Below are 55,997 nucleotides of genomic sequence, written 5' to 3'. Positions count from 1 at the left end.
CTAGCAGCATCGCAATGAAGATCAGGGTGGGCAGTCGATTCAGTTTCATCGTGGATCAGGCCTCTGCGTCCGTCTCCTGTGGCAGGGACGGGCGTCTGTGTATTGCGGGAAGGCTGGGCGGCGATGTCGGGGCACCGGGCCGGCCTTGTCGTGGTTCAGCGCGGCAACAGGTGCCGGGGGTTCGCCGGGGTGGCGAAGGGGGTGGGCAAGGCGGGGTCGGTCATGTGTGTCCTCCTTTGTTTTTGGCATCGGCCGGGACGCCGGGCGGCGTGCCGGCATACCCGTCTGGCGCTGTAAGCGGCGGCCTATATTGCACGCGCCGTGCCAGGCAGAAGGGGCTGCAGGCGTTGCGCAACTTATTGAATACAAAGGGAAAAAGGATGTGATTCCGGCGCACGGTTCGGGAATCCGGACCGGAATGCGACAACGCCGTTCGGGAATCCGAACGGCGTTGTACGTGTTAACCCGTGGTTTAAGGGGCTGGCGGCAGGCTCCCCGCTCCCGCACGCGGGACAGGGAGAACAAGGCCCAGACAAGCTTGGGTGGCGTTGGCGCACCCTGCGCGAGCGGTCTGCGCCGGCGCCAGGAAACTCATTTCAGCCGTCGTCCCAGCGTTTCCGGCACCATCGCCAGGCCGATCAGCGACACCAGGCCGCAGCCGATTACGTACAGCGCGGGCGCATTGACGTTACCGGTGACCTGGATCAGCCGGGTCGAAAAATACTGCGCAAAGCCGCCGAAGATCGCGATCGCCACGCAATACGCGATCGACAGCCCGGTGGCGCGCAGCCGCTGCGGAAGCACTTCGCTGACCAGCACCATCGAGGCCGGCGCGGTCATCGACATCGGCACCGACAGGCAGCCCACCACCACCAGCAGGCGCGTGAGCGACGGCTCGGCGTTGATCAGCACGAAGGCCGGGTAGACCATCGCCAGCAGCGCCACGCGCGACCACAGCACCACGGTCTTGCGGCCGATGCGGTCAGCCAGCCAGCCCGCGAACGGCGACAGCGCCACCTGCACCAGCGCCGCCACGCACGCGGCCCAGATGCCCAGCGACAGCGGCATCTTCAGCACGCTAACGGCGTAGTTGCTGAGGTAGTACACGACGATATAGGTCGACGAAGCCAGGCCGATCATCAGCAGGATGCTGGCGATGACCTCGCGGCCATGGCGGCGCAGCAGCGGCCATTGCGCGGCGTGCTCGCCATGGCGCACGGGCGTGGCGGTTTCTTCCAGCCGGCGGCGGATCACCAGGCCGACCGGGATCACCAGGATGCCGATCATGAAGGCGAGGCGCCAGCCCCAGGCTTCCAGGTCTGACGGCGCCAGCACGTTGCTCAGCACCAGGCCGGTGATCGCGCCCAGCAGCGCCGCCAGGCCCTGGCTGAACGGCTGCCATGCGGTATAGAAGCCGCGCGTGCGGTCATCGGCGTATTCCAGCAGCAGCGCGGTCGATGCGCCCATCTCGCCGCCGATGGCAAAGCCCTGCACCAGCCGCGCAACCACCACCAGCACCGGCGCCAGGATGCCGATCTGCGCGTACGGCGGCGTCACCACGAAGATCAGCGAGCTCAGCCCCATCAGCCACAGCGTCAGCGCCACCGCCGGCTTGCGCCCGGCGCGGTCGGCATACATGCCGATCAGCAGGCCGCCCAGCGGGCGCATCAGGAAGCCGACGCCAAAGGTGGCGAACGACATCAGCAGTTGCCCGGTAGGGTTGTCGACCGGGAAATAGAGCCGGCCGATCAGCGTGGCAAAGAAGCTGTAGACGACGAAATCGTAGAACTCCAGGCCATTGCCGATGGTGATGGCGGCAATGGCGCGCGTGCGTGACAGCTGCGCCTGGGGCGCAGCGACCGCCACGCCGGCGGTGGTGTCGATGGACATGGGTGTCTCCGTAAAACGATAAGGCGCCGGCCGGGGCGCACGTGGCGGCCCGGCGGCAGAACGGCTCTTGCTGGCCGCGGGTCAGTCGCGTGATGCGTGGTTCAGCATCGGCAGGTCCAGGCCCTGCTCGCGCGCGCAGTCGACGGCGATCTGGTAGCCGGCGTCGGCATGGCGCATGACGCCGGTGGCGGGGTCGTTGTGCAGCACGCGGGCGATGCGCGCGGCGGCTTCATCGGTGCCGTCGCACACGATCACCACGCCGGAATGCTGCGAGAAGCCCATGCCCACGCCGCCGCCATGGTGCAGCGAAACCCAGGTGGCGCCGCTGGCGGTATTGAGCAGCGCGTTCAGGAGCGGCCAGTCCGACACCGCATCCGAGCCGTCCTGCATGGCCTCGGTCTCGCGGTTGGGGCTGGCGACCGAGCCCGAGTCCAGATGGTCGCGCCCGATCACGACCGGCGCCGACAGCTCGCCGCTGCGAACCATCTCGTTGAAGGCCAGGCCCAGCTTGGCGCGCAGGCCCAGGCCCACCCAGCAGATCCGCGCCGGCAGGCCCTGGAAGCTGATGCGCTCGCGCGCCATGTCGAGCCAGCGGTGCAGGTGCTCGTCATCGGGGATCAGTTCCTTGACCTTGGCGTCGGTCTTGTAGATGTCCTGCGGGTCGCCCGACAGCGCGGCCCAGCGGAACGGCCCGATGCCGCGGCAGAACAGCGGACGGATATAGGCGGGCACGAAGCCGGGGAAGTCGAAGGCGTTGGCCACGCCTTCTTCCTTGGCCATCTGGCGGATATTGTTGCCGTAGTCGAAGGTCGGCACGCCCATCTGCTGGAACGCCAGCATGGCGCGCACATGCGCGGCCATCGAGGCCTTGGCGGCCTTGACCACCACCGCCGGCTCGCGCTGCGCGCGTTCGCGGTATTCGTCCCAGCTCCAGCCGGCCGGCAGGTAGCCGTTGAGCGGGTCATGCGCGCTGGTCTGGTCGGTGACCATGTCCGGGCGCACGCCGCGGCGCACCAGCTCGGGCAGCACTTCGGCGGCATTGGCGCACAGCGCGATCGAGATGGCCTTGCCTTGCGAGGTATAGCGGTCGATGCGGGCCAGCGCGTCGTCCAGGTCGGTGGCCTGCTCGTCGACATAGCGGGTCTTCAGGCGGAAGTCGATGCGGCTCTGCTGGCATTCGATGTTCAGCGAGCAGGCGCCGGCCAGCGTCGCGGCCAGCGGCTGCGCGCCGCCCATGCCGCCCAGGCCGGCGGTCAGCACCCAGCGGCCCTTCAGGTTGCCGCCGAAGTGCTGGCGGCCGGCCTCGACGAAGGTTTCATAGGTGCCCTGCACGATGCCCTGGCTGCCGATATAGATCCAGCTGCCGGCGGTCATCTGGCCGTACATGGCCAGGCCCTTGGCGTCGAGTTCGTTGAAGTGTTCCCAGTTGGCCCAGTGCGGCACCAGGTTGGAGTTGGCGATTAGCACGCGGGGGGCGTCGCGGTGGGTCTGGAACACGCCGACGGGTTTGCCGGACTGGACCAGCAGGGTCTGGTTGTCTTCCAGGCGGGTGAGGGCTTCGACGATGCGGTCGTAGCATTCCCAGTTGCGGGCGGCGCGGCCGATGCCGCCGTAGACGACGAGTTCCTTCGGGTTTTCTGCGACCTCGGGGTCGAGGTTGTTCATCAACATGCGCAGCGGGGCTTCCGTGAGCCAGCTCTTGGCCGTCAGCGTGGTGCCGCGGGGGGCGCGGATTTCGGTGTCGCGGAAACGCGTGGTGGTGGTGGTCTTGGTCACGGGAACTCCTTCGGTCGTGCTGGTCTGGAACGCTCGCTTTTTCGGGCGACGCATAGGCATGTATATTCCTGTATATACAAGTACGTATGAATCGGGGTAATCCCGTAGAGCGACCAGCGTCAGCGCGGCGCTTTAATCACAAATGATGTTGGAGTCCCTTGTGCCCTGGCGGGCGGCCAGTTCCGGGCCTAGGACGTGAACCGGCCTTCCAGGCGATGCAGCGAGCCGGGATGCACCAGCCGCACCGACGTCACCACCCGGCCCGCGGACCAGGTGCGGCGCCGGATCAGCAGGCACGGCTCGCCCCGCTGGATGGCCAGCAGCTCGCACTCTTCCGGCAGCGCCAGCACTGCCTCGACCACATGCTCGCCTTCGGTCAGCGGCGCGATGCGGGACAGGTATTGGTAGGGGGTTTCGCTGGTGAAGTCCTGCGCCAGGTAGTCCGGCGCCACCGCGGCATTGACATAGCGGTCCTCCAGCTGGATCGCCACGTCGTCCTCGTAATGCACGATCACGGAATGGAAGACCCGCTCCTCCAGCGCTACCTCCAGTGCCGCGGCCTGTGCCGGGCCGGCGCGTTCCGCCTCCAGGCTGATGACCTGCGCGTGATGCCGGTGTCCGCGTGAAGCGATGTCTTCGGCAATATTGTTGACCGCATACAGCGCGGTCCGCCGCTTGGGTTCGGCGACGAAGGTGCCGACGCCCTGCAGCCGCACCAGCATGCCTTCCGCGGTCAGCTCGCGCAGCGCGCGATGCACGGTCATGCGGCTCACGCCCAGGGACTCGACCAGTTCGTTCTCGGACGGCACGCGGTGATGCGCCGGCCAGCTGCCGTCAGCGATCCTGCTGCTGATGTGCTGCTTGACGCGCGCATAGAGCGGCGCCGGCATAGAGTCGGACACGAGCGACAACGGGTTCCCCTTGGGTGCGGCCATGCGGCCATGCGACAGGCGCCGAATTTATCATGGCCCGGCACCCTGGCTACGATGCCTGCGTGTCGCGCTGCTGGCATCCGGCCAGGAACACGTCCAGCGCCACCGGCCGCCCGATCACATACCCCTGCGCATAGTCCACCCCGATCGCGCGCAGCGCATCGAGGGTGCGTTCATCCTCCACCCACTCCGCCACCGTGCGCACCCCCAGCCGGTGCCCGATGTCGTTGATCGAACTGACGATCTCGCGGTCGACCGCGTTGTCGGCCAGTTGCCGGATAAAGCTGCCGTCGATCTTCAGGAAGTCCACCGGGAACTGCTTCAGGTAGGCGAACGACGACAGGCCCGAGCCAAAGTCGTCCAGCGACACGGTGCAGCCGGCGCGCCGCATCTCCGCCACCAGCCGGTTGGCCGCGGCCATGTTGTTGATCAGCGCGGTTTCCGTGATCTCCAGCCGGATACGGCTGGCTGGCAGCGCGCTGGCCTCCAGCTCGGCATGCAGGAAGGGCAGCAGGAAGGGCTCGCCGAGCGAGTTGGCGGACAGGTTGATCGATACCGACAGCCCGGCTACGGCGCCCAGGCGTTCGCCGTAGCCGCGCAGCACGTTGCGGATGACCCAGCGGTCGACATGGCCCATCAGGTCGTAGCGCTCGGCGGCGGGAATGAAGGCGCCGGGCATGATCAGCTCGCCGTGCTCGTCGACCATGCGCACCAGGATCTCGATATGGCGGTGTTCGGCGCCGTCTTCGTTCTGCTCGGGCTGCAGTGCGCGGATCTCCTGCGCGAACAGGCGGAAGCGGTTGGCTTCGAGCGCCGAATGAATGCCGGCGGCAACTTCCAGCTCGCGATGGTGGCGGCGGGCGTCGCTCTCGTCGCGGCGGTAGACCGAGACGCGGCTGCGGCCGGCGGCCTTGGCGGCGTAGCAGGCCACGTCGGCGCGGCTCATCAGTTCGCTGACCGGGGGCACGTCCAGGTCGATGGCGGCAATGCCGATGCTGGCGCCCACGTCGTACACGCGTCCTTCCCACGGGAAGCGGCGGCCGCGGATGGCGTCGATCACGCCCTGGCAGACCTGCTCGGCCTGGTCGACGGTGCAGTCCTTTAGCAGCAGCGCGAACTCGTCGCCGCCCAGGCGCGCCAGCACGTCATCGGGGCGCACGTGGTTGCGGATCATGTAGCCCAGTTCGCGCAGCAGCACGTCGCCGGCGCCGTGGCCGGCGGTGTCGTTGACGATCTTGAAGCGGTCCAGGTCGATAAAGCACAGCGCGGCGCGGTGGCCATGCAGCCGCGCCGCGTCGCAGGCTTCGCGCAGGCGTTTCTCGAACCAGGTGCGGTTGGGCAGGCCCGTGAGCGCATCGTGCATGGCCGAACGCGCCAACTCGCGCTGCAGCGCGCGCGCGGTGGTGATGTCCTGGAACACCAGCACCGCGCCCAGCACCTCGCCGCGCGCGGTCAGCACGGGCGCGGCCGAGTCCTGCACGTCGTGGCGCTCGCCGGTCAGGCTCTGCAGCACGGCGCCGACCTGCAGGTAGGCGGGCGCGAGCGTGCGCAGGCAGGCTTCGACCGGGCTGGAGATGGGGTCGCCGGTGGCTTCGTCGACGATGCGGAAGACCCGCTCCAGCGGGAGGCCGTTGGCGCTGGCCATGGTCCAGCCGGTCAGCTGTTCGGCAATCGGGTTCATGAAGGTCACGCGCATGGCCGCATCGGTGCAGATCACCGCATCGCCGATCGAACGCAGCGTGATGTGCAGGCGTTCCTTCTCTTCGAACAGCGCCTCGGTCAGGCGCCGCTGCTCAGTGATGTCCCAGTTGGTGCCGACCAGGGCCTGCGCGGTGCCATCGTCGGTGCGCGTGACCATGGCCATCGCGCGCACGTGGCGCACATTGCCGTCGGGACGCGCGATGCGGTATTCGGTATCGAACCGCGCCTCGCCGCGGATGGCCTGGCGCATCTCGCCGCTGACGCGGCTGACGTCGTCCGGATGCAGCATCGCGATCCATTGCTCCACCACTGGCGTGCCGCCCGCGGGGTCGGTGCCGTGCAGCGCGTGCATGCGCGCATCCCAGGTGATGCCGGCGCTGGTGAAGTCCCACTCCCAGATGCCCACGCCGCCGGCTTCAGCCGCCAGCTGGATGCGGCGCGACAGCCGTTCCAGCTCTTGCTGCGCCAGCTTGCGCGCGTGGACGTCTTCCACCTGGGTGATGAAGTGCTGCTCGCCGGTTTGTTCGTCGCGCACCAGCGATACTGCCAGCAGGACCCAGCGGTAATGGCCGTCCTTGTGGCGGTAGCGCTTCTCCAGGCGGTAGGACTCGATCTTGCCGGACAGCAGGTTGTCGACCTGGAGCAGGTCGCCGGTCAGGTCGTCGGGGTGGGTCAGCTGCTGGTAGCTCAGCTCGCGCAGCTCGGCCGCGCTGTAGCCCAGCAGCTCGGTCATGGCACGGTTGACGGTCTGCCAGCGACCCTCCATGCCGACCAGCGCCATGCCGATGGCCGAATGCTCCATGGCCTGGCGAAAGCGCTTGTCGCTGCTGCGCAGGCTGGCGCGGCCGTGCCGGTTCTGCTCGGTCAGGTAGGCAATGCAGACCGGGAACACCATGATCACCGCCGCCGACAGCGGCACCGCTTCATGGCGGTGCGCGAGCAGCATCAGCGCCTGCAGGCAGAGCGTGGCAACCAGCGTCAGCAGCGCGGTGGCAAACGGATTGCCGGCCAGCGCCACCAGCACCAGCGGCAACGACATCGCGGCAAACGGGTCATGGCCCTGCCACTGCGCGACGGCGCCGATGGCCAGGCACAGCGCCAGCGCGGCCGCCTGCGGCGCCAGCAGCGGCCGCGCGATGGCAGCGCGCACACGCATCGCCGTCATCGACAACATCATCGGCAGCAACAGCGCCATGCCGAGCGCGTCGGCCTGCCACCAGGTCCACCAGACCGAGGCGAAGCTGGTGCCATGGATTGCGGCGATGGCCATGGCGCCGGCAGTGGCCCCCAGTGCCGGCGCCAGGATGCCGCCCACCGCCAGCATCACCGCGAACGCGGCCAGCGGACCGTGGCGCCCCAGGATGGCATGCCGGTCCAGCAGGCGCAGCAGCCCAAGTGCGAACAGCATCTCGGCCAGGTTGGCGCCGGTCAGCATCAGCGCGGTGGCGACGCTGTCGCCGGCCGCGTAGTTGGCCAGCACGCTGGCGCCCAGCATACCGGCCAGCAGCCATGGCCCTTCCGCGCGCGGCCGGTGCAGCAGCAGGCCCAGGCCGAAGGCGTTGGGCAGCCACACCGCCGCCACGGTACCGGGCAGCCGCGCCAGCCACAGCGCAGCCGCCGCTAGCACGAAATAGCCGGCGCCGGCCAGCAGCAAGGGCAGCCAGCGGCGCTGCGGGGCGGAAGGGCCTGGAGCGGCCTGGTGGCTCGGCGGGGCCGTATCGGGCGTCATGGACGAGAACGATGCAAAAAAGGCGGTGCGTCTGGGTGGGATGGAGGCGGCTTGGCCGGCGCGCCCGGGCGGTACGGCCCCGGATGCGCGGACGGACTGCCGCCCAGCGTAGGGGCAATGTAGCGAGGATAAGGACGCGGCCATCGGCAGGACAGGGGGCAGGTTGGGGGCTTTCTTGCCACTGGTGCTGGGGGCGATTTTTTGGTAGGGAGCGTCAGGCTCGCGCGGGTAACCCAGTTCATAACCTCACGGGTAATCGCGCCGCGGCCCCGCCGCGCCCATCATGCAGCCATGGCCTGACCTCAGGCCCTTTACGGATTCCCAACCAAGACCAGGAGTACGCCATGTCTGCCGCCATCCAAGCCCAAGTCACTGCCGATCCCGCCGCCCTTGCCGACCGCTACCTTGCAGCCTGGAACGAGACCGATGCCGCGCGCCGGCGCGAGCTGGTCGCGCAGGCGTGGACGGAATCGGCAAGCTATGTCGATCCGCTGATGCGCGGCGACGGCCATGCTGGCATTGACGCGATGATCGCCGCGGTGCAGGGGAAATTCCCCGGGTTCCGCTTTACCCGCGTGAGCCCCGTCGATGCGCACGGCGAACACCTGCGCTTTACCTGGGAACTGGGCCCGGCGGGAGAGCCGGCGCTGGTGGTCGGCACCGACTTCGCCACGATTTCCGCCGATGGCCGGCTCGCGCGCATGACCGGCTTCATCGACCGGGCCCCGGCCGGGCTGGCCTGACGGGGGCGCGCGCCGCCGCTATGTGGCCTGCCCCACCGACAGCCCCCCGCCCACTGGCCGCAAGCTGCATCCAGTGCGGCGGACAGGGGAGAGCAAATGGCGCGATTTCTGCGGGTGGCGGCATGGGGGCTGGCCGGCACGGCTGTTGTCGTGGCCGTGGCGGCCTATGCCGCGGTATGGGTTGGCGAGCGCAAGGCGGTGCGCATTGTCGCGGTCAAGGTATCACCCATCGCCATCCGTGAAGACGCCGCCGGCATTGCCCACGGCAAGTACCTGTTCGAATCGCGCGGCTGCATGGAGTGCCACGGTGCCGGCGCCGGCGGCAAGCAGGTGATCGACGATCCCGGCGGCCTGCGCGTGCGCGCGCCGGACCTGACGCAAGCCAATCCGGCCATTGCCGCCTACCAGCCGGTCGACTGGGTACGGAGCATCCGCCATGGCGTGGCGCCCTCGCACCGGCCGCTGCTGATCATGCCCAGCGAGGATTACAACCGCCTGAGCGACGAGGACCTGGGCGCGCTGGTGGGCTACCTGCGCAGCCTGCCGCCGGCGATGGGGGCGCCCGCGGAGATCCGCATGCCATGGCTGGTGCGGGCGTTGTACGGTGTGGGCATCGTGCAGGACGCGGCAGCCAAGATCGACCACAGCTTGCCGGTGCAGCCTGCAATGGTGCCGGCGCCCACGGCCAGGTATGGCGGCTACGTCGCCAATGCCTGCCTGGGGTGTCACGGGCCGGACTTCCGCGGCGGCAAGATCCCGGGCGGGCCGCCCGACTGGCCGCCCGCGGCGGACCTGCGCCCCGTGCCGGGCGGCGCCATGTCGCGCTACGGCCAGGCTTCGGCCTTTATCGCGATGATGCGCAGCGGCAAGCGGCCCGATGGCAGCGCAGTGAGCCGCGTGATGCCGTTCGATTCGTTCGGACGCATGAACGATACCGACCTGACCGCGCTCTATCTGTTCCTGACCGGCATGCCGCAGCGCTGAGCGCGCGCGTCAGCGCCGCGCCAGCCGCCGGCCGGCGGCGATGCCGGGCAGCTCGACCCAGCGGTGCAGCAGCAGGGCCAGCGCCAGCGCCAGGCCGGCATCGATGGCAAAGCGCAGCAGCTGCAGCGCGGTCTGGTCGGGCGCCAGTTCAGGCATCAGGCGCTTGACGCCCTCGATCACCGTGGGGTGCGTCAGGTAGAGCGCATACGACAACTCGCCCAGCCAGACCAGCGCGCGCGGCACGCGCAGCACGCCGGTGTGCTCGGCCGCCACGGCGCCGGCCAGCAGCAGCGCCGCGGGCAGCCCGCGCCCGGCCAGGCTGAAGTCGGGCCCGACCAGCGGCAGCGACAGCGCGAACGCGGCGCAGCCGGTTGCCAGCATGCCCACCGCGATGGCCGGCGTCAGCAGGTGGCGCCAGCGCGCGTAGGCCCACGCCAGCCCGCAGCCCAGCAGGAATTCCAGCACCAGCGGATTGCTGGCCATGGCCAGCCACGGCGTGGCGAACGGGTAGCCCTGCGCGGGATCGGCCGCCAGCGCGCCGAAGCGCCACCACGGCAGCACCAGCGTGGTCAACGCAAAGGCCCCCAGCACCACCAGCAGCGCGCGCCGCCCGGCCAGCAGCAGGCCGAGCGCGAAGGCGGCGTAGAACGCCAGCTCATAGTTGAGTGACCAGCCCACGTACAGCGCCGGATAGCCGTAGTACGGCGCGTGGTCGGTGGCAGTCGGCAGGAAGGCCAGCGACGCCGCGAACACCGCCGGCGTGACCGGATTGAGCAGCAGCGCATGGATGGCCGACATGGTCCAGTACGGCGGCGCCAGCCGGCAGCAGCGCCGGATCATGAAGCTGAGCGGGCGTTCGGGCTGGGGCCGGGCCAGCACCGCGACCCAGGCGATGATGAAGCCGCTGATGACAAAGAACACGTCCACGCCGACATGGCCGCGCTTGATCACGTTGTCGGTCAGCCAGCTGAGCGCCGGCGCATCGGCGCCGCCCAGCGCCAGGCCGGAGTGGTAGACCACCACGAACGCGGCGGCCAGCCCTCGCAGGGCCTGGATGCTGTCGAGCCGTGCCACTGACGGGGACTGGGCCGCCGGCACGCGCGTGGCAGCAGTAGCGTGCGGGACCGGTGCCGCGGAGGCGCCGGGATAAGTGTGATCTGGAATAGTCGATGGCACTGTTTCAGCGACAGGAATCGGAAAGCGAAGGGATTCATGAGGGACAGCCGCCGCATGCCCAAAGTTCGTGCAAAGCCGATCCGGGGGCAGGCTAGTGCGCATGGTGTTCGGCAAGGTGACCGAAATTGCACTATGCTCACTTGTCCTTTGCGCCAGGCTGCGGCGCATGGGCAGTGCCCGCGCGCCGCACGATTGCGCCCGGCGGGGGGGCACTGGAAAGAACCAGCGGGCAACGTACCCAAGGAGTGTCCCCCCATGACCACCCTCAATATCAACGTCAACGGCAAGACCCGTGAAGTCGACGTGGACCCGTCCACGCCGCTGCTGTGGGCACTGCGTGACAACCTTGAAATGACCGGCACCAAGTTCGGCTGCGGCATGGCCGCATGCGGAGCCTGCACCGTGCACGTCAACGGCCAGGCCACGCGCAGCTGCGTGACGCCGGTATCCGCCGCTGCCGGCGCGCGCATCACCACCATCGAAGGCATCGGCACTGACAAGGTCGGGCGCGCGGTGATGGACGCCTGGCTCAAGCACGACGTGGCGCAATGCGGCTACTGCCAGAACGGCCAGGTGATGAGCGCCATCGGCCTGCTGCGCACCAAGCCGCGGCCCACCGACGCCGACATCGACCAGGCCATGGCCGGCAACCTGTGCCGCTGCGGCACGTACCAGCGCATCCGCGCGGCGATCAAAGACGCCGCCCGTGCGCTGGCCTGAGCGGGAGGAATGATTATGCGAATCCGAGGCATCGAGGCACTGGCCGGCGGCCAGGGCGGCAATGATGGCGAAGCGCGTCAGCACAGCGGTATCGCCACGCTGGACCGTCGCAGTTTCCTGAAGCTGACCGGCCTGGCCGGCGGCGGGCTGGCACTGGGCGTGGCGCCGCTGGCGCAGGCGCAGGACGCGGCCAGGCCCAGGACCACAGCGCCGGCGCCGCAGGCGTTCCTGATCATCGCGCCGGACAACACCGTGACCGTGGCCGTGAACCGGCTCGAGTTTGGCCAGGGCGTGCACACCGCGCTGCCGATGGCACTTGCCGAGGAGCTGGACGCCGACTGGCGCAACGTGCGCGCCACGCTGGCACCGGCGGGCGACCCGTACAAGGACCCCGCCTTCGGCATGCAGATGACCGGCGGCTCCACGGCGCTAAACCACTCGTTCGAGCAATACCGTGAACTGGGCGCGCGCGCCCGCGCGATGCTGGTGGCGGCGGCCGCGCAGCAGTGGAAGGTCGATCCGGCCAGCTGCAAGGTGGAGCAGGGCGTCATCACGTCCGGCAGCCATCGCGCCACCTTCGGCGAACTGGCGCCCGCGGCGATGGAGCTGCCCGTGCCGCAGCGGGTCACGCTGAAAGATCCGTCGCAGTTCCGCATCGTCGGCAAGCCTACGCCGCGGCTGGATGCGCGCGGCAAGATGGACGCGACCACGCCGTTCGGCATCGACACGCACCTGAAGGGCATGGTGGTGGCCGTGGTGGCGCGCCCGCCGCGCTTTGGCGGCAAGGTCAAGAGCTTCAGCGCCGACAAGGCGCGCGCGGTGCAGGGCGTGCGCGGCGTGCTGCAGGTGCCGGTCGACCGCGGCGGCAGTGGCGTGGCGGTGATTGCCAGCGGCTACTGGCCGGCCAAGATGGGCCGCGATGCGCTCGAGATCCAGTGGGAAGACGCGGGCTCGAAGGTGTCGTCGCAGGCGCTCTTCGACGAATACGCAAGGCTGGCCGGCCAGCCCGGCACGGTGGCGCGCGCGGGGAGCGGGGATATCGGCTCGGCCATCAACGGTGCCGCGCGCAAGATCGAGGCCGACTTCCGCTTCCCGTACCTGGCGCACGCGCCGATGGAGCCGCTGAACTGCACGCTGCAGCCGGAAGTGGCAGGCGGCAAGGTGCAGTCGGTCAAGGTCTGGGTGGGCTCGCAGTTCCAGACCGTCGACCAGGCCGCGGTGGCGCGCACGCTGGGGCTGGCGCCGGACAAGGTGGTGCTCAACACCATGATGGCCGGCGGCGGCTTCGGCCGGCGCGCGGTGCCGACCTCGGACTACATCGTTGAGGCCGCCAACGTGCTCAAGGCCTGGGTGGCCGCCGGCCACACTGAGCCGCTCAAGGTGGTCTGGAGCCGCGAGGACGATATCCGCGGCGGCTACTACCGCCCGCTGCACCTGCACCGCGCCCGCATCGGGCTGGATGCGCAGGGCAAGGTGGTGGGCTGGCAGCACACCATCGTCGGCCAGTCGATCCTGAAGGGCACGCCGTTCGAGCCCTTCATGGTCAAGAACGGCATCGACGCCACCATGACCGAGGGCATCGTCGAGAACGACTATGACCTGCCGCTGCAGATGTCTGTGCACCATCCGCAGGTGGACGTGCCGGTGCTGTGGTGGCGCTCGGTGGGCAATACGCATACCGCCTTCGTCAAGGAAACCCTGGCTGATGAAATGGCCGCGGCCGCGAAGCAGGACCCGGTGGCATTCCGCCTGGCCCGGCTCGACGAGAAGAAGCACGCGCGCCACCGCGCCGCGCTGCAGCTCGCGGTGGACAAGTCCGGCTATGGCAAGCGCAAGCTGCCCAAGGGCCATGCCTGGGGCGTGGCCGTGCACGAGTCGTTCAACACCGTGGTGGCGTATGTGGTCGACGTCTCGGTGGTGAAGGGCGAGCCGCGCGTGCATCGCGTCACCGCCGGCGTCCATGCCAACCGCGTGGTCAACCCGATGTCGGCCGAGGCGCAGGTCCAGGGCGCGTGCATCTTCGGGCTGGCGATGACGAAGCCGGGGTTTGCCATCGAGATCGAGAACGGCGCCGTGAAGAACAGCAACTTTACGGACTTCCCGCCGCCGCGCATCACCGATGCGCCGGTCGTGGACGTGTTCTTCGTGCCCTCGCAGGAGAACCCCACCGGCCTGGGTGAGCCAGGCGTGCCGCCGATCGCGCCGGCGGTGGCCAACGCGCTGTTCACGCTGACCGGCAAGCGCCAGCGGCAGTTGCCGTTCGTGATGGCGTAGACGGGCCTGGCACGATGACCGGCGGCGGCGCGAGCGCTATGGCGTGCCGCCGCCGGCCATGCGCCATGCCTTGCCGAAGCGTTGCAGGTCGGCCGCCGAGGCATCGGTCACGGCCCAGTAGTCCATGCCGCCTGTCTGCCAGTGCGTGATCTGGTAGCCCTGCCGGGTCAGGGTGCTGTCGAAGTCCGGCGCCGCCTTGCGCGCGCCCGCGCCGCGCAGCACGAACACATCGATTGGATGCTGGTTGCGTCGATAGACCAGCACCGCCACGCGCTGCCCGTGGAGGTAGTCGAGCCGTCCGCCAACGAGCGGAAAGCCCTCTGCCGCCAAGTCATGGACCGGCGGCGCGAAATCCAGCCGCCCGTTGAACCACGGCTTGACCGTGTGCCGATCCGTCGATGCCACGTCGATGGCGTGGTCGGCGATCAGCGCACGCACGTGACTGCTGACCACCTCCCGCGCCATGGCGTCTTGCGGGGAATCCCGCAACATGAACAACGTCAACCCGAACGCCATCGAGGCCGCGGTCAGCGCCGCCAGCCCGGCGTTGACGGCCGGGCGCCAGGCAAACCACTCGATCCAGCGCGGGCGCGATGCCTCACCGCCTGCCGGCATGCGGGCGGCGGGCAGCGCGGCAGCGATCCGCGCGCGCAGGGCGGGACTTGCGCGATGATAAGCAGCGCCTTCCCGTACCGCCGTGCGCAGCGCGCGCAGGCGTCCCAGTTCGGCCGTGCACGCGGCACATTGCGCCAGGTGCTGCTCCAGGCGCAGGCTTTCCGCCGCGCCGAGTTCGTCGTCGGCGCAGGCGGGAAGCAGTTCGCAAACCTCATTGCAGTCCATGACCTGTCTCCCCGGCGGGGTGCGGTGCCGGCGCCAGCGCGCCGGATGGCGGGCAAGCGTGTGCCGGCGCTTGCGCCGTGCCCTGCTGCTGCAGCGCCGTCACCACCGCCGCCAGCATGCGCCGCCCGCGCGCGAGCCGCGACATGACCGTGCCGATGGCGATATCCGCGACACGGGCAATGTCGCGGTAGGGCAGTTCCTCCAGTTCACGCAGCACCAGCACTTCCCGATAGGCCACCGGAAGCTGCTCCAGCGCACGGTGCACCAGACGCACGTCTTCCTGCCGCAGCAACCACTGCTCGGGGCTGTCCTGGCCATCGTGCCAGGCCGGCAGTGGCTGGTTTTCGTGCAAGTCGTCATAGCTGCACACCTCGCCGGCCGATTTGCGCTTCTGGCAGGTGGTGAACCACGTATTGCGCACGATGGCGAGCAGCCACGGCCGCGGCTGCTCGCCGTGGAAACTGGCAAAGAGCCGGTAAGCGCGCAGGAAGGCTTCCTGGACCACGTCGTCGGCCTCGCTGGCGCTGCCCGACAACCAGCGCGCGAGGTTGTAGGCGGCGTCCAGTTGCGGGAGCACCAGCTCATCGAAGCGGCGGCGTTCGTCGGATGCGTGATCCATGCGTGCCTTAGTCGGTTTGTGCGCCGGCGCCGCTGGCGCACGTCCTGTGTATACCGGCATTCCATGCAGTCTATTCCCGCTGCGCGCGGATTTTCTGCCGTTTCGCATTGCCGGGAATAAAGCATCCCGCAAGCCGGTATGACAGGCACATCCCTGCAACCAGACGGAGGCACCATGGACACACTGAAGCGACGCGATTTCCTGAGGCTGGCAGGCGCCGCCGGCGGCGCGGTGTTTGCCTCCGGGCTGCCGGGCTGGGCCTTCGGGCGCGATGAGGACTTCTATTTTGTGCAGCTGTCGGACGCACACTGGGGCTTCCAGGGGCCGGCCAATCCCGATGCGCGCGGCACGCTGCCCAAGGCCGTCGCCGCCGTCAATGCGCTGCGGCAGCCGCCCGACTTCATCATGTTCACCGGTGATCTCACCCACACCACCGACGATCCGCAGGAGCGCCGCCGGCGCCTGCGCGAGTTCCAGTCCGTCATTGCCGGCCTGGGCGTCAGGACGATCCACCTGATGCCGGGCGAGCACGACGCCAGCCTCGATGCGGGCGCGGCTTACCAGGAGCTGTTCGGGCCGACGCACTACACCTTCAATCACAAAGGCGTGCATTTTGTCGTGCTCGACAACGTGTCCGATCCAGCGGGGCGGGTCGGGGATGCGCAGCGCGCATGGCTGGCCGCGGACCTCGCGCGGCAACCGAAGGGCGCGCGCATCGTGGTGTTCACGCACCGCCCGCTGTTCGACCTGTATCCGCAATGGGACTGGGCCACGCGCGACGGCGCGCAGGTGATCGACACCCTGATGCCCTATCCGAACGTGACAGTGTTCTACGGCCACATCCACCAGGAGCATCACCACACGACGGGCCACATTGCGCATCACGCGGCACGCTCGCTGATGTTCCCGCTGCCGCCGCCGGGCTCGCAGCCGCAGCGCCTGCCGGTGCCGTGGGATGCCGCGCAGCCCTATCGCGGGCTGGGCTGGCGCGAGGTCGAAGCGAAAGCGGCGCCCGGCGCGTTCGCGCTGGCCGAGCAGCCGATCTCGACCTGACCGGAGCCGGCCATGAGAATGTCATCGATAGTCGGGCGGCGCACGGTGCTGGCCTGGATGCTTGGCCTCGGGGCGGCCGTGCTGGCCGGCACCGGCCGGGGCGATGCGGCGGCGCCGCGCGTCATTCGCGTCCACGCGCGCAAGTTCGTCTTTACCCCGAATCACATCCCGCTGCGTGCCGGCGAGTCGGTCGTGTTCGAACTGACGGCACAGGACGTGATCATGGGCTTCAGCGTGCCTGATTTCGGCGTGCGTGCCGACGTGCCGCCAGGCGCGACCGTGCGTTTGCCGGCAACGGCGCGCGGCAGCGGCAACTACGGCTTCCTGTGCGACATCTTCTGCGGATCGGGGCACGAGACCATGAACGGCGTGATCGAGGTCATGTAGGCGCCGCCCGCCGGATCCCTGGCGGGCCCGCGGGCGTGACGGCTGGTGTTGTAATCGCGCAGCCCGTGGGCAGCCCTATTGCCTTTGCCCTGCGAGCCGCGTAGAACGTTGGAAAACGGCGCCCGGAGAGGGCCGGCAGCCGCTCGTGGTGGGCGGCGCAGCACAACGCCAGAGGATCGAGGTGTGGCCATGGAGACCCAAGAGAGCGCGCTGACGCTTGCCCTGATGACCGAACCCGCGCGGGCCAGGATCTGCCGCGCGCTGCTGGAAGCCGGCGAGGACGGGCTGCCCGCCGCCGCTCTGGCGCAACTGGCGGGGCTGAGCCTGCCGCGTGCCGCACACATGTTCCAGGAACTGCTGCAGGCGGAAGTGGTGTCGCTGTCCATCCGCGAGCGCCAGGTCTGCTATGTGCTCAAGGCCCGGCGCGCGGTGCGCGATGCGCTGGGCTATATCGACAGCAGCGGCCTGGCCGACTGATCCTTGCTGCGTGGCCGGGCGCAGGTTGGCGCGGCCCGGTTCCACCGCGGCAACAGGCTACTTCCGGACTTCCTTCAGTGCCCGCTCACGCGCGGCTTCCCTGTCCTCCATGAGCCGGTAGGCCGCGTAGTACTTGAAGATGTTGCGCACATAAGTGGTGGTTTCGATGCCGATCTTCTCCGCCACTACGATCTCGACATTGTTGAACCACTTGTCGGGGTCCAGCCCGCGCGCCGCAGCCTCCTTGCGCATCTTGGCGATATTGCCCGGCCCGGCGTTGTAGCTGGCGAAGGCGAACAGCGGCCGGTTCGATTCCGAGAAGTGCGCGTCGGGGAAGTACTTGGTCATCAGCCGGTCCATGTACTTGGCGCCGGCGTGGATGTTGGACTCGACCATCTTGATATTGCCCACGTTCAGTTCCTTGCCGGTGGCGGGCATGATCTGCATGATGCCGACGGCGCCCACACGGCTGCGCGCCTGCTGGTTGAGCTGCGACTCCTGGAAGCCCTGTGCCGCCAGCATCAGCGGGTCGAAGCCATAGTCCTTGCCGTACTTCTCGAAGAAGGCAACGGTCTGCTGGAAGCGCTTGTACTCGGCGTCCTCAGTGTTGTTCTTGATCTGCTTGACCCGGCGCATGGATTGCTTGATCAGGTATTCCGCCACGCCGTGCTTCTTGACGTGGTTGACATAGAAGTCGTCGATCACCTGCCGCAACTGCGGGCTGTCCTTGCGGAAGGCCCAGCCGACATAGCCGCCTTCGCGCACCGCCAGGTCCTGGCGCACCTTGACGTCAGGCAGGATCTGCGCCCACATTGCGGCCTTCCAGTCGTCGACCACGATGATCTTCAACAGGCCCGCATTCAGCATCTCGAGCACGTCCTCGTCTTCAAGGGCATCGGGCAGCAGCACCAGCTGCATCGGCGCCTTGCCGGACTGGCGCAGGCGGTTGTTCAGTGCAGTCAGGCTGTCGTAGTAGCTGCTCGCGCGGCGCACGTGGACGGTCTTGCCCGCCAGGTCGTCCAGGCTCTTCAGCGCCGGCGACTTGGGGCCGGTCACGATCAGCTCGCGCACTGGCTTGCGGTCGCGCGGCGCGGCAAAGTCGACCATCTTCAGCCGTGCCTCGGTCTCGGTCAGGTTGCCGGCGGCGATATCGCCCAGGCCCGCCGCCAGGTCGGGCAGCAGGCGGTCGCGCGTGGTGGGGATGATGATGATGGTGAGCGGGCGCTTGCCAAGTCGACTGGCGTAGGTCTTGTTCAGGTAGCGCTCGAATTCCCGCACCAGTTCCGCGGTAATTCCGCGCTCGTGGCCCTTATCGCTGAAGTAGAGGGTGCGGCTGTAAGGCACCAGCACGCGGATGACGCGGCTGTTGACCATCACGTCGAAGTCGCCTGTGCGCGGCTTGTTGGCCAGGTTCAGTCCGCGCGGCTTCGCGGGCGCTGCCGTGCCGGGCGCGGCTTTCGCAGCCGGCGCCGCCGCGGGTGCCGACGCCGGCGCCGGCTTCTGCTGCGCTACGGCAAACGTGCTCCCCAGGCTGAACGCGGCCATCAGGCCTGACAGGAGCAGGCCCGTAAACCAGTGGTGCGGGCGGAGAGCGGGCATGGCGCAGATGGCGAGCCGGGCGAAAAAGCGCGCGACTTGCTCTTATCGAGTCTAGGCGCGATCCGGCTTGTTACAAGCCGCCAGCCCCCGATGTTCCCGCGGGCGAAAGGAGGGAAGACGACAGGCAAAAAAAGAAGGTGGCCGGCTGATCCTGGCCACCTCGTTCTGCGCCGGCTGGCGCTATTGCTTAGGCGCGGCCATCTGGTCCTTGGCCACTGCGTCCGCAGCCTTGTTCTCGACCTTGCGCTCCTGCTTGGCAGCGCCGACGTCCTGCTTGTACTCGCCCTTGGCCGCCTTCTTCTTGGCCTTGTACTCGGCCGAGGCCTTCTGGCGCGCCTCACGGCGCTCGACCAGTGGATCCTTGGGTGGTTGAACCTGGGTCATGCCAGGCGATGCGCTTTGGGAGCCTGCCGCGGCGGCAGGGACGGCTGGGGTTGCCGGGGTGGCCGGCATGCCCTGGGCGGCCGGAGTTGCCGGAGTTGCCGGCGTGGCCGGGCTGGCCGGTGTCTGGGCAATCGCCGTGGCGCAAGTGAGGCCTGCCAGTCCTGCGGCAATCGCGCCGACGATCTTGGGAAGGCGAGCGGGCTGTTTCAGATCCATGGAGAACCTCCGGAGTCGTTGTCCGAGACGCCGGCGACGGATGCGCCGGCGCGGCGTAGGCCGCACATCCCTGCCGAAGCGGGAATGCAACGGTGCCCTCAGTCTAGGCGGCGAGGCGGTGTTGCGCTGTCGGGCAAGCGCCGAAGCGGGGCCGGAATACCTCCTACAAGCGCGCCGTGGCGAATGTCTTGTCTGCAAGGTAGTGGTCGACCGCAAGATCCATGCTTTGGAACAAGCGCTCGCGCCCGAGTGTGTCCCCAAGGGACGACCGCCGAACCATCTCCAGCACATTGGGATTCAGTTCCGCCAGCCAGAGCATCACGCCGCCTTCGCGCATCTTCTTTTCGGCTTCCGTCAGCATCCGCAGCGCCGTGTACTCGAGGTCAAAGACGCCGGCAAGGTCGAGCACCACCACCCGGGGATTCGCTGCAGCAATGATGGGCCGCATCTTGTGCCCGATGTGTCTCGCATTGGCGAAGTAAACTCGGCCCTCCGGCCTCAGCATCACCATGCCGGGATAGGTCACGTCGGCGGGATGCTCGGCGGACTGCGGCCGGAATACATTGGTGCCGGGCTTGCGTGCCAGGACATAGACTGGCGGATCGGAAGTCTGGTAGGCCAGCGCCAGCAGCGAAACAATGATGGCGGCGGCAATGCCGTTCAATGTCCCTAGCAGCACGACGCCGGCAAAGGCTACCGCTGCCCAGATGAACTCCGTGCGCCGGATGCCGAGGATGGCGCGAAACTCCGCCGGCTGGATCAGTCCCACCGAATAGGCGATGACCACTGCCGCCAGCGCGGCCTCCGGCATCAGGCCGATCAGCGGTGCCAGCACCAGCATCGCGCCCAGCGCGACGACCGCAGTGACCAGTCCCGCCAGCTGCGATCTGGCGCCGCAGCGGCGGTTCACCGCGGTCTGCGTGGTCCCGCCGCCGGCGGCCATCGCGCCGAGGAATGCGCCACCCAGGCAGGCGAACCCGGTGGCCAGCAGCTCGCGGTTCGGGTCCGGCGCGGGTTCGCCGCTCTGCACGAAGGCGCGTCCGGCTGCGATGGTTTCCGTAAAGCTCATCAGGGCAATGCCCATGGCCGGCACCAGGAGCTGCATGACCAGATCGGGATCCGGCAGCGTGAGGGGCGGCAGTCCAGTCGGGACATGGCCAACGGTTTCGACGCCATGAGACTGCAACCCGAGCAGGCTGACTGCCGCGATCCCGATCGCCACCGCGATCAGCGGGGCCGGCGCGCGCGGCGCCAGGCGTTCCATGCCGATCAGCAGCGCCAGGACCGTGACCCCAACGGCCATGGTTGCCAGCGAAGCGTGGGGAACGCCCTGGACCATGGCTGCGAGGTTGTGGAAAAACGCGCCCTTCTGGAAATGGATGCCGAGCAGCTTCGGCAACTGGTCCACCACGATCACCAGCCCGATCCCGGCCTTGAAGCCGACCAGGACGGGCTCGGAGATGAAATCGGCAACAAAGCCCAGGCGCAGCAAGCGCGCGGCGACCAGGATGATGCCCACCAGGCAGGTGAGCGTGGCCGAAGCCGTCAGCAAGCTCGCGGTACCGCCTGCCGCCGTCGTATCGCTAAGCGCGGCTGCTGCCAGGATCGCCAGCGTGGTCGTGGTGCTGACGCTGAGCGGGCGCGAGGTTCCCAGCATGGCGTAGATCAGCATCGGCGCGAATACCGTATAGAGTCCGACCTCGACCGGCAGGCCCGCGATGGTGGCGTAGGCGAGAGCCTTCGGGATGACGACTGCCGCAACGGTCAGCCCGGCCATGACATCGGGCTTCAGCCAGTCGCGGTGGTAGTGACGCAGCCACTCGGGCCACGGCAATGCAAGCACGCCGGCCGAGTTGCGCAAGGTGCGGCAGGGATCGCCACCGGCGCGGTTGCGGCGACGGGAGTGGGATTCCACGTTCATGGAGGGTGATCCGGGCGGCGGGCTTGATGTTTGTCGTTGTCGTGCGGCGACCCATGTACAGTTTGGTCGAAATTACACGGAGCGGCAAATGCGCATTAAGTGGCTAAAGCTCCTCTTTCAGTGGCTCTCCAAGGCCATCTCCCACGAGAGTTTCACGTCCAAGGGAAAACCCGTATCAAGTCCCTGTCTTGAAATGGCCATACCCCGTCCCTATAATTAGCACTCGCCGGGGGTGAGTGCTAACAGCATGAAAGCGCCCCTTGCGGCACCTGAACATTTCAGACGGCCGTCGCCTCGGTAGCCGGCCGATTTGTGATTAAAAACTCACTTTGCATCTAGGAGTCCGTATGAATCTGCGTCCTTTGCACGACCGCGTGATCGTGAAGCGTCTGGACAACGAAACCAAGACCGCGTCCGGTATCGTGATTCCCGACAACGCTGCCGAGAAGCCCGATCAAGGCGAAGTACTGGCAATCGGTCCTGGCAAGAAGGATGACAAGGGCAACAACATCGCCCTCGACGTCAAGGTCGGCGACCGCGTGCTGTTCGGCAAGTACGCCGGCCAGGCCGTGAAGGTGGAAGGCCAGGAACTGCTGGTCATGCGCGAAGAAGACATCATGGCCGTGGTGAACAAGTAATTCACCGACTGACCGCCACCCGTACAGATTTCAGGAGATTCAAGAATGGCAGCTAAAGACGTAGTGTTCGGCGACGCCGCACGTGCCAAGATGGTTGAAGGCGTGAACATCCTCGCCAACGCAGTCAAGGTGACCCTGGGCCCGAAGGGCCGCAATGTGGTGCTGGAGCGCAGCTTCGGCGGCCCGACCGTGACCAAGGACGGCGTGTCCGTGGCCAAGGAAATCGAGCTGAAGGACAAGCTGCAGAACATGGGCGCCCAGATGGTCAAGGAAGTCGCTTCCAAGACCAGCGACAACGCCGGTGACGGTACCACCACCGCAACCGTGCTGGCCCAGTCGATCGTGCGCGAAGGCATGAAGTTCGTTGCCGCCGGCATGAACCCGATGGACCTGAAGCGCGGCATCGACAAGGCTGTTGCCGCCGCCGTGGAAGAGCTGAAGAAGGTCAGCAAGCCCACCACCACCAGCAAGGAAATCGCCCAGGTTGGCGCGATCTCGGCCAACAGCGACACCTCCATCGGTGAGCGCATTGCCGAAGCCATGGACAAGGTCGGCAAGGAAGGCGTGATCACGGTTGAAGACGGCAAGTCGCTGGCCGACGAGCTGGAAGTCGTGGAAGGCATGCAGTTCGACCGCGGCTACCTGTCGCCGTACTTCATCAACAACCCGGAAAAGCAAGTTGTCCAGCTGGACAGCCCGTTCGTGCTGCTGTTCGACAAGAAGGTCTCGAACATCCGCGACCTGCTGCCGGTGCTGGAGCAAGTGGCCAAGGCTGGCCGCCCGCTGCTGATCATCGCTGAAGACGTCGAGGGCGAAGCCCTGGCGACCCTGGTGGTGAACAACATCCGTGGCATCCTGAAGACCGCCGCCGTCAAGGCCCCGGGCTTCGGCGACCGCCGCAAGGCCATGCTGGAAGACATCGCCATCCTGACCGGCGGCACCGTCATCGCTGAAGAAATCGGCCTGACGCTGGAAAAGGCTGGCCTGAACGACCTGGGCCAGGCCAAGCGCATCGAGATCGGCAAGGAAAACACCATCATCATCGACGGCGCCGGCGACGCAGCTGCGATCGAAGGCCGCGTGAAGCAAATCCGCGCCCAGATCGAAGAAGCGACCTCGGACTACGACCGTGAGAAGCTGCAAGAGCGCGTGGCCAAGCTGGCCGGCGGTGTTGCCGTGATCAAGGTTGGCGCTGCCACCGAAGTCGAAATGAAGGAAAAGAAGGCCCGCGTGGAAGACGCCCTGCACGCCACCCGCGCTGCGGTGGAAGAAGGCATCGTCCCCGGCGGTGGTGTGGCCCTGCTGCGTGCCCGCGCTGCGATCTCGGCACTGACCGGCGAAAACGCCGACCAGAACGCCGGTATCAAGATCGTGCTGCGCGCCATGGAAGAGCCGCTGCGCCAGATCGTGCTGAACGCCGGCGAAGAGGCGTCGGTCGTCGTTGCCAAGGTTATCGAAGGCAAGGGCAACTACGGCTACAACGCGGCTTCGGGCGAGTACGGCGACCTGGTGGAAATGGGCGTGCTGGACCCGACCAAGGTTACCCGCACTGCGCTGCAGAACGCCGCTTCGGTGGCTTCGCTGATGCTGACCACGGACTGCGCAGTTGCCGAATCGCCGAAGGACGAGTCGGCTCCGGCAATGCCGGGCGGTATGGGCGGCATGGGCGGCATGGAAGGCATGATGTAAATCATTGCCGACCGACTGCCCTTACGGGCAGGCTGTCTTGGAAAACCCCCGCGGGCTTGTGCCCGCGGGGGTTTTTTCTTTGGGGCGCCGCAGCAGTCTCTCGCTGGAGCCGCCAGGTCAGACCTCGACCACGCAGCACCAGTCGAAATGCTTGTTTTCCAACTCGCCGGTGCGGCGGCTGACGTAGCCGCGGGGGTTGCAGACCACGCGCGAATCATCGATGCAGTAGTCGAAGCTGGTGTGGGTATGGCCGTGGATCCACAGATCCGCCTTTGCTACCAGGTCGGGCCGGCGCGACAGGAAGCCGCCGGAGACCAGGTCGTGCGAGTAGCGCGGGTCCAGGCTGCCCAGGTCAGGGCCGTGGTGCGTGACCACCACGGTCTTGCCATCGTAGGCTTGCGCCAGCTGCGCCGCCAGCCAGGCCGACGCGGCCTGGTGGCGCGCCAGCGCGTCCTGGGGCGTGAAATGGCGCACACGGCCGTCGTCGCCGTGGAGTTCGATCAGGCGATGGTCCAGCATCACCGCCGCGCAAGCCTGCATTGCAGCATCGCGCCGGTCGGTGCCGAACAGGGTGTAGTCAGTCCACCAGGTGGTGCCGATGATGCGTACCCGTCCTTGGGTGCTGTTGAATTCGGCCACTGTGCCATTGAGCACCTGTATGCCTGGGTGCGCCTCGGTGGCTTCGGCCATCAGGCGGTCCACGGTATCGAAGTTGCTTTCGTAGTATTCGTGATTGCCGGGCACATAGACCACCGGCTGGCTGAAGGTGCGCGCGGCCCAGTCGATGCCGTCGCGCCCGTTGGCGATGTCGCCGGCCAGCACCACGACGTCGGCATCGCAGGCGGGCACGGACTCCGGCATGTTGTGCTCGATGTGGAGGTCGCTCAGGATGCGTAGCTTCATGGAGACTCCGGAGGCGCATGGGGCTCGCTGCATGGGCCGCTACGGCGGCGGGCGGTTGCCTGCATTCTTAAGAAGCCAGCCCGTCCGGTCAAGTCCCGCGGATCCCGCCGAAAAGCAAAAAAGCCCGGAACCAGGTCCGGGCAAGTGACTGTCTAGCCGGCATTGCACCGGGAGACAGCCGGGGGAAACGATCGCGGTTTCCCGGAAGTATTACCCTCCTTGTCCGGCCATGGTCGGCAGGAGAACGCGATAGATCTGGATAAAGGCTGGCCCGAGCAGCACCAGCAGCAGCGACGGGAAGATGGTGAAGATCAGCGGGAACAGCAGCTTGAGCGCGATCTTGGCGGCTTGCTCCTCGGCCCGCATGCGGCGCTTGGTGCGCAGCATGTCGGACAGCACGCGCAGGGACTCGCCCAGGCTGGTGCCGAAGCGGTCGGCCTGGATCAGCATGGAGGCGAACTTGTCCACGTCGTCCACGCCGGTGCGCAGCGACAGGTTCGACAGCGCCTTTTCCTTCGAGAAGCCCGAGCGCAGCTCAAGCAGCATCAGCTGGAGCTCATCGGCCAGCACCGGGCAGCGCAGCGCCAGCTCGTCGGCTACGCGCATCAGTGCCGCATCGAGCCCGAGGCCAGCTTCCACGCAGACGGTCAGCAGGTCGATCACGTCCGGGAACTCTTCAAATACCGTACGCTGGCGTTGCGCGACTTTGCGTGCGAGAACGACGTTGGGCAGGTAGTAGCCGATTGCACCAAGTACTGCCAGCAACGCGAACATGATGTTCCGGTCTTGCAACCCCGACTGGCCGGCGGCTGCCAGCAGCCCGATCATCGGCAGGGCGACGGCCAGAGCGGTCTTGGCCGCAAAGTACAGCGGTGCGGCACTGGCATTGCGCCAGCCGGCGTTCATGAAGCGCACGCGCAACTGCGAGCCCTCCCAGCCTTCCTTGGGCAGTGACAGTCGCGATACCGGTTGCGCCCATTGCACCAGCTTTTCGAATAGCGCATTCTGCTTGCCAGGATCAGCTCCAAGCTGGCCCGCCTGGCCTGCAATCTGCTCCGCCCGCCCGCGCAGGCGGTTGGGCGAGAACACGTAGAGCACCCCGAACACCGTGCCGAACGCCGCCACGAAGATCAGCGCGAGCACGACAAACTGGTCTTCCTGAAACCCCTGGATAATGCCTTGCATGATGGACTCCCGTCAGGATGGCTGTCCAAGCCCTGCTTCTTCGAGCACTGCATGTACGTGCGGTACTGCGTGCAGCACCTTCACACCCGGATCCGGATGATCTTGCGCATCCACAGTACGCCGAAGGTCATCGATACCACTGCGCCGCCGATCATGCGCAAGCCGAGCGGGTCCTCCCACAGCACGTTCATGAAGCCCGGATTGACCACCAGGATCAGTCCGGCAGTGCAGAAGGGCAGCAGGCCCAGCACCCACGCGGACAGCTTGCCTTCCGCCGACAGCACCCGGATCTTGTCGAACAGCTTCAGCCGTTCGCGCACCATCGTGCCGATGGTGTCGAGGATCTCCGCCAGGTTGCCGCCGCTTTCACGCTGGATCAGCACCGCGATGACGAAATAGCGCAGGTCGCCCACCGGCACCCGGATGGCAAGGTTGGTCATGGCCTCGTCCAGCGCCACGCCGTAATTGATTTCCTCGAAGGTGGTGCGGAACTCCGGCCCGATCGGGGCCTTCATTTCCTGCCCGACCATGCCGAGCGCGCCACTGAACGAGTGCCCGGCGCGCAGGGCACGGCTGATCATGTCGACGGCATCAGCCAGCTGTGCCTCCATCTGCTTGATCCGCTTGCCGCGCAGGCGCATCACATGAAGCACCGGCAGCATGGCGGCCAGCGCCGCGCCGGCGAGCACCAGCGGTACCGGTATCGGCAGCAGCGGAATCAGTGCCACCGTGCACAGCGCCACCATCGCGCAGTAGCCCAGCAGCTGCGCCACCGACCAGGTGCTGCCGGATTGCTCCAGCCACCGGTCCAGCCTGCCCACGCGAGGCACGCTCATCAGCCACTTCTGCAAGCGCGGCGAGCCCGCCAGCATGCGCTTCTTCAGGATCGACAGCTGTTCCGCGCTGACGTGTCCGCCTGCCGACAGCGCCCGCAGCCGCGCCTCGATGCGCCTGGCCGCGGGACCATGGGCGTTGCTCCACCACAGGTAGATGCCCTCGACGCAGAGCACCACGGCCACGAACAGCAGGATGCCGAAGGCGTAGAAGATCGTGCTCATGTGTAGCTCCCCGGGATTGCTTGTTGTTGTATCGCGCCAGGCGGATCAGACTTCGAAGCGTTTGGCCGGGTCGTAGGTCTCGTCCGGCAGCCCCACGCCGAACACGCGCAGCCGCTCGGCGAACTTGGGATACACCCCGGTCGCCCGGAAATTGCCGCGGACCGTGCCATCCTTGTCCACGCCCGTGCGCTGGAAGGTGAAGATCTCCTGCATGTTGATGATGTCGCCCTCCATGCCGGTGATCTCCTGGATGCTGATGATCTTGCGCCGGCCGTCGGTCATGCGCGCCGCCTGCACGATCACCGTGATGGCCGAGGCGATCTGCTGGCGCATGGCCTTGGCCGGCATGGTCAGGCCGGCCATGCTGACCATGTTCTCCAGGCGCGTCAGCGCGTCGCGCGGGGTGTTGGCGTGGATGGTGGTGAGCGAGCCCTCGTGGCCGGTGTTCATCGCGTTGAGCATGTCCAGCGCCTCGCCGCCGCGCACTTCGCCCAGGATGATGCGGTCGGGGCGCATGCGCAGCGCGTTGCGCACCAGGGCGCGCTGGGTGATCTCGCCCTTGCCTTCGATATTGGGCGGGCGCGTTTCCAGCCGCAGCACATGGGGCTGGCGCAGCTGCAGTTCGGCCGCATCCTCGATGGTGACCACGCGCTCGTCTTCCGGGATAAAGCCCGACAGGATGTTCAGCAGCGTGGTCTTGCCGCTGCCGGTGCCGCCCGACACCAGCACGTTGACCTTGGCCTGCGAGAGCGCCTGCAACAGCTGCGCCATCGGCGGCGTCAGGCTGCGCAGGTTCACCAGGTCGGACACCTGCAGCGGATTCACGGAAAAGCGGCGGATCGACAGCAGCGGTCCGTCGATGGCAGAGGGCGGGATGATGGCGTTGACGCGCGAGCCGTCGGGCAGGCGTGCGTCCACCATCGGGCTGGTCTCGTCGATGCGGCGCCCCACGCGCGACACGATCTTCTCGATCACCTTCATCAGGTGTGCGTCGTCGTAGAACACCACGTCGGTCAGTTCCAGCTTGCCGCGCCGCTCCACATAGGTCTGGCGTGCGGTGTTGACCAGGATGTCCGACACGGTCGGGTCCTGCAGCAGGGGCTCGAGCGGGCCGAAGCCGAACATCTCGTCGTAGATTTCCACCGTCAGCTGGCGCCGCTCGTTGTCGTTGAGCAGCACCTTCTGTTCGTCGACGATCAGGTTGACCAGCGCGGCGATCTCCTGCCGCACCTGCTCCTGCGGATAGCGCGCCAGCCGCTCCAGCTCCACGCGGTCCAGCACGGTCTCGTGCACGTCGCGCTTGAGCTGGTGGTAGCCGCCCGACGCGGAGGCTGCCGAGGTCGCAAACTGGATTGCGGCGTGGCCGTTGGCAGTGAAGGCGGGCCCGGCATTGGCCAGCTGTTCGCGAATGGACATGATGAACTCCTCGTTATCGGCTTCGGTTGGCCGCCAGCCCTGGCTGGCCGTCGTCAGGATATTCAGGTGCTCCGCGCGCGCAGCATCAGCCTGCGCAGCGGTGATACCGCTTCGGCGCGGTTGCGCCGCTCGGCTTCCGGTGTGGTGCACAGCTGCGTGGCCATGGCCTGCAGCGCGCGCGCCATGGCGCTGCGCCGGCTCAGCTTGGCGACTGGCTCGCCGTGGCTGACGGCCTCATCCACGGCGGCGGGGTCGTCGGGCAGGGTAAAGGCGACCTTCATGCCGAAGATCTCCTCCATCGTTGCGCGCGGCATCTCGTTCTTGCGGCCGGTGCGGTTCAGCACCAGGCGGACCTTGTCGGTGGGGTAGTGCAGCGCACGCAGGATATCGAGCAGACGACGGCCCGGCCGCCCGAAAGAGATCGCTGGTTCGGCCACCACGCAGATGCGGTCGCTGTGGTCCAGCATGCCGATCGACAAGGGGTCGATGCTCTGGCCCAGGTCGAAGATCACGAAGTCATAGGCCGGCTGCACCACCGACAGGATCCACTCCAGCTTGTCCTTCTGGATCTGGCTGGCCTTGATGGGATCGGCCGCACCCGCCAGCACGTCGAAGCCGTTGTCCACATGCACCAGGCAGGCTTCCAGGAAGGCGGCATCCATGCGGTCGATCTGGCTGCAGATATCGGGCAGCGTGGAAGGCGGGGTCTTGTCGCTGACGATATAGGTCAGGTCGCCGAAGTGCCGGTTCAGGTCCACCACCAGCACGCGCTTGTCAAGGTGCCGGGCCAGTGCGTCGCCCAGGTTGGCCGCCACGAAGCTGGTGCCCGCGCCGCCCTTGCACGAGATCACCGAAATTACCTGTGCGGTCTCTTGCGCGCGCGGCACGTGGCCGGATTCCACGCGCTTGAGCGCCTCAGCCAGTTGCCCCTTGTCAAGCGGCCACGACAGCACATCGCGGATGCCGGCACGCATGGCCTTGATCAGCACCTCGGAACTGGGCGCCTGCGTGATCAGGATGCAGGGCAGTTCAGGGTGCTGCTGGCGCAGGCTCTCGATGGCCTGCATCTGCGGGGCATTGATGGCAGGCAGTTCCAGGATGAGCAGGTCGGCCATGCGCAGCCGGCTGGCATGGAACGGGAAACGCGCCAGGCCCTCCTGCAGCGTCATGGCCTGGAAGTTGCCGACCACGGTGCTGAGCCGGTTGATCTCGGCCAGCCGCTCGGCGTCTTCGGAAACGATCAGAATTCTGAGCATGGTGTGCTCCTGGTTCATGCGCGCTAGTTGCAGATCGGGCCGCTGGTGGAAGAGTCCAGGCTCTCCCGCGGCAGCGTGGTGGAGAACGAAGGCATCGACACCGTTATCGGAACGACCGGAATAAAGGTCTTGACCGAGACGTTGGCCACGCTGACGGTGACCGAGCGGCAGGAATTGCGCGCGCTGTCGGGGTCGGCGTCGCAGCCGCTTGGTTCATAGGCGACCTGAATATTGGTGGCCTGCAGCAGGGGCATCAGTTTGGTCATCTTGGTCTTGATGGCGGTGTCCGTGGTGTCGCACACCACCGCGATACGTGCGCCCAGCCGGGTGGCCTCACCGGCGGTGTTCCAGTAAAACAGCACGCGGGAGAACTCGGCAATGCCGATCAGCAGCATGAAGAAGATGCTGGCAACCAGGGCGAATTCGACGGCGGTTGCGCCGGCCTGGCGTGAACACGGGCGCATGGCACGGATCGGAGTCATAGCACCTGCCTCATTACCGTTGCGATATCGGAGAACGCCAGGGCTCCCACATTGAGGTAGGACTGCATTGGCGAGTAGGTAAAGCCCGAGATCTTCACCTCAACCAGATTGATGGTGCCTGCCGGCGGGTTTGAACTGTTGCCGCCCTCGTAGATGGCGACGTTGCCAAACTGCTTGCTGCCGCAGCCGCTCGAGTCAACGCGGTCGCAGACGACTACCATTGACGGGCTGAGGCCGTTCACAAGTGCCGCGCCGCCGCAGGTGGTCTTGCCATAGACGGCGATGCATTTGGCCTGATCCACTGGGTAATTCGGCTCGCTGGGCGCATATTGCGACAGGAAGCGTGCCGCATCGCGCGTGGCCTTGGTCAGGGCGTTGTACTGGTAGATGGCGCGCCCGTACTCGGCCACCCCGGTCACCAGCATCAGCAAGGGCACCAGGACCAGTGCGAACTCCACCGCGACCGCCCCGCGCGCCCTGCTCCTGCGCTGCCTGCATTGCCCCATGATTCGCTCCTATTGCACCAGCACCGGCACACGAGGGCCTACACCCGTACTGGACCCGGGCACACCCTGGGTCGCGCACGGACTGGTGGGGTCCTTCGAGTCCCCCAGATATTCGAGACTGGTTGCAGCCTTTGCGCTCTGTTCCTGCATCGGCTCGACCATCAGCATGCAGGCCCAGGAGACCACCGCAGCTTGTTTGGCCGTGGCGAGCTCAGTGCAGTCCACTATCGGCACCTGTACCAGCCTGCGGTCGGCGCCGGCCTGATGCACTGGCTTGGTTGAGGGCGTGCCCTTGGTTTGCAAGCCACTGTTCGCATCCGTCTGGTAGGGATCGTTGGTGCCCCGCTTCTGAATGAAGTCAGCGTAGGCGTTGCCACCGTTTGGCGCATTCCATGTGGTCAGGGTGTAGGCATAACCAGTAAAGTCGGGTGCCCCATCGTTCGGTCCCTTGTAAGAGCCGGTATAGATCCCGAAGCGGGTATTCCACGCTGCGATCAGCGATGCGATGCTGCCTGGCTCGCCCACCTTGGAGCCCACTACCGGCAGGTCGCACTGTCCGCTGCCGGCAAGCAGGTCGGCCAGTTCGGAAGCGCCGCCTCCCGGAGGCGAAAGGTCGGCCCAGCCAAAGCTGCCGGGACCATATGGGTCGCTGCTCGGATCGAGCCTGGACTTGATCCAGTCGCCCGGGTTGTACGCGGTTTTCGGCGGATTCGCCGTTGACGGCGTGCAGACATAGACCGGGATGGCACAGGCGGTCTGCGCGCTGGTGGTGGTGGCGACGGCCATGGCATTGACGGTACTGGCCTTGATATCGATCCCTGGCAGCATGTTGAGCATCTGGATGAACCAGTGGGCGATATCCTTGCGCTCGGCGGTGCATTTCACGTACTTCACTTTGTCGAGCGAGAACGGAATGTTGTTCTTGGTGTAGAAGGTGGTGCCAGATGTATCGCTATATGAGACGTTGAGGTTCTCGACCATTTCCACTGGCTTGCCCTGGAACAGGGCAGCGTTGCTCGTGCCGGTGGCCAGGCCGGCCGCCTCGGACACGAGCAGCGGCGTGGCCCCGGTGACATCGCGCGCGGCAGCCAGCGCGCAGGCATCGACGCTATTCTGCAGCTCGCTCTTGGTGACATAGAGCTTGCCCAGATCGAGCGCCAGCCCGACAAAGCCGATCAGCACCGCCAGCGACAGTCCCACGATGATGGCAACCGCGCCACGCTGGCGCGCGCGCCGCGTCAGCCTGGATCGTGTGAAGCCCGATGTAGACATGATGGTCTCCCGCGGTTCTGGTGCTCAGCGGCCGTTGCCACCCATGCCCACGCCGCCATAGCCGCCGGCGCCGAAGTCGATCGTCATGGAGGGTGCGCCGCCTTGCTGGCTCCCTGACAGCGAACGGTCGAAGTTCTTCATCGCTGCCACAGCCGTCTTGCCATCGGTACCGGTGACAGTAGGTAGCCCGGCAGGCGCGTCGGGATTGATGATCTGCAGCTGCGTGACGGTGGCCAGCGCCACGCCGCGCTGGCCGTCCCACACCGGCGTCGAGGTCATGCAGGCCGATAGTCCCAGGCAGGCCAGGCTGCCGAGCACCAGGACGGCGGCGCCGCGCGAAAGCTTCAGTGTCTTGTTCATGGTCGTTCTCCGGTTCTGCTGGTGGCGCGGCGGATCAGTTGCCGCCCGATGCGGTGCGGCCGGCCGTAGCCGCGGCTCTGGCCTGGGCCAGGCGGGCGGCGGTGGCTTCGATGCGGGCGATGCGCGCGGTGGTGTCCTCGGCCGGCGGCGCGGCCGCCGTGTTGCGGGCGGGCGCCGGGGCTGGCAGGGCAGGGCGCTTGCTGGCGCCGGCAACTGGTTCTCGCGTACCCGGCGCAGGCTCATCCAGCGGTTTGCCATTCGGCACGGCCGAGACCGAGGTGTTGGGCGTGCCCTCGCTGCGCGGTGCCGTGGGCGGCGTGGCGGGCGCCGCGGCCGGTGCGGCGGGCTGCGACGGTGCCGGCGCGGGTTGCGGCACACGCTTGCCGTCGCCTTCCATATTGCCCATGAAGTACAGCGACAACGGGTTGGGCGTGGAGAAGCTGTCGGTCGGCAGCGGGTAGTTGTTGTTCTGCATCGGCTTGACCAGGCGCGGCGTGATGATGAATACCAGTTCGGTCAGGTCCTGCTGGTACTGCGTGCTGCGGAACAGCGTGCCCAGCACCGGCACCTCGCCGGCACCCGGCACCGCCTTGAGCGAGCCGCGCGCGCTGTCCGTCAGCAGGCCGCCAATGGCAAAGCTCTCGCCGTCGCGCATCTGCACGGTGGTGGAGGCGCGGCGAGTGGTGATCACCGGCAGCACGGTCTGTCCCGCCAGGGAGCCGCCGCGCACGGTGGCGCCGGTGGGCGACAGTTCGGACACTTCCGGCGCTACCTTCAGGTGGATGCGGCCGTTGGCCAACACTGTGGGCGTGAACTTCAGACCCACGCCGAACTCTTCTTCCTGCAGCGTGACGGTGCCGGCACCGTTCAGCACATTGGCCTGCGCCACCGGGATATAGATCTTGCCGCCGGCGAGGAAGCTGGCTTCCTGGCCGCTGATGGTGACCAGGTTCGGCTCGGCCAGGATCTTGACCAGGCTGTCGTTCTTCTGGGCATCGATGGCGATGTCGAACGGCCGGTTGTTGGCCTTGCTGCCGAAGAACGCCGCCGAGGCGCCGGTCAGCAGCGATGTCACCAGCCCGCCGGTCCAGGAGCCGAAGCCGCCCTGCAGGTTCACCGCTGAGCCGAGCTGGTTCAGCAGCGTCTTGGAGACTTCTGCCACCTTCACTTCCAGCATGACCTGCTGCGGCGTATCCACCGACAGCATGTTCAGCACACCGCCCTTCCTGGCGGCGTCGCCCTGTGCGGCGTTGGCGTACGCCTGGGCGATATCCATGGCCTGCTGCGCCGCCTGGGCGTTGGTGACGCTGCCAGTCAGCACCAGGTTGTCCGCCGCCGTCATCACGCGGATGCCGGGCTCGCCGGGCAACAGCTGGCCCAGCGAAGTCTGCAGCCCGCCAGCGTCGGCATTCACCACCACGTTGATGATGCTGCAAGAGCCGCTGCGGCCCTGCACGATCATGTTGGTGGTGCCCACCGCACGGCCCAGCACGTAGAGCGTCTGCGGCGACACCATGGTGGCCTGCACGACGTTGGGATTACCCAGCGTGCGGTTGCGCACCGGCTCCTGCAGCGTGATCAGCTGTGACTTGCCGACCGCCACCATCACGCTGGATTCGCTGCGGATCGCGCCGGTGCAGTTGGGCCCGCGCGCGTCCCCGGACGTCACGGGCGGCGCCGACGTGGCCGGTGGCGCGGCGCCGGGCGTCATGCTGATGGTCATCTGCATCGGACCCTGCGGGGCCTTGGCGGCAGCCGGTGCGGTCCCCTTGGTCAGGTTGCCCGCCTCGATGGCGGCCTGTGCGGCGGCGGCCAGCGGTGTGCAGAGGATGGCGGCAAGCACCAGGATGCGGGTGCCGCCAGCAGCGTCGGATCGTTTCTGGTTCATTTTGAATCTCCCCCCGGAGAGGCTGTGTTGCAGCTCAGAATTCGTTGGATGCCTGGCGTAGGTTCTCAGAAGCACTCGACGCCGCCCTGCATGCCTGCCAGCACGCCGATGCAGTTGCCCGAGCGTGCGGGCGCCGCCGCCACCGTGCGAGTCTTGACTACGGTGCGCGTCTCGGTCTTGGTCACCACCTTGGCCGGTGCCTCCGGTGTCTTGCCAAGCAGTGTTCCCTTGGTGGCGCCGCCGGTGTTGATGTCGGCCACATCCAGCTGGTTGCGCAGCACCAGCGACAGGGTGCCCACGCTGCGTGCCACGTCGAGCTTCTCGGCCTGTTCGGGCGTGACTTCCAGCGTCACCGCATTGACCACCTTGGGCTGGGTGTCGTCGCGGCTGACCTGTTGCGCAACCGCCAGCACCAGGATCTTCTCGAGCACGATCTTCGAGATGCTGCCGCTCTGCGCGGTCTTGGCTTCTTCGTTGGTATTGACGATCACGTCGACGTAGTTGCCCGGCAGCGCGAAGCCGGCCACGCCCACCACGTCGTTGACGCGGACCGTGATGGCGCGCTTGCCGTCATTGATCACGGCGGACAAGCCACCCTTGGTGCCCACCGGCGCCAGCTTGGCGTCGATGACGGGCTCGCCGCGCTGGAGGCTGGTGCGGACCACGCGACCCTCCAGCGCCTTCATGTCTTCAAACGCGCCGGGCGGCACGCTGCCGGTCGGCCAGCTGACCATGCGCAGCTGGCTGCCGTTGAGCGGCTGGCCGAGGTTGAGGTCGTTGGCGGCGACGACCACCTGCCTGACCGAGCTGGACGACTGCTGTACCAGCCATCGCGACGCGGATACCACTGCCGCCACGCCGGCGACGAGGGCAATCAGCAGCATCAGGATTGCGCGTGTGTTTTTCATGATGATTCTCCCCCTACAGTGGTCCGATGGTGTGGTGCAGTTCAGCTTGCGGCGCGACGGTCATCCGACCATCGATGGCCAGCGCCCAGCGATGGCATGGCGTCGGCCGAAGCGCGCAGCCCGTAGTAGCCCTGCCATGCAGACAGCAGGCCTGCCTCGGTAACCTGTGCGGCATGGCCGTGGTAGCGCACGCCCGAGTCCACCAGGCGCAGCAGGTCGCGCGGGATGCAGGCCAGCAGCGGTGTATCGCTGGCGTAGTGCAGGCTGTCGACCAGGAAATCGAACATCGCATCCGTGCTGGCCAGCCCGAAGTCAGCGGCGGTGCGCTGGTAGACCTCGCGGTAGTCGTCCACCGACAGCGGGCCCACATAGAGCTTGCTGCCGAGCCGGCGCAGGAATGCGTCATCGCCCAGCTCCGACGGTTCGAGGTTGGTCGAGAACACTGGCCAGACATCGAACGGCACCGAGAAGCGCACGCCGGTCTGCAGCGTGAACATGTCAATGCTGCGATCCAGCGGCACGATCCAGCGGTTCAGCAGGTCGCTGACGCCGACCAGCTGGCGGCCCAGGTCATCGATGATGTAGATGCCGTTGTTGGCCTTCATGTGAGGGGGCGCCTGGTAGAAGCCGGAGATGCGGTCATAGCGCAGGTCCAGCATGGACAGCGTCAGCTCGCCGCCAGACAGCACTACCGGGCGATGGCACAGGACCCAGCGGCGGTCCAGCGAGCGGTGCGCCAGCGACGCTTCGCTGTCGTCGAACGGCACATGGACCAGCGGATCGAACACCTGGATGATTTCACCGGCCACGGTGATGGCATGCGGCACCGGCACAGCACCGGGCAACAGCGTGCCTAGCCGTTGCGCCAGGTAGGTCTTGCCGCTGCCGGCCGGGCCGTAGATCATCAGCGCGCGGCAGGTGTTCAACGCCATGCCGATGGCGTCGAGCAGATGGACCGGGATCACCAGGTCATGGAAGGCGGCGGTAACGTCCGCCTTGGTCACGGAAGCGTGGTTGACCGAGTGGCGCTTGACGGCATCGAGGTACGCATCCAGCGTGACCGGCGCCGTGCCGACATAGCTGCAGCGTGCCGAGGCTTCCGCCGCGCGGGTATAGCCGGCGTCAGTGAGCCGGAAGCGCACATCCAGGTCGCTGGCGCCGCGGTGCGCGATCTCCAGCAGGCGCTCGCGCACGGCGACGGCCGCAATGTCATTGACCACCAGCGCCGGCAGCTTGAGCGTTTCGGTCAGTACTGCCAGCGTGACGGTGCGGTGCTGGTAGGCGGCCTTCATCAGCAGCCCGAGCAACTGTGCGATCTCCAGGCCGGTATCTGCGATCGTGCGCGGCAGCACGTGCCAGGGCGGCATCGGCAGCGCGCCATGCTCGGCATGGCCATTCCTGCCGGTCGCGACGGGCTCGAGGAGCCGTGGTGCGTGGCCTGAGTCGTGATGCTCGTTCATTGCCGTCCCCTGTTCGCTGGTCAGTGTGTTCTCGTTCCTGCAGGCGCCCGTGACTGGTCGGCGCGTTGTGTCGCTTGTGGCTGGTGTCATGTGCCGGCAAAGAGCATGGTCAGCGTTCCGGCGGCAATCGCCACGCCGTAAGGCATGGAGCCGGCGGAGGCCCCCGCTTCAGGCTGCACCGGCCGTGAACCAGGCACCAGGGCGGCGATCAGCATGTGGCCCACTCGGGCGAGGGTCGAGCGCCCCTGTCCTGTGATAAGCACCTGTATCAGTGCCCAGAGCCCGCCAATCACGCAGGTTGCCAAAGCGATCTTCAGCACCATGCTGACGCCGAGCCAGGCGCCCACGGCTGCCATCAGCTTGACGTCGCCGGCCGCCATGCCGCGCATCAGGTAGAAGGGCAGAAACAGCGCCAGGCCCATCGTCCAGCCATAGAGCCACGCCAGCGAGCCGGCGGCCAGGCCATGAATGGCAGCCATTGCAGGCAGTGCAGCGATCCACGCACCAAAGGTCAGCCAGTTGGGAATGCGGCGCCGCTCCAGGTCGATGGCCGCGGCTGTCAGCACGATGCCGATCGTGGCGGGGCCGACGAGGGGGGCGAGGGCGGTGGCGGCTTGCATGGCGTTAGTGGCTGGTGGCTTGGGTGGTGTCCGGGGCGTGCGCTGGCCGGATGGATCAAGGCAACTTGGAGGCGATCAACTCGTACATGGCTTCCACGGCATCGCCGAGCGTGGCCACGGAAAGTACAATTGCCATGGCGATCAGACTGCCAAGCAAGGCGTATTCGATAGCGGAAACACCCTGGTCGTCGCGCAGAAAATCTCTTGACCTGGCGAAGAACTTTGGCATTTGGCGTCTCCGGTGTCTGTGTTTGTTTGTCGGGCGGGAGTGCGTGCTGCATGGCCGCCCCGGAACAGGGCGGCCATGCGTGCGGGTCGACTATCAGGCCGGTGCGGCGTTGGTGAGGGTGTCGCCGATGTACTTGAAGATGACGTTCAGCTTGGTGCCGATCGTCTGAACCGACACGATGATGACAACTGCGATGAGTGCGGCGATCAGGCCGTATTCAATGGCGGTCACACCGTCTTCATCACGGATGAATTGCTTCAGCATGGTGGTCAGGTTTTGCATGACTAACTCCTTGGGTTGGGAACAGGCACTGCAGGACTACGAACTGCGGATAAGGCAACACTGGCACCGGATATCAATGCCTGGAAGTCCGGAAGCAGGGCGGTGCGCAGATAGCGCATGCATGGAACGGCCACAGGCCGGGACCGCCGTGCACACCGTGCGGGTTGCGTGACTGCAGCCGGCGTTGTGCCGACGCATGCATGCACCGCGCGGCGTGCTGCACATGTCCTGCGCGAGCCATGCAACGGAACGGCGCGCTGCTGGTGCCTCTGGCAGCAGCAGCGTGGCCGATATTCCGGTGTGGCATCGCAGGTTGACGTGCGACTGGCATGGTGAGGCTCCCCGTATTTTTGAATCTGATGCCGGCGAACGTTGCGCCAGCATCGCGGCAGTCAGGACTGCGGTGCCGCGTGCCTGACATAGGCAAACGCCAGGCCAGGCCAGCGCAAACCGTTGTGCCACAAGGGTTTGCGGGTAGCGATGCGCGCTGGCCGTAGACTCGGCGGGCCTGCAGGCGGCTTTTCGGCCACGCTTCGTTGCTGGGTGGAAACGCGGGTCTTGCAAGCCATTCCGGACCCCGCTACGGATGTTCTAGATCGCGTGACGTGCTCACGTGGGCCGCGCTGGTGAAACAGGGCAAAAACTTCATCCAAAAGCATGAGGCAGCGTTCGCGCCGAGGTTCGGCATTCGTCGCAGTCGGTAGTCCTCCTGGCTGCTTCGGTCCCGTTTTCCGGTGACGGCCAGACTGACGGATGAGAGTGTCTTCTGCCGAGGCAACGTTTCCGGATCGAAACATTGCGAAGTGCGCCAGGGCCGCTGGAGTGCCGGCAGGTTCCACAGGCAGTCCCCGCAAACCCTTGTGTGCAGGGGGCTGCAGGCCCGCGCGGCCGCGTGATTCACCTTCGAAACATGGCATGTGGGATGGCTGTTCTTCGCTGCAATCGCAGGCGTGCGCGCGCAACCGACTTGCGAAGGGAGCTGTGCGACAAGGCTTGCGGTTCACGCAGGCTTCGCGTCTTGTCGACGGCCTGCCGGGGGGGCGACGCTGCGGGGGATTGGGTGCGCATCGCGATTGGAGTTCGCGAGGATGAGAGCCGTGGCAGGTGTGGGGGGATCAGGGCAGCTCTCGCATTGCCGATGGCCGCTGGGGCTGCGCTATAGGTTGTGTAGCGACGCGCCCTGCGGACCGGGGCATTGCATGAGCACGGAAGTTCAGGCCAACGCTGCCTGCGGCTATGCAGCGCGCCATGGCGTGGCCCGCCACGGCCAAGCAGGGCACCGGGACGCCTGCCATGCCGCAAGGTGCGGCGCGCGCTGCCTGCAAGCCGGGAACGGGAGCGGGCACGGGCGTGCGGGTGACGGCCCTATTGTTCGCGGACGTAAGCGACGGCATTGGCATCCTCATGCACTTTTCGCCAGCCCGGTAAGCCATGGATCAGCTTTGATGCAGGATTTGAGGGCTCCAGAACGGCCCATCGGATTTTGTATTCCTGGATCAGTCCCTGCAAGACCTTGGCATCGCCAGAAGAGGCTGCCATATACCTTCGCACGAAATCGTCGCCGTAGAGGTCGGCGCGGCCGTCGATGAGCGGCGCAATGCCGGAGAATATGAGGTAGCCCCCGAAGTTGTAGCTATTGAAGACCGGTCCGGCGGCACCTGCCGCCATGGCCGCGTCGACGGCCTCACGGGGCTGTATCCGGCCCTGGTCGTGCTGGATGCCTTTGGCAAGGAAGGCGATGCTGGCCATGAACAGTGCGATGCACAACGCGGTAATGACTCGAATACTCCGTGATAACAGGCGCGGCTTGATTTCCGGACGGATGGCTGCGCGTAGCTGGGGGCCGATGCTGGGCATCAGCAACAGCGGGGCCAGCAGCCCCGGCAGTTCGGCATAGCGCGCGAAGGCCAGGGCAAGGTGAACCAGCCCGAAGCACATCAGGATCCGGGTCGCAGGCAGGCGGAACCCGAAGTAGAGCGCGCCGAACAGCACAAAGCCAAGCCACAGCTCGATTGGCTGGATCAGGCGGAAGTCCGGTGCCTTCCATTCGCTGATGATGCTGAGCGAAAAGCCCATGCCGGAAACGTGGAAGGGGAAGAGCAGGCCGTCCACGCCGTTCGGTGTCAGCAGGCCCGCCAGCACGGTCAGTGCCAGGAACGGTGCCCATGCCTGCGCGCTCCGGCGTGGATGCCCTTCAGCCAGGATGGCCTCAACGGCCAGCGCGCCGGCCAGCCCGATACCGAGAAGGAAGCTGCCATGCAGGTTGGCCCAGGCCAGCATGACGACCGGCAGCCACAGGCTGGGTCGCTTGCCTTGCTCACGCGCCAGCACAAGGTGGGCGGCCCAGATCACCATCAGCGGCCAGGCCAGCACATGGGGGCGGGCGAGCAGATGCTGGGCCAGCGTCAGGAAGGCCAGGGCGGTGCCGGCGAATGCATGCAGCGGCTCGATATAGCGCAGCAGGAACCGCAACAGCATGGTTAGCGCGACGGCGGTCGCCAGCGCGGTGACCAGCACCGGCCCGGCCCAGCCGAGCCAGGCATGGGATGCGCCAAGGATGACTTCGGCCAGCCATTCATGCGGAACCCATTTCGCGCCATGAAAAGAGAACGAGAAGGGATCGGTCGCTGGCACTGCATGGTTGGCAAGGATCCATTTGCCGGCGGCGATGTGCCAGAAGGTGTCGGCATCCACCAGCAATCGGTCACCGATAAATGAGAGGATCGAGAACAGGCTGAGTCCGAAGAGGGCGAGCCAGAACCACTGCTTCGCGGCGAGCCGCTGGAGCAGGCTTTCCCGGCTGGTCGTCTCCACCCAGGTGGTGATGGTTTTCATGGCGTCTCGCGGTGGCTGTAGTGGTTACCCATCCGGATCAGGCAGGAAAGGCGCGCGGCTGGCCTGGCGCCGCCGGGGCGCAGTTGACAGGCAGTCGCAATAACCGCGCCATTGCCGAAGGTGCCCTTGTTTCCCGGGGAGATGGCGCCGCCTGGGCGCGCGCCTTGCCGGGCTGGCGACAACGTGCCGGTGCTCCCGTTTCCACGACGAATCGTGCTTAATTCTTTGAAGCTCGCGCTTGCATGCGAGGCAGCGCGCGCGTGCGGCCATCCCTGCGCCAAAAGTATGAGTCGGAGCGCGCGGCACGCAGTGCATTTGGCTGAGACCGACGCGCAATGCCGCTGCCGCGCCTCCGCGCGGGAGGCGTCGCAGGGAGTAAGCCGTCCGATGGCCAACGTTTCAGGGGGGAAACGCGCGCTCTCGCCGCGGACGAGTTGCGCCGCTGTCAATGTCGGGAGAACCGGAACGGCACGCGGGATTGCGGTCGAAGCGGGTCGTGATTCAGTTTGGAAACGCTCGCACAAACCGGATTCCAGCGCCTCGCCCAGGGCCATGGTTCTGCTTGTACATCGGTGGGCGCCTGACCAGAATGGAGCCAGTACATCGATGCATCGCCGCTGCATTGCCAAGAAGAACACAGGCCGGCGCTGCCACAGAATATCAGGGGGTTGGGGAGCGATGAGCCTGGACCATAGCCCGGCAGCAACGCCGGGGTCAGTGATGTCGCGGCATTGGCTGGACCTGGAGCGTCTCAGGGCCTACAGCGTTGCCATGCTGATCGTATACGGCGCGCTGATCGTGATATGGGCCTTCAGGACGCACGGCTTCACCACGGATGCGATGGGCCGTCCCGGCGTGGATTTCTCGGCGTTCTGGAGTGCGTCGTACCTGGCCATCAAGGGGCAGGCCGCCGCGGTCTATGACTACCACAAGCTGGCACCTGTCATTGCGGCTTTCGGCGCAGTTGAGAGAGAGGGGCAGTTCTTCCTGCCATGGGTCTATCCCCCGACTTTCCTGTTGTTTGTTATGCCACTGTCCTTGCTGCCGTTTGCAGCGAGCTATCTGCTCTTCATCGGCGGCACGGCCGTCATGTATATCGCCGCGGTGCTCAGGATCCTGTCCTTGCCAGGCGTGCCGCGCCATGTGGTGTGGCTGCCCGTGCTGGCTTTTCCGGGAATCCACGAGGCTGCCATGATCGGGCAGAACTCATTGCTGACCGCGGGCGTGGCGGCGTGGGCGCTGATCCAGTTGAAAACCCGGCCAGTCCTGTCTGGCCTGCTGATCGGCTTGCTGTGCATCAAGCCCCAGCTGGCGCTGATGCTGCCGCTGGCATTGGTGGCAGACCGCGCATGGAAGGCCTTCTTTACCGCTGCCGCGACCGCTGCGGCAATGGCTGCCTGCAGCATCGCCCTATGGGGATGGCAGATCGTACCCACGTTCCTGGATATCGGGACGCACTTCAGGCAGACGGTGCTGGAGCAGGGGGAGTTTGGATGGCGCTATTGCCCGACGCTCTTTGCCATGATGCGCCGCGCCGGGGCGCCGGTGGCGATTGCGTACCTGGCCCACGGCCTGGGCGCGGGCTTCGCGATCTGGGCCCTGATCAAGGTCTGGCGCGGCCGGAATTCGACTGCGCTGCGTATTGCCGCAGTGGCGGCGGCCACCCTGCTTGTGAGCCCGTACGTCTGGTACTACGAGCTTACCTGGATGGGGCTCGCGATTGCGGGTCTGGCGGTCGAGGGGGTGACGCGTGGCTGGAGGGAATGGGAGCGGGAGATCCTGGTGGTGGCATGGCTGCTGCCGATTGTCCTGAGCGCGAACCACGCGGGCCATTTCCCGCAGGTCGGGCCGCTGGTGACGCTGTTGCTGCTGATGGCAATCCTGCGCCGGGCGCGGACCGGGGAGCGGTTCGCACCCGGTAAATAACAAGGCGCATGACAGCGCAATCATGGCGGTGTGCGCACAAGCCACCCCGTCTCGGGAGGGGATCATGTCAGGCCCATACGACGTCAGGCTGCTTTCTCTGGTTGTGCCCTGCTACAACGAGTCAGAAGGCATTGGCCACTTCTTCGACAGCGTCATTCCAGTGCTCGAGGCCATCGATGCGATCCGCTTCGAGATCGTGCTGGTGAACGACGGCAGCTCGGACGACACGCTGGACAAGCTCATTGCGTATTCGCGCCGGGACGCACGCGTGCGAGTCGTGGACCTGACGCGGAATTTTGGCAAGGAAGCTGCCTTGACCGCGGGACTCGACGAGGCCCTTGGCGACGCGGTGATTCCCATGGACGCCGATTTGCAGGACCCGCCCTCACTGATCCCTGAGCTGGTCATGCGCTGGCGGGAAGGGGCAGAGGTGGTGCTTGCCCAGCGCAGCAGCCGCGTGTGCGACTCGTGGCTCAAGCGCGTGACCGCGGGCGCGTACTACCGCATCCATAACAAGCTGTCAGACCAGAAGCTGCCCGTGAACGTCGGGGATTTCCGGCTGATGGACCGGGTGGTGATCAATGCGCTCAAGCAGATGCCGGAGCGACGCCGCTTCATGAAGGGGTTGTTCGCGTGGGTGGGCTACAAGACCGCGATCGTCCGCTATGAGCGCGAGACGCGCAGCGCCGGGCATTCCAAGTTTTCCGGCTGGCGTCTGTGGAACCTCGCGCTCGAGGGCATTACCAGCTTCAGCACCATCCCGCTGCGCAGCTGGACATATATCGGCGTCCTGATCGCGCTTGGCGCGTTCTGCTACGGCACCTTCATCGTGGCGCGAACCCTGGTCCTGGGGATCGATGTCCCCGGCTATGCGTCGCTGCTGTCGGTGCTGCTGTTCCTGGGGGGCATCCAGCTGATCGGGCTGGGGGTGGTCGGCGAGTATGTCGGCCGCATCTATGATGAAGCCAAGGGGCGGCCGATCTATCTGGTGCGGCGCCGTTACCAGGAGACCGGCCAGGACAAGCTCATCGCCTCGGGAAGGCGCGTGATCCGGATCGACCGCGGGCATGTGAGCGGTGGCCGCTGATGCGTGCCCGGCCTGGCCCTAGTCCCGATAGGTCCAGGCCCGGTGCGCAAGGTAGGTGAAGACCGGCACCGTCAGGACCACGCCGGCCAGGCCCGCCCAATAGCTGGCCCCCAGATATTGGGCCGTCCAGGAAATGCCCACGGTCAGGCCCAGTCCCAGCAGGGATACGCCGGCAAAGCGGCCCAGGGTCCGGTGGCGCAGCCGCGACGAGAAGCTCCACAAGGTGTTGAGCAGATAGGAGCAGGCGGTCGCGCACACGAAGGCCACGCAGTTCGCCGCGACCGGTGAGGCCGCCAGCGTGGTGACCAGCGTCGCGGTGATGGCGACATGCACGCCCGTCGAGGTGGTGCCCGATACCAGAAAGCGCGTGACCCGGCGAAGTTCGGGCGTGGTGATGCCGGCGCTCACGATGCGCGCACGATCGCCATCAGCGAAATGCCGAACGGCAGCGATCCGTGTGCCAGCCAATGGCGTTCGGTGCTGAACAGGCGGTGCAATGCCTGGTTGACGGGTTGGGGCGGGAGCCCCGCTCCCGTTGCCTTCTGGCTGCCGCTCAGCCGGTCGCTGATGCGGGCCGCCACCGCAAGCGGAAACAGCAGCGTGTTGAAATAGGACATCCGTTCCACGCGCAGGTCACACCGGGTGATGAGCGCATGCAGCGACCGCTTGCTATAGCGGCGCTGGTGGTGCAGGAAGACGTCGTGGGAGCTCCATAGCCATTGGTAGGCGGGCACGGTAATGAATGCGGCGGCGCCGGCTTTCAGCATCCTTGCCGTACAGTCCAGTGCCCCGGCATCGTCGGCGATGTGTTCCAGGCAATCGAGCAGGCAGACCAGGTCGAAGCTGTGCTCCGGGAACGGCATGTCGTCGGGGCACCTGCCACTGCGGATGTCGTAGGCCCCCAGGGTCTTCTCCCGCGCCAGCCGCAGGGCGGTGCCATCCATTTCCACGGCGCTGACGTTGCCGAACCGCGAGAGCATCTCAAGGTTTCCGCCGGTGCCCGCGCCGATCTCCAGGATGGATGCCTCACGCGGCAACGCCAGGCCGGACAGGATCGTGCCGACGATTTCGCGCCGCCCCCGGAACCACCAGTGGCAGGCTTCGGTTTCGGCCATTTCAAGGTAGGCATCAGGTGACATCGGTCGGTTCCTCCGCGATGGATCGGCTAGCCCTGCACGCAGATCAACCCCAGATCCCCCTTCTTCACCTGCAGCTTGTAATCCCGCATCAACCTGAACAACGTCACCCGCGAAATCCCCAGCTCTGCAGCCACGTCAATCAGCCGTTCATGATGCCGCTGCAGCGCCTCGACGATCGCGGTCTGCTCGGCCGCTTCGCGGATGGCCGCGAGCGTGAGCGGGCGGTCCTCGGCGGGGGTGGCCAGCTCCAGGTCGTCGGGCTGGATCACGCCGTCTTCGCACATGGCGGCGGCGTGGCGGATGCGGTTGATCAGTTCGCGCACGTTGCCGGGCCAGTTGTGCTGCTGGATCGCGCGCAGCGCCATCGGCGAGAAGCCGCGGATGCGTGCCGGCGACTGCTTGCGCACGCTGTCCAGCACGTGTTCGGCGATCAGCAGGATGTCGCTGCCGCGTTCGCGCAGCGGTGGCTGGCGCACGCGCAGCACGCACAGCCGGTGGTAGAGGTCGCCGCGGAAGCGTTCGGCGGCGATCGCGGCTTCCAGGTCGACGTGGGTGGCGGAGATGATGCGCACGTCCACGTCCACCGATTCGGTGCCGCCCAGCCGCTCGATGCGGCCGGTTTCCAGGAAGCGAAGCAGGCTGGTCTGGCTTTCGATCGGCATGTCGCCGATTTCATCGAGGAACAGGGTGCCGCCCTGTGCCATCTCGATGCGGCCGGGCTTGCGCTTGGTTGCGCCGGTGAAGGCGCCGCGCTCATAGCCGAACAGCTCTGACATCAGCAGCGTGGGCGGGATCGCCGCGCAGTTGACCGCAACGAAGGGGCGCGAGGCCCGCTCCGAGGAGCGGTGGATGGCATGAGCGGCCAGTTCCTTGCCGGTGCCGGACTCGCCGGAGATCAGCACGGGCGTGTCCCAGCGCGACACCTTCTCGATACCGCGGAACAGCGATTGCATGGCCGGGCAGCTGCCGATCATGCCGTCCGGGCGTGCGGTGCCGGGGCGGGCATGCTGCGCGCCCGGGCGCAGTTGCGCCATGCCGAGCGCGTGGCCGAGCGATTCCGCCAGGCGAGAGTGCTGGATCGGTGCGGTGTAATAGTCGACGAAGTACAGGCCCAGCAGCCGGCGCGCGGATTCGGTCAGGGACTCCTGGCCGGCGATGACGCCGATCCAGCCGATATGCGGCAGCGAGAGCCAGGACTCGAACGATTCCAGGTCGGCGTCGCTGAAGCCGCCTTGCAGGTCGAGCATCGCCGCAAGCGGCTGGTTGCCCGGGGGCAGCGCGTGGAGATCTTGCAGGTTGGAGGCGAAGCTGATCTTCCAGCCACGCTGTGCGAGCATCCTGCAGAGCATGGCGTCGTGGTGCTGCGACAGGTACAGCAGCGGGCGGTTGGTGTACGCGCTCATAAAATTTCCCCGGATCTTTTGTTTTTACAAAGCCGGCGGCCTGCTGTCGCGGGTCACTGGTTTCGTTGGCGCTAAGGCTTGCACCTGCCGCAACATGTCAAGGCCGCGGCCTGGCGCTCTCCCAAAATTGCTGCCCGCGGCGCTGCGTTGCGCGGGCCGGTGGGCCCGTTTTCGCCGCCGCCGCGACCTTACCTCCCTGGTATCGGTCGCGGCGGCTGCCGCTTCGCTTCGCCTGCATGGCAGACTGTTGCTTCACCCCGTTTCTTGTCCGGATGCGCCGGCCTGTCCGATGCGTCCGTTGTTGTCTGCGTGCCGCCCGTTTAGCCGTGGCGTGCCGCATAGTCCAGGTACCACGGGCCGCTTTTCGTCCGCTTGCGGCCCGTGTTCCTGAACGACCTCCGCTAATCTTGTCGACGACCCCTGCAACCTGGCCTGCCGATGCGGGCCAGTTCCTGCCGCGTGGCCCACGCTTACAGCGCCAGTGCGAATCCCGCCCTGGGATGCGGGGTCGTCCTGAAACTGATCTTCGGCGAACGCGTGCCAGTGTGTTGCCGCTTCGGTTTCAGACGTCCCCCTGTTCCGGGCTTCTGTTCGCGCGGACATATGTGCGACGAACGTGCCAGATATGGCTAACTCATTGATAACAAAAGGAAAGGGGAATTTTCGGCTGGCATTTGCCCGTTCTTGGCGATCAATAATGTTCCGCGTCTGATACATGCGGCCGGATTTTTATGCTGCGATGCAGCATTCGGCGAGCTGATGATGAGATGCATGAATCACAGTGCGAGGCGAGGGGGTGCCGGGAAGCCTACTTTTCGCCGGCAATGCCCATCCGAAGGAGGGAGGGCGAAAATTCAAACGGACAGGCGTCAGGGTTCGAATGCAGCACGCGAGTGAAGCTGCCAGGTAGTTTCATTTCCGTTACAACGATTTGAACTCTGTACATCGGTAGCCACGCCGGCGCGCCGCGGTTGGCCTCAGCCTTTTGGCGCGGCGCGCGTCGTGCGGGCGCGCTTGGGTGGAGGGAATCGACGCGTTGACAAGCGTTTGCACGATGCCGTGCAAGGCCGGCCCGGCCGTTTCTCATCTCTTTGGATGGGCCGGGCAGATTTTTCACGGTTGCTGGCACGGCGTGCCAACTGGTTGCATTCGTGAAACTCGGACCGCTCTGGCCAGGCCGCGGCACACGCGTACGGCAGGCCAGCGGACGGCGTGCGGCATCATGCAACGCCTTGATTTCAACGGCCTAGACGAAAATGATTCGTATTGCCAACATCCGCGCTTCAAACGATTTCATGCATGAAACCGCTCGGCGGGCGTGCCGCCGTCGGCGGCAGGGTGGACGTGGCCGGCTTCCTGCCGGACCTGCTCCTGCAGCCATGCATGGAACTGCTGGATGGCCTTCTCGCGCGGATTGCCTTCGCGCCAGGTGACCCAGTAGTGGAGGCTGGACGGGATGCGGGCGGGCCCGATCTGCACCAGTTCGCCGCTGGCCAGGTAATCGTGCGCCAGCTGCGCGCGCGCAGTGGCTACGCCCAGCCCGGCGACGGCGGACTGCAGCATCAGGCCGGCGTCCTGGAAGATCGGGCCGCGTTCGGGCTCGTCGCCAGGCAGGCCGGCGGCTTCGAGCCAGTCGCGCCAGGGGCGCAGCGCAAAGCGCAGCATCGGCATGCGCGGCACGTCGGCCAGCGTGAAGCCGGGGTAGCGCGCCAGCAGCGCCGGGCTGGCCACCGCGATCACATGGTCTTCGATCAGGTTGTGGCATTCAAAGCCGGGCAGGTCGATGCGCTGGTGCCAGATGCCGACATCGACGCCGTACGGGTCGGGCGGCGTGATTTCCGCATGCAGCCGCAGGTGCAGGTCCAGCGACGGCACCTGGGCGTGCAGGCTGGGCAGGCGCCGGATCAGCCAGGCATTGGCCAGGTCGGCCATCACGCTGACCTGCAGCCGGACGACCGGCGGCCCGGCGCTGTTGCCGGCCTCGCGCAGCGCGCTTTCGATGCTGTCGAGCGCGCCGCGCACCTGTTCGGCCAGCCGCGCGCCCACGCTGGTGGGGATCATCTGGCTGCCGCTGCGCTGGAACAGCTTGGTGCCCAGGCTGGTCTCCAGCGCGCGGATATGGTGGCTGATGGCGCTGTGCGTCAGGGCCAGTTCCTCGGCCGCGCGCGAGAAGCTGCGGTGGCGCGTGGCGGCCTCGAGCGCACGCAGCGCTTGCAGCGGCGGCAGGTGGACGGGGCGTTGGGCGGGTTTGGCGGGGGATTTGGCCATGGCCGTCAAATTCTACTCACAATTGCGGCGGGTATCTTTCGTTGGCCTTGAATTGCCAGAGGAACGACAATTCGGGCCATCATGACGACTACGACTTCAAACTTGTCTTCTGCGCCCTCGCAAGCGCGACTTGCCTCTGGTGCTGCTGCCGGCGCCCGCTGGCGCGTGCTGGCGGTATTCTCGCTGGGCTTCCTGGTTTCCTATCTGTTTCGCGGCGTCAACCTGGGCTTTGCGCCGCACCTGACGCGCGAACTCGGGCTCAATGCCGGCGACCTGGGCCTGCTCACCAGCTTCTACTTCCTTGGCTTTGCCTGCGCCCAGCTGCCGGCGGGCATCCTGCTGGACCGCTACGGCCCGCGCCGCACCGAGGCGGTGATGCTGCTGGTGGCCGTGGCCGGTTCGATGGTGTTCGCGCTGGCGCCCGGCATGGCCGGGCTGGCCACCGGCCGGCTGCTGATCGGGGTGGGCGTGTCGGTGTGCCTGGGCGCCACCATCCAGGCGCTGTCGATGTGGTTCCCGCTGTCGCGCATGCCATTGCTCAACGGCGTGGTGATGGCCATCGGCGGCCTGGGCGCGGTGCTGGTCGGCGCGCCGCTGTCGTGGCTGCTGTCATTGACTGACTGGCGCACGGTCAGCATGGGGCTGACCTGCATATCGCTGGCGATGGCGGTGCTGCTGTGGTTCGGCGTGCCCGACAAGCCACGCACCGGCAAGGAAAGCCTGCGCGAACAACTGCGCGGCACGCGCCAGATCCTGGCCAGCGAACGTTTCTGGCGCGTGGTACCGCTGACACTGCTCAACCAGGGCGTGTTCATGGCGGTGCAGACGCTATGGGTGGGTGCTTTCCTGCGCGACGTGGCCGGCTTCGATCCGGCCAGCAGCGCACAACTGGTCTCGGTGATCGGCTTTGCCATGATGGCCGGCTGCGTCGGCGCGGGCTGGGCCGCGCGCCACCTGGAGCGTATCGGCGTGAGCCTGTATGCCTTTGCCGGCACTGGCATGACCGCCTTCATCGTGGTCCAGCTGCTGCTGATGGCGCAGGTCCCGCTGCCGCCGGTGCTGCTGTGGGTGGCTTATGGCGTGTTCGGCTCCAGCGGCATCCTGACCTATGCGGTGCTGGCGCGCAGTTTCCCGGATGCACTGATCGGAAGGGCTACCACGGCGCTGACGCTGACCGTGTTCCTGTCGACCTTTGCCTGCCAGGTGGGTGTGGGGCTGGTGCTGGATCTGTGGCCCGCCACGGCCGGACACTATCCCAGGGCTGCACACCTGACGGCGTGGGGCGGACTGGTGGCGCTGCAAATATTCGCGGCCGTGTGGTACCTGATGGGTGCGCGCCGCCCGCGCTGACGATGACTGGCCCGACCTGAATTTCCTTCGCGTCGTCGCCCCCGGTTGGCGGGCTATCCCAATCGCTCAGTAAACACCTGGCAGCGCGCGGAATCGCACTTTTTCGCGATACCGACAGTATTCCGGGTCGTCGGACAGCAGCTTTTCTTCGCGATTTATCCGCACAGCCTGCAGCGCGTACAGCCCGGCATAGACCAGCAAGTTCTGCGGCCCGAAATTTGTGAGCAGGAAGCCGACGTCGGTGATGAGGTAGCCAAGGTAGATCGGATGCCGCACGAATCGGTAAGCCCCGCTCGACACGATTCCGCGATTGGCAGGCAGTATTCCGAACGAGAACCGGAGCGAGATCTTTGCGTAGATTTGCCAGGTGATTCCTATGACCTGGAGGCCGGCGCCAAGTATTTCCGGTACCAGGTGTTCCCCTGGCGCCAACTGAATTGCCACGAAATAGTATGAGGCGCCCAACGAGCAGATGACTGTGACCGGATTCCAGTCTCGTCGCTTCGGAACCCGGACAAACAGGGACAGGCCAAGGGTCAGGCAGTTTGCCAGCACGAGCAGCAGCAAGGTGATTCGCGTCGGGTCCGCGAGCCAGTGCCGGATTGCCGCGTAAGCGAACGCAGCAAACATGATGGCGCTGGCACTTCTGAGACTAGCCTCCAGGAGGAATTCCCGAAGGTCCGTTCTGGGCGCAGGGCCCCCTCGATCCGAGTTCGCTGGGCTTTCTGGCATGGCTTCCCCTTGTCCTGGCGGAATCTTGGCGCTCCGCCTCACTGGCTGCAGTGCAGTTGTTGACCAAGCGTAGCCTGTGAACGCCAGATGCCATATCGGGCAAAAGGATGTTTCGCGAATGAAAGCCGCGCATTGCCTGGTCGATGGCGCAGGCCAAGGGGAAAGCCAGAAGGAAATCGGCAACGAGCTTGCGCATCGCTATCTGGCCGTTACATCGTTCGCCATTGCGACGGGGCCAGACCTGGCGATGTGAACAGACCCTAGAGCATGACCGGACGGTCGTCCAGCTCATTCGGGTTGGGCCCGCCGTCGGACGGGAAGTGCGTGGCCAGCAGGGCATGGATGCGCGCCACCGCCGCCAGCACCGGCCGCACCGACAAATCCTGCTTCAGCCCCCGCACCAGTTCGTCGCACAGCTCGCGCCAGGTGGCGGGCCCCACGCAGGCGTCGATGCCGCGGTCGGCCAGTAGCTCGACCGCATGGTCGGCCAGGTTGATATAGAGCAGCACGCCGGTATGGTCCGCGGTGTTCCAGACCTCGAGTGCGCCAAACAGGAAGCGGGCGCGCTCGCGCGGCGTGACACCGGCCCAGGCATGGCCCACCGGCAGGCTGGCTTCGATCACCACGCGGATCTCGCCGCGGTGGCTGGCTTCGCCGGCGTGCACGGCTTCATGCAGCTGTTGCTGGGCTTCGGCCGGAAAGTGCTTGCGGGCTGCGCCGGCCGTGGTGGCGATATGGTGCAGGGCACGTCGGAGATTCGGCATTGTCGTCGTTCCTTGTGCTGTCACCAGTTGCCCGAGGCGCCGCCGCCGTCGAAGCCGCCGCCGCCCCCGCCACCAAAGCCGCCGCCGCTGTCACCGCCGCCTCCGCCAAAGCCGCCACCACCCCAGCCGCCGCTGCGCCGGCCCCAGTCCTGCCCCATGGTGTAGCCACCCAGGCCACCCAGCCCGCCGGCGATCACGTCGCGACCGCGCCGGGTGGTGACGATCTGCGGGCCGCGCCGGCGCAGGATGGCACTCAGGAAGAAGAACACGATGATCGCCAGCGGCAGCAATGCCGGCAGCCACTCGGCCAGCCCCGATTGCTGCGCCTTGCGCTGCGGTGCCGCCAGGCCTTCCTTGTCGATGGTGGCCTGGATGGCCGAGATCCCCGCTGCCAGCCCGCCGTAGAAGTCGTTCTGGCGGAAGTGGGGGGCCATCACGTCCTGCAGGATGCGCTTGGACATGGCATCGGTCAGCGACCCCTGCACGCCGCGCCCGACCTCCAGCCGCATCTTGCGCAGCCCGGGCGGGTTGTCCTTGGCGATCAGCACGATCACGCCGTCGTCGATGCCCTTGCGCCCGGCGCGCCAGGCGTCGGCCACGCGGATGCTGTAGGCATCGATCGGCTCGGGATCGGTGGTGGGCACCATCAGCACGAAGATCTGGCTGCCGCGCTGCTGCTCGTATTCCGCCAGCACGTTCTCGAGCGCGCCGCGCTGCTGCGGCGTCAGCGTGCCGGTCAGGTCGGTGACGCGCTGGGTCAGCGGCGGCACCGCGACGAAGCCGTCTGCCGCCAGCGCCGGGCCGGCCAGCAACGCCGCCAGCCATAGCAGGGCGGCCGCCAGCCAGGCGTGCCGCCAGGGCGAGCGCAGGGTGTGGCCCATGGTGTGGTCCGTCTCAGAACTTGACTGCGGGCGGCGTGGAGATGGCTTTCTCGTTGTCCACCGTGAACGACGGCTTGACCGGGTACTTGAAGACCATTGCCGTCAGGTTGGTCGGGAAGCTGCGCGCCAGCACGTTGTACTGCTGCACGGCGGCGATATAGCGCTGGCGGGCCACGGTGATGCGGTTCTCGGTGCCCTCAAGCTGCGACTGCAGGTCGCGGAACGAGGCGTCGGCCTTTAGTTGCGGGTAGTTCTCGGACACCGCCAGCAGGCGCGACAGCGCGCCGGACAGCTCGCCCTGGGCCTGCTGGAAGCGCTTGAAGGCTTCGGGGTCGTTCAGGGTTTCGGGCGAGACCTGGATGCTGGTGGCGGCGGCGCGCGCCTTGGTCACGGCCTCAAGCGTCTCACGCTCGTGCGTGGCGTAGCCCTTGACCGTGTTGACCAGGTTGGGGATCAGGTCGGCGCGGCGCTGGTACTGGTTGATGACTTCGCTCCAGGCTGCCTTGACCGCCTCGTCCTTGGTCTGGAAGTCGTTGTAGCCGCAGGCGGACAGCAGGCTGGCCATGACCGCCAGCAGCAGCCAGCGCAAGACAGGCATCGGCGAGCTGCTGGACAAGGAGGGGGACGAAGAAGCGCGCATCGGAGACTCCGCGGGTTGGACGAAAACCCAAGTGTAGCGCACCGCCCCTGTCGCCAGAGGGGCAGGCGGCGCACCGGGGCGCCGCCTGCCTGGCATGGCCTCAGCCCGCCGCGAACGCCTTGCGCGCGGCGTCGAGCGTGGCCGCCAGGATGGCGTCGTCGTGCTGCGCCGAGACAAAGCCGGCCTCGAAGGCCGACGGCGCCAGGTAGACGCCGTGATCCAGCATGGCGTGGAAGAAGCGGTTGAAGCGCGCGGTGTCGCTCGTGGTCACTTCGGCGAAGCTGCCTGGCACGCTGTCGCGGAAGTAGATCCCGAACATGCCGCCGATGGCATCCGCCGCGAACGGCACGCCTGCAGCCTTGGCGGCCTCGGCCAGGCCGTCGGCCAGCTTGCGGGTCTGGGTGGCCAGGCGCTCATAGAAGCCGGGTGCCTGGATCAGCTTGAGCGTGGCCAGGCCCGCGGCCACCGCCAGCGGGTTGCCCGAGAGCGTGCCGGCCTGGTAGACGCCGCCCAGCGGCGCCAGCTTGGCCATGATGTCGCGGCGCCCGCCAAAGGCCGCCGCCGGCATGCCGCCGCCGATCACCTTGCCCAGGCAGGTCAGGTCGGGCCGGATGCCGTAGTGCGCCTGCGCGCCGCCCAGCGCCACGCGGAAGCCGGTCATGACCTCGTCCAGGATCAGCACCGCGCCGTCGCGGGTGCACAGGTCGCGCATGGCCTTCAGGAAGGCATCGGTGGCGCGCACCAGGTTCATGTTGCCGGCCACCGGCTCGACGATGACCGCGGCGATCTCGCCGGCATGCCTGGCGAAGGCCTGTTCCAGCTGCTCGACGTTGTTGTACTCCAGCACCATGGTGTGGCGCGTCACGTCGGCCGGCACGCCGGCTGACGACGGCGCGTTCTGGGTGGTGTCGGCAAAGGTCAGCAGGCCGGAGCCGGCCTTGACCAGCAGGCTGTCGGCGTGGCCGTGGTAGCAGCCTTCGAATTTGATGATCAGGTCGCGGCCGGTGAAGCCGCGCGCCAGCCGCAGTGCGCTCATGGTGGCTTCGGTGCCGGAGGAGACCAGCCGCACCTGCTCGATCGACGGCACCAGCTTGCAGATTTCCTCGGCCATGGTGATCTCGGCCTCGGTCGGCGCGCCGAACGAGAAGCTGTGCGCGGCGGTTTCCTGTACCGCACGCACCACTTCCGGGTGGGCGTGGCCCACGATCATCGGGCCCCAGGAGCCGATGTAGTCGATATAGCGCTGCCCGTCGGCGTCCCACATATAGGCGCCTTCGGCACGCGTGATGAAGCGCGGCGTGCCGCCCACCGAGCGGAAGGCGCGCACGGGCGAGTTGACGCCCCCGGGAATGGTCTGCTGGGCGCGGTCGAAGAGCTGCTGATTACGGGACATGGCGTTGAGGTGAGGACAAGGACTGCAGGGATCGTGTGCGGCGGGCCCGGGACTTATCGTTGACATGCGGCAAAAACAGCGGAAATTCGCTGCAATTGCCGGCCAATCATGCGCTAACAGGGCGCTAACATGCGCGAACACGGCGGATCTGGCACGATTCTGGCGGCCGCCGGCTGGCGCCGGCGGCACGGTTTCGGTACCATCTGCGCTGGATTTTAATGGAGAGTGGCCAGAGCCTGTTATGGAATACAAGACTTGGATGTGCCTGATCTGCGGCTGGATCTACGATGAAGCCGCAGGCGCGCCGGAAGACGGCATCGCCCCCGGAACCCGGTGGGAAGACGTGCCCATCAACTGGACCTGCCCGGAATGCGGTGCGCGCAAGGAAGATTTCGAGATGGTCGCCATCTGAGGCGGCGTCCCCCAGAAGAACAATTACCGGGCGCGCGTCGCGCCGATGCGACAGAACGCCGGCCGGCCGCGGCCGGACCGGATTGACGGCCCCCCGGCGTCTTGTCACACTCTGTTGCAAAATGACTGCCCGTCCCTCTGCCGCTGGCTGGGAGGACGGTAGGCAGGTGCGGGTTCCACGCATCGCCGCTGCCGGGCACAGCCCGGCCTTGGAAGGGAAACAAAAATTGTCGGGGGTCCGTCGGGGCGCGCATGGGGTCGCGCTGCTCCGCACGGGTGTTCTCTAGTGCTTGCCGGCGCTCCGCAAGGGGCAGCTGGTCGCGGGAACAACAATGCGGGTCGCTCAAACAGAAGAAAACCAGCGGGTCAATACCGCCGGCGCCCAGGGTGTGGCGCCTGGCGTTTCCATTCCGGACACCACGGCGCCGCCGCGCCGCAAGGTGCTGGTCATCGATGATTCCAGCACCATCCGCCGCACCGCGGAGATCTTCCTGTCGCAGGCGGGATACCAGGTGGTGCTGGCCGAAGACGGCTTCGAGGCGCTGGCCAAGGTGGGCGAGCTGCACCCGGACCTGGTCTTCTGCGACATCCTGATGCCCCGCCTGGACGGGTACCAGACCTGCTCCCTGATCAAGAAGAGTCCGCGCTTTCACGCCATCCCGGTGATCATGCTGTCCTCGCGCGACGGCGTGTTCGACCGCTCGCGCGGCCGCCTGGTCGGCGCGCACGACCATCTAGCCAAGCCTTTTACCCGCGAAGCGCTGCTGCACGCCGTGCAGGCCTGCCTGCCATGCCAGGCCGCGGGCCACGTGCTGCCTGCCTGAAGCGCATGCACGCGACGCCATGTACGAATCGAAGGAAAACCTCATGACTGCCATCAACAAGATCCTGATCGTCGACGACTCCCCCACCGAAGCCCTGTTCATGTCCGACCTGCTCGGCAAGCGCGGCTTCAAGGTCTCGGTTGCCAGCAACAGCGACCAGGCCTTCGCGCGCCTGCAGGCCGAGAGCTTCGACCTGATCCTGATGGACGTGGTGATGCCCGGCCAGAACGGCTACCAGGCCACCCGCGCGATCAAGCGCGACGACCGCTTCAAGGACATCCCCGTGATCATGTGCACCAGCAAGGGCCTGGACACCGACCGCATCTGGGGCATGCGCCAGGGCGCGTCGGACTACATCGTCAAGCCCGTCGACGGCGAAGAGCTGCTGGGCAAGATCGCCGCGCTGGCGCACTGAGCTGCCAGCGCAGGCCGTACGGGAAGCCACTGCCACCTGTTCCGGGGACCGCCAGATGAACGCGCCACGCCAAGACCTCCGCGCCCGCCAGACCCGCCTGCAGGACTACCAGGCCATGCTGGCCCGGCGCCTGCGCGAGGCGCGCAGCCTGCCCGCGGCCGACAGCTACCTGGCGCTGCAGGTGGGCGCGCGCAACTGGCTGCTGCCGCTGGCCGATACCGGCGAGGTGCTCGACATGCGCCCGCCCAGCCCGGTGCCGCTGACGCAGCCGTGGTACAGCGGCCTGGTCAATGCGCGCGGCAGCCTGCTGGGCGTGATCGATTTCAGCCTGTTCTGCGGCGGCGCGCCAACGCCGC

53 protein-coding genes (2 of these 53 only partly in view) are annotated in these 55,997 nt (G+C 66.8%); 17 read left to right on the top strand and 36 right to left on the bottom strand.

What is annotated here, in order from left to right:
* The 5 genes from AC07UK_RS26485 to AC07UK_RS26465 form a co-directional block, all read right to left on the bottom strand.
* Positions 1-49, bottom strand: partial view of a dicarboxylate/amino acid:cation symporter gene (locus tag AC07UK_RS26485; RefSeq protein WP_211980776.1) — the 5' portion only. It extends 1,262 nt beyond the left edge of the window; only the first 49 of its 1,311 coding nucleotides appear in the window; it begins with the start codon at positions 47-49; its stop codon lies beyond the left edge, outside the window.
* 542 nt (positions 50-591) lie between these two features.
* The gene (locus tag AC07UK_RS26480) at positions 592-1,890 is read right to left on the bottom strand and encodes an MFS transporter (RefSeq protein WP_013955738.1); all 1,299 of its coding nucleotides are present in this window, start codon (positions 1,888-1,890) and stop codon (positions 592-594) included.
* A gap of 81 nt (positions 1,891-1,971) precedes the next feature.
* On the bottom strand, positions 1,972-3,666 hold the full coding sequence (hutU, locus tag AC07UK_RS26475) for a urocanate hydratase (RefSeq protein WP_494686803.1): 1,695 nt from the start codon (positions 3,664-3,666) through the stop codon (positions 1,972-1,974).
* Between the two features lie 188 nt (positions 3,667-3,854).
* The gene (gene hutC / locus AC07UK_RS26470; protein ID WP_436220960.1) at positions 3,855-4,601 is read right to left on the bottom strand and encodes a histidine utilization transcriptional repressor HutC; all 747 of its coding nucleotides are present in this window, start codon (positions 4,599-4,601) and stop codon (positions 3,855-3,857) included.
* A 46-nt stretch (positions 4,602-4,647) separates the two neighbouring features.
* Positions 4,648-8,028 carry a diguanylate cyclase gene (locus AC07UK_RS26465; RefSeq protein ID WP_436220961.1) on the bottom strand — a complete coding sequence of 1,127 codons (3,381 nt, stop codon included), beginning with the start codon at positions 8,026-8,028 and terminating at the stop codon, positions 4,648-4,650.
* A gap of 344 nt (positions 8,029-8,372) precedes the next feature.
* Between AC07UK_RS26465 and AC07UK_RS26460 the strand changes: the two genes are divergently transcribed.
* Both AC07UK_RS26460 and AC07UK_RS26455 read left to right on the top strand, forming a co-directional pair.
* On the top strand, positions 8,373-8,771 hold the full coding sequence (locus tag AC07UK_RS26460; protein ID WP_436220962.1) for a nuclear transport factor 2 family protein: 399 nt from the start codon (positions 8,373-8,375) through the stop codon (positions 8,769-8,771).
* A gap of 96 nt (positions 8,772-8,867) precedes the next feature.
* Positions 8,868-9,755, top strand: a complete 888-nt coding sequence (locus tag AC07UK_RS26455) for a c-type cytochrome (protein WP_436220963.1) — start codon at positions 8,868-8,870, stop codon at positions 9,753-9,755.
* Between the two features lie 9 nt (positions 9,756-9,764).
* Here the strand turns inward: AC07UK_RS26455 and AC07UK_RS26450 are convergent, their stop codons facing one another.
* Positions 9,765-10,853 carry an acyltransferase family protein gene (locus tag AC07UK_RS26450; protein ID WP_436223038.1) on the bottom strand — a complete coding sequence of 363 codons (1,089 nt, stop codon included), beginning with the start codon at positions 10,851-10,853 and terminating at the stop codon, positions 9,765-9,767.
* A gap of 333 nt (positions 10,854-11,186) precedes the next feature.
* On the opposite strand from AC07UK_RS26450, the gene AC07UK_RS26445 reads away from it, so the two are divergent.
* Positions 11,187-11,651 (top strand): (2Fe-2S)-binding protein, encoded by a 465-nt coding sequence (locus AC07UK_RS26445; protein WP_010813052.1) that lies wholly within the window; start codon positions 11,187-11,189, stop codon positions 11,649-11,651.
* A 15-nt stretch (positions 11,652-11,666) separates the two neighbouring features.
* The gene (locus tag AC07UK_RS26440) at positions 11,667-13,925 is read left to right on the top strand and encodes a xanthine dehydrogenase family protein molybdopterin-binding subunit (RefSeq protein ID WP_436220964.1); all 2,259 of its coding nucleotides are present in this window, start codon (positions 11,667-11,669) and stop codon (positions 13,923-13,925) included.
* Between the two features lie 36 nt (positions 13,926-13,961).
* Here AC07UK_RS26440 and AC07UK_RS26435 read toward each other — a convergent pair whose 3' ends face one another.
* Positions 13,962-14,765, bottom strand: coding sequence for an anti-sigma factor family protein (locus AC07UK_RS26435; RefSeq protein WP_494686802.1), 804 nt, complete (start codon positions 14,763-14,765; stop codon positions 13,962-13,964).
* Positions 14,752-15,384, bottom strand: coding sequence for an RNA polymerase sigma factor (locus tag AC07UK_RS26430; RefSeq protein ID WP_436220966.1), 633 nt, complete (start codon positions 15,382-15,384; stop codon positions 14,752-14,754). The genes AC07UK_RS26435 and AC07UK_RS26430 overlap by 14 nt, the downstream gene beginning before the upstream one ends.
* A 174-nt stretch (positions 15,385-15,558) precedes the next feature.
* Here AC07UK_RS26430 and AC07UK_RS26425 point away from each other — a divergent pair, with 174 nt between their 5' ends.
* The 3 genes from AC07UK_RS26425 (at position 15,559) to AC07UK_RS26415 (ending at position 17,301) form a co-directional block, all read left to right on the top strand.
* On the top strand, positions 15,559-16,437 hold the full coding sequence (locus tag AC07UK_RS26425; protein ID WP_494686801.1) for a metallophosphoesterase family protein: 879 nt from the start codon (positions 15,559-15,561) through the stop codon (positions 16,435-16,437).
* A 12-nt stretch (positions 16,438-16,449) separates the two neighbouring features.
* The gene (locus AC07UK_RS26420; RefSeq protein WP_436220968.1) at positions 16,450-16,824 is read left to right on the top strand and encodes a cupredoxin domain-containing protein; all 375 of its coding nucleotides are present in this window, start codon (positions 16,450-16,452) and stop codon (positions 16,822-16,824) included.
* 189 nt (positions 16,825-17,013) lie between these two features.
* Positions 17,014-17,301, top strand: a complete 288-nt coding sequence (locus AC07UK_RS26415) for a helix-turn-helix domain-containing protein (protein ID WP_436220969.1) — start codon at positions 17,014-17,016, stop codon at positions 17,299-17,301.
* 57 nt (positions 17,302-17,358) lie between these two features.
* Here AC07UK_RS26415 and AC07UK_RS26410 read toward each other — a convergent pair whose 3' ends face one another.
* The 3 genes from AC07UK_RS26410 to AC07UK_RS26400 form a co-directional block, all read right to left on the bottom strand.
* Complete coding sequence (locus AC07UK_RS26410; RefSeq protein ID WP_436220970.1) at positions 17,359-18,900, bottom strand: MltF family protein; 1,542 nt, start codon at positions 18,898-18,900, stop codon at positions 17,359-17,361.
* A 180-nt stretch (positions 18,901-19,080) separates the two neighbouring features.
* Positions 19,081-19,500, bottom strand: a complete 420-nt coding sequence (locus tag AC07UK_RS26405) for a hypothetical protein (protein WP_436220971.1) — start codon at positions 19,498-19,500, stop codon at positions 19,081-19,083.
* Between the two features lie 163 nt (positions 19,501-19,663).
* Positions 19,664-21,421, bottom strand: coding sequence for a SulP family inorganic anion transporter (locus AC07UK_RS26400; protein WP_494686800.1), 1,758 nt, complete (start codon positions 21,419-21,421; stop codon positions 19,664-19,666).
* 347 nt (positions 21,422-21,768) lie between these two features.
* Between AC07UK_RS26400 and groES the strand changes: the two genes are divergently transcribed.
* The gene (gene groES, locus AC07UK_RS26395; protein WP_010813047.1) at positions 21,769-22,059 is read left to right on the top strand and encodes a co-chaperone GroES; all 291 of its coding nucleotides are present in this window, start codon (positions 21,769-21,771) and stop codon (positions 22,057-22,059) included.
* Positions 22,060-22,104: 45 nt separating this feature from the next.
* Entirely contained in the window at positions 22,105-23,748 is a 1,644-nt protein-coding gene (gene groL / locus AC07UK_RS26390) for a chaperonin GroEL (RefSeq protein ID WP_436220973.1), read from the top strand.
* 117 nt (positions 23,749-23,865) lie between these two features.
* On the opposite strand, the gene AC07UK_RS26385 is transcribed toward groL, so the two are convergent.
* The 16 genes from AC07UK_RS26385 to AC07UK_RS26310 all read right to left on the bottom strand — a co-directional run bounded on the left by AC07UK_RS26385 (position 23,866) and on the right by AC07UK_RS26310 (position 40,408).
* On the bottom strand, positions 23,866-24,651 hold the full coding sequence (locus tag AC07UK_RS26385; protein WP_494686799.1) for a metallophosphoesterase: 786 nt from the start codon (positions 24,649-24,651) through the stop codon (positions 23,866-23,868).
* A 210-nt stretch (positions 24,652-24,861) separates the two neighbouring features.
* Entirely contained in the window at positions 24,862-25,836 is a 975-nt protein-coding gene (locus AC07UK_RS26380; RefSeq protein ID WP_436220974.1) for a type II secretion system F family protein, read from the bottom strand.
* Between the two features lie 80 nt (positions 25,837-25,916).
* Positions 25,917-26,894: a type II secretion system F family protein gene (locus AC07UK_RS26375; protein ID WP_013955759.1), complete on the bottom strand. Its 978-nt coding sequence runs from the start codon at positions 26,892-26,894 to the stop codon at positions 25,917-25,919.
* A gap of 45 nt (positions 26,895-26,939) precedes the next feature.
* Positions 26,940-28,310 carry a TadA family conjugal transfer-associated ATPase gene (locus AC07UK_RS26370; RefSeq protein ID WP_436220975.1) on the bottom strand — a complete coding sequence of 457 codons (1,371 nt, stop codon included), beginning with the start codon at positions 28,308-28,310 and terminating at the stop codon, positions 26,940-26,942.
* 62 nt (positions 28,311-28,372) lie between these two features.
* Complete coding sequence (locus AC07UK_RS26365) at positions 28,373-29,566, bottom strand: CpaE/TadZ family protein (protein ID WP_436220976.1); 1,194 nt, start codon at positions 29,564-29,566, stop codon at positions 28,373-28,375.
* A 23-nt stretch (positions 29,567-29,589) separates the two neighbouring features.
* Entirely contained in the window at positions 29,590-30,048 is a 459-nt protein-coding gene (locus AC07UK_RS26360) for a TadE/TadG family type IV pilus assembly protein (RefSeq protein ID WP_436220977.1), read from the bottom strand.
* Positions 30,045-30,554, bottom strand: coding sequence for a TadE/TadG family type IV pilus assembly protein (locus tag AC07UK_RS26355; RefSeq protein ID WP_436220978.1), 510 nt, complete (start codon positions 30,552-30,554; stop codon positions 30,045-30,047). The genes AC07UK_RS26360 and AC07UK_RS26355 overlap by 4 nt, the downstream gene beginning before the upstream one ends.
* Positions 30,555-30,563: 9 nt before the next feature.
* Entirely contained in the window at positions 30,564-31,826 is a 1,263-nt protein-coding gene (locus tag AC07UK_RS26350) for a pilus assembly protein TadG-related protein (protein WP_436220979.1), read from the bottom strand.
* Between the two features lie 24 nt (positions 31,827-31,850).
* Positions 31,851-32,186, bottom strand: coding sequence for a hypothetical protein (locus tag AC07UK_RS26345; protein ID WP_211980794.1), 336 nt, complete (start codon positions 32,184-32,186; stop codon positions 31,851-31,853).
* 34 nt (positions 32,187-32,220) lie between these two features.
* The gene (locus AC07UK_RS26340) at positions 32,221-34,074 is read right to left on the bottom strand and encodes a type II and III secretion system protein family protein (protein ID WP_436220980.1); all 1,854 of its coding nucleotides are present in this window, start codon (positions 34,072-34,074) and stop codon (positions 32,221-32,223) included.
* Between the two features lie 65 nt (positions 34,075-34,139).
* Positions 34,140-34,982 (bottom strand): Flp pilus assembly protein CpaB, encoded by an 843-nt coding sequence (cpaB, locus tag AC07UK_RS26335; RefSeq protein WP_013955767.1) that lies wholly within the window; start codon positions 34,980-34,982, stop codon positions 34,140-34,142.
* Positions 34,983-35,023: 41 nt separating this feature from the next.
* A complete protein-coding gene (locus tag AC07UK_RS26330) occupies positions 35,024-36,442 on the bottom strand; it encodes a DUF8689 domain-containing protein (protein ID WP_436220981.1) in 1,419 nt (472 codons plus the stop codon).
* A gap of 86 nt (positions 36,443-36,528) precedes the next feature.
* A complete protein-coding gene (locus tag AC07UK_RS26325) occupies positions 36,529-37,062 on the bottom strand; it encodes an A24 family peptidase (RefSeq protein ID WP_436220982.1) in 534 nt (177 codons plus the stop codon).
* Between the two features lie 55 nt (positions 37,063-37,117).
* Complete coding sequence (locus tag AC07UK_RS26320) at positions 37,118-37,291, bottom strand: Flp family type IVb pilin (protein WP_211980798.1); 174 nt, start codon at positions 37,289-37,291, stop codon at positions 37,118-37,120.
* A gap of 93 nt (positions 37,292-37,384) precedes the next feature.
* Positions 37,385-37,573: a Flp family type IVb pilin gene (locus AC07UK_RS26315; protein WP_436220983.1), complete on the bottom strand. Its 189-nt coding sequence runs from the start codon at positions 37,571-37,573 to the stop codon at positions 37,385-37,387.
* 1,365 nt (positions 37,574-38,938) lie between these two features.
* Positions 38,939-40,408, bottom strand: a complete 1,470-nt coding sequence (locus AC07UK_RS26310) for a hypothetical protein (protein ID WP_436220984.1) — start codon at positions 40,406-40,408, stop codon at positions 38,939-38,941.
* Positions 40,409-40,723: 315 nt separating this feature from the next.
* Between AC07UK_RS26310 and AC07UK_RS26305 the strand changes: the two genes are divergently transcribed.
* Entirely contained in the window at positions 40,724-42,334 is a 1,611-nt protein-coding gene (locus AC07UK_RS26305) for a glycosyltransferase family 87 protein (protein WP_494686798.1), read from the top strand.
* A gap of 64 nt (positions 42,335-42,398) precedes the next feature.
* Positions 42,399-43,421 (top strand): glycosyltransferase family 2 protein, encoded by a 1,023-nt coding sequence (locus tag AC07UK_RS26300; protein WP_494686797.1) that lies wholly within the window; start codon positions 42,399-42,401, stop codon positions 43,419-43,421.
* Between the two features lie 18 nt (positions 43,422-43,439).
* Here AC07UK_RS26300 and AC07UK_RS26295 read toward each other — a convergent pair whose 3' ends face one another.
* From AC07UK_RS26295 to AC07UK_RS26280, 4 genes are all read right to left on the bottom strand, one after another.
* The gene (locus AC07UK_RS26295) at positions 43,440-43,829 is read right to left on the bottom strand and encodes a GtrA family protein (protein WP_436220987.1); all 390 of its coding nucleotides are present in this window, start codon (positions 43,827-43,829) and stop codon (positions 43,440-43,442) included.
* On the bottom strand, positions 43,826-44,560 hold the full coding sequence (locus AC07UK_RS26290; RefSeq protein ID WP_494686796.1) for a class I SAM-dependent methyltransferase: 735 nt from the start codon (positions 44,558-44,560) through the stop codon (positions 43,826-43,828). Before AC07UK_RS26290 ends, AC07UK_RS26295 begins: the two co-directional genes overlap by 4 nt.
* A 26-nt stretch (positions 44,561-44,586) precedes the next feature.
* Positions 44,587-45,963, bottom strand: a complete 1,377-nt coding sequence (locus AC07UK_RS26285; protein WP_436220989.1) for a sigma-54 dependent transcriptional regulator — start codon at positions 45,961-45,963, stop codon at positions 44,587-44,589.
* A gap of 1,293 nt (positions 45,964-47,256) precedes the next feature.
* Complete coding sequence (locus AC07UK_RS26280; RefSeq protein WP_436220990.1) at positions 47,257-48,231, bottom strand: LysR substrate-binding domain-containing protein; 975 nt, start codon at positions 48,229-48,231, stop codon at positions 47,257-47,259.
* Between the two features lie 81 nt (positions 48,232-48,312).
* On the opposite strand from AC07UK_RS26280, the gene AC07UK_RS26275 reads away from it, so the two are divergent.
* Positions 48,313-49,581: an MFS transporter gene (locus AC07UK_RS26275; protein ID WP_494686795.1), complete on the top strand. Its 1,269-nt coding sequence runs from the start codon at positions 48,313-48,315 to the stop codon at positions 49,579-49,581.
* A 66-nt stretch (positions 49,582-49,647) separates the two neighbouring features.
* On the opposite strand, the gene AC07UK_RS26270 is transcribed toward AC07UK_RS26275, so the two are convergent.
* Positions 49,648-50,211 carry a methyltransferase family protein gene (locus tag AC07UK_RS26270; protein ID WP_319609834.1) on the bottom strand — a complete coding sequence of 188 codons (564 nt, stop codon included), beginning with the start codon at positions 50,209-50,211 and terminating at the stop codon, positions 49,648-49,650.
* Positions 50,212-50,431: 220 nt separating this feature from the next.
* On the opposite strand from AC07UK_RS26270, the gene AC07UK_RS26265 reads away from it, so the two are divergent.
* Positions 50,432-50,566 (top strand): hypothetical protein, encoded by a 135-nt coding sequence (locus tag AC07UK_RS26265; protein WP_494686794.1) that lies wholly within the window; start codon positions 50,432-50,434, stop codon positions 50,564-50,566.
* 7 nt (positions 50,567-50,573) lie between these two features.
* On the opposite strand, the gene AC07UK_RS26260 is transcribed toward AC07UK_RS26265, so the two are convergent.
* The 4 genes from AC07UK_RS26260 to hemL form a co-directional block, all read right to left on the bottom strand.
* A complete protein-coding gene (locus AC07UK_RS26260; RefSeq protein WP_436220994.1) occupies positions 50,574-51,077 on the bottom strand; it encodes a TPM domain-containing protein in 504 nt (167 codons plus the stop codon).
* 20 nt (positions 51,078-51,097) lie between these two features.
* Positions 51,098-51,958 (bottom strand): TPM domain-containing protein, encoded by an 861-nt coding sequence (locus AC07UK_RS26255; protein ID WP_436220995.1) that lies wholly within the window; start codon positions 51,956-51,958, stop codon positions 51,098-51,100.
* Between the two features lie 13 nt (positions 51,959-51,971).
* Positions 51,972-52,598, bottom strand: coding sequence for a LemA family protein (locus tag AC07UK_RS26250; RefSeq protein WP_013955788.1), 627 nt, complete (start codon positions 52,596-52,598; stop codon positions 51,972-51,974).
* Between the two features lie 100 nt (positions 52,599-52,698).
* Positions 52,699-53,991: a glutamate-1-semialdehyde 2,1-aminomutase gene (gene hemL / locus AC07UK_RS26245; protein ID WP_436220996.1), complete on the bottom strand. Its 1,293-nt coding sequence runs from the start codon at positions 53,989-53,991 to the stop codon at positions 52,699-52,701.
* 241 nt (positions 53,992-54,232) lie between these two features.
* Here hemL and AC07UK_RS26240 point away from each other — a divergent pair, with 241 nt between their 5' ends.
* The 4 genes from AC07UK_RS26240 to AC07UK_RS26225 form a co-directional block, all read left to right on the top strand.
* Positions 54,233-54,403, top strand: a complete 171-nt coding sequence (locus tag AC07UK_RS26240) for a rubredoxin (protein WP_010813017.1) — start codon at positions 54,233-54,235, stop codon at positions 54,401-54,403.
* Between the two features lie 331 nt (positions 54,404-54,734).
* On the top strand, positions 54,735-55,226 hold the full coding sequence (locus AC07UK_RS26235) for a response regulator (RefSeq protein WP_249221249.1): 492 nt from the start codon (positions 54,735-54,737) through the stop codon (positions 55,224-55,226).
* A gap of 43 nt (positions 55,227-55,269) precedes the next feature.
* Positions 55,270-55,641, top strand: a complete 372-nt coding sequence (locus AC07UK_RS26230) for a response regulator (RefSeq protein WP_010813015.1) — start codon at positions 55,270-55,272, stop codon at positions 55,639-55,641.
* 55 nt (positions 55,642-55,696) lie between these two features.
* Positions 55,697-55,997: the 5' portion of a chemotaxis protein CheW gene (locus AC07UK_RS26225; protein ID WP_013955791.1), read on the top strand. 257 nt of this gene lie beyond the right edge of the window; 301 of the gene's 558 nt are visible here — the first part of the coding sequence; it begins with the start codon at positions 55,697-55,699; its stop codon lies beyond the right edge, outside the window.

It is taken from the genome of Cupriavidus sp. GW821-FHT07C08 (assembly GCF_059419025.1).
Note: the sequence above shows the minus strand (reverse complement) of the source record. Positions and strands in the feature narration are given on the sequence as shown.

Excerpts from the sequence above, each read along its gene's own strand:
- AC07UK_RS26460 (WP_436220962.1), top strand. The coding sequence starts at position 8,373 with ATGTCTGCCGCCATCCAAGCCCAAGTCACTGCCGATCCCGCCGCCCTT.
- AC07UK_RS26230 (WP_010813015.1), top strand. The coding sequence starts at position 55,270 with ATGACTGCCATCAACAAGATCCTGATCGTCGACGACTCCCCCACCGAA.
- AC07UK_RS26440 (WP_436220964.1), top strand. The coding sequence starts at position 11,667 with ATGCGAATCCGAGGCATCGAGGCACTGGCCGGCGGCCAGGGCGGCAAT.
- AC07UK_RS26255 (WP_436220995.1), bottom strand. The coding sequence starts at position 51,958 with ATGGGCCACACCCTGCGCTCGCCCTGGCGGCACGCCTGGCTGGCGGCC.
- AC07UK_RS26405 (WP_436220971.1), bottom strand. The coding sequence starts at position 19,500 with ATGGATCTGAAACAGCCCGCTCGCCTTCCCAAGATCGTCGGCGCGATT.
- AC07UK_RS26260 (WP_436220994.1), bottom strand. The coding sequence starts at position 51,077 with ATGCCGAATCTCCGACGTGCCCTGCACCATATCGCCACCACGGCCGGC.
- AC07UK_RS26315 (WP_436220983.1), bottom strand. The coding sequence starts at position 37,573 with ATGCAAAACCTGACCACCATGCTGAAGCAATTCATCCGTGATGAAGAC.
- AC07UK_RS26250 (WP_013955788.1), bottom strand. The coding sequence starts at position 52,598 with ATGCGCGCTTCTTCGTCCCCCTCCTTGTCCAGCAGCTCGCCGATGCCT.
- AC07UK_RS26435 (WP_494686802.1), bottom strand. The coding sequence starts at position 14,765 with ATGGACTGCAATGAGGTTTGCGAACTGCTTCCCGCCTGCGCCGACGAC.
- AC07UK_RS26455 (WP_436220963.1), top strand. The coding sequence starts at position 8,868 with ATGGCGCGATTTCTGCGGGTGGCGGCATGGGGGCTGGCCGGCACGGCT.
- AC07UK_RS26365 (WP_436220976.1), bottom strand. The coding sequence starts at position 29,566 with ATGCTCAGAATTCTGATCGTTTCCGAAGACGCCGAGCGGCTGGCCGAG.
- AC07UK_RS26340 (WP_436220980.1), bottom strand. The coding sequence starts at position 34,074 with ATGAACCAGAAACGATCCGACGCTGCTGGCGGCACCCGCATCCTGGTG.
- AC07UK_RS26355 (WP_436220978.1), bottom strand. The coding sequence starts at position 30,554 with ATGGGGCAATGCAGGCAGCGCAGGAGCAGGGCGCGCGGGGCGGTCGCG.
- AC07UK_RS26350 (WP_436220979.1), bottom strand. The coding sequence starts at position 31,826 with ATGTCTACATCGGGCTTCACACGATCCAGGCTGACGCGGCGCGCGCGC.
- AC07UK_RS26240 (WP_010813017.1), top strand. The coding sequence starts at position 54,233 with ATGGAATACAAGACTTGGATGTGCCTGATCTGCGGCTGGATCTACGAT.
- AC07UK_RS26415 (WP_436220969.1), top strand. The coding sequence starts at position 17,014 with ATGGAGACCCAAGAGAGCGCGCTGACGCTTGCCCTGATGACCGAACCC.
- hemL (WP_436220996.1), bottom strand. The coding sequence starts at position 53,991 with ATGTCCCGTAATCAGCAGCTCTTCGACCGCGCCCAGCAGACCATTCCC.
- AC07UK_RS26385 (WP_494686799.1), bottom strand. The coding sequence starts at position 24,651 with ATGAAGCTACGCATCCTGAGCGACCTCCACATCGAGCACAACATGCCG.
- AC07UK_RS26285 (WP_436220989.1), bottom strand. The coding sequence starts at position 45,963 with ATGAGCGCGTACACCAACCGCCCGCTGCTGTACCTGTCGCAGCACCAC.
- AC07UK_RS26400 (WP_494686800.1), bottom strand. The coding sequence starts at position 21,421 with ATGAACGTGGAATCCCACTCCCGTCGCCGCAACCGCGCCGGTGGCGAT.
- cpaB (WP_013955767.1), bottom strand. The coding sequence starts at position 34,982 with ATGAAAAACACACGCGCAATCCTGATGCTGCTGATTGCCCTCGTCGCC.
- AC07UK_RS26235 (WP_249221249.1), top strand. The coding sequence starts at position 54,735 with ATGCGGGTCGCTCAAACAGAAGAAAACCAGCGGGTCAATACCGCCGGC.
- AC07UK_RS26330 (WP_436220981.1), bottom strand. The coding sequence starts at position 36,442 with ATGAACGAGCATCACGACTCAGGCCACGCACCACGGCTCCTCGAGCCC.
- groES (WP_010813047.1), top strand. The coding sequence starts at position 21,769 with ATGAATCTGCGTCCTTTGCACGACCGCGTGATCGTGAAGCGTCTGGAC.
- AC07UK_RS26480 (WP_013955738.1), bottom strand. The coding sequence starts at position 1,890 with ATGTCCATCGACACCACCGCCGGCGTGGCGGTCGCTGCGCCCCAGGCG.
- AC07UK_RS26270 (WP_319609834.1), bottom strand. The coding sequence starts at position 50,211 with ATGTTTGCTGCGTTCGCTTACGCGGCAATCCGGCACTGGCTCGCGGAC.
- AC07UK_RS26410 (WP_436220970.1), bottom strand. The coding sequence starts at position 18,900 with ATGCCCGCTCTCCGCCCGCACCACTGGTTTACGGGCCTGCTCCTGTCA.
- groL (WP_436220973.1), top strand. The coding sequence starts at position 22,105 with ATGGCAGCTAAAGACGTAGTGTTCGGCGACGCCGCACGTGCCAAGATG.
- AC07UK_RS26360 (WP_436220977.1), bottom strand. The coding sequence starts at position 30,048 with ATGACTCCGATCCGTGCCATGCGCCCGTGTTCACGCCAGGCCGGCGCA.
- hutC (WP_436220960.1), bottom strand. The coding sequence starts at position 4,601 with ATGGCCGCACCCAAGGGGAACCCGTTGTCGCTCGTGTCCGACTCTATG.
- AC07UK_RS26420 (WP_436220968.1), top strand. The coding sequence starts at position 16,450 with ATGAGAATGTCATCGATAGTCGGGCGGCGCACGGTGCTGGCCTGGATG.
- AC07UK_RS26445 (WP_010813052.1), top strand. The coding sequence starts at position 11,187 with ATGACCACCCTCAATATCAACGTCAACGGCAAGACCCGTGAAGTCGAC.
- AC07UK_RS26300 (WP_494686797.1), top strand. The coding sequence starts at position 42,399 with ATGTCAGGCCCATACGACGTCAGGCTGCTTTCTCTGGTTGTGCCCTGC.
- AC07UK_RS26280 (WP_436220990.1), bottom strand. The coding sequence starts at position 48,231 with ATGGCCAAATCCCCCGCCAAACCCGCCCAACGCCCCGTCCACCTGCCG.
- AC07UK_RS26345 (WP_211980794.1), bottom strand. The coding sequence starts at position 32,186 with ATGAACAAGACACTGAAGCTTTCGCGCGGCGCCGCCGTCCTGGTGCTC.
- AC07UK_RS26380 (WP_436220974.1), bottom strand. The coding sequence starts at position 25,836 with ATGCAAGGCATTATCCAGGGGTTTCAGGAAGACCAGTTTGTCGTGCTC.
- AC07UK_RS26290 (WP_494686796.1), bottom strand. The coding sequence starts at position 44,560 with ATGTCACCTGATGCCTACCTTGAAATGGCCGAAACCGAAGCCTGCCAC.
- AC07UK_RS26375 (WP_013955759.1), bottom strand. The coding sequence starts at position 26,894 with ATGAGCACGATCTTCTACGCCTTCGGCATCCTGCTGTTCGTGGCCGTG.
- AC07UK_RS26430 (WP_436220966.1), bottom strand. The coding sequence starts at position 15,384 with ATGGATCACGCATCCGACGAACGCCGCCGCTTCGATGAGCTGGTGCTC.
- AC07UK_RS26370 (WP_436220975.1), bottom strand. The coding sequence starts at position 28,310 with ATGTCCATTCGCGAACAGCTGGCCAATGCCGGGCCCGCCTTCACTGCC.
- AC07UK_RS26465 (WP_436220961.1), bottom strand. The coding sequence starts at position 8,028 with ATGACGCCCGATACGGCCCCGCCGAGCCACCAGGCCGCTCCAGGCCCT.
- AC07UK_RS26325 (WP_436220982.1), bottom strand. The coding sequence starts at position 37,062 with ATGCAAGCCGCCACCGCCCTCGCCCCCCTCGTCGGCCCCGCCACGATC.
- AC07UK_RS26425 (WP_494686801.1), top strand. The coding sequence starts at position 15,559 with ATGGACACACTGAAGCGACGCGATTTCCTGAGGCTGGCAGGCGCCGCC.
- AC07UK_RS26275 (WP_494686795.1), top strand. The coding sequence starts at position 48,313 with ATGACGACTACGACTTCAAACTTGTCTTCTGCGCCCTCGCAAGCGCGA.
- AC07UK_RS26265 (WP_494686794.1), top strand. The coding sequence starts at position 50,432 with ATGAAAGCCGCGCATTGCCTGGTCGATGGCGCAGGCCAAGGGGAAAGC.
- AC07UK_RS26320 (WP_211980798.1), bottom strand. The coding sequence starts at position 37,291 with ATGCCAAAGTTCTTCGCCAGGTCAAGAGATTTTCTGCGCGACGACCAG.
- AC07UK_RS26310 (WP_436220984.1), bottom strand. The coding sequence starts at position 40,408 with ATGAAAACCATCACCACCTGGGTGGAGACGACCAGCCGGGAAAGCCTG.